This is a genomic window from Chryseolinea soli, assembly GCF_003589925.1.
GTDB classification, from domain to species: Bacteria; Bacteroidota; Bacteroidia; order Cytophagales; family Cyclobacteriaceae; genus Chryseolinea; species Chryseolinea soli.
In genome coordinates, this window is the sequence record NZ_CP032382.1 from 8,070,100 (window position 1) to 8,127,770 (window position 57,671).

The 57,671-nt window shown below is 52.0% G+C and carries 53 protein-coding genes and 1 other RNA gene (2 of these 54 only partly in view); 16 read left to right on the forward strand and 38 right to left on the reverse strand.

Features of this window, described 5'->3' with window-relative positions:
- The 10 genes from D4L85_RS33510 to D4L85_RS33560 form a co-directional block, all read right to left on the reverse strand.
- On the reverse strand, positions 1-23 hold the start of the coding sequence (locus D4L85_RS33510) for a hypothetical protein (protein WP_119758456.1). 550 nt of this gene lie to the left of the window's left edge; the window shows 23 of its 573 coding nt (coding positions 1-23); its start codon is at positions 21-23; the stop codon falls past the left edge of the window.
- Entirely contained in the window at positions 7-576 is a 570-nt protein-coding gene (locus tag D4L85_RS33515; protein WP_119758457.1) for a YkgJ family cysteine cluster protein, read from the reverse strand. The genes D4L85_RS33510 and D4L85_RS33515 overlap by 17 nt, the downstream gene beginning before the upstream one ends.
- Positions 577-612: 36 nt before the next feature.
- Positions 613-1,080 carry a nuclear transport factor 2 family protein gene (locus D4L85_RS33520; protein ID WP_119758458.1) on the reverse strand — a complete coding sequence of 156 codons (468 nt, stop codon included), beginning with the start codon at positions 1,078-1,080 and terminating at the stop codon, positions 613-615.
- 147 nt (positions 1,081-1,227) lie between these two features.
- Positions 1,228-1,680, reverse strand: a complete 453-nt coding sequence (locus D4L85_RS33525) for a GyrI-like domain-containing protein (protein ID WP_119758459.1) — start codon at positions 1,678-1,680, stop codon at positions 1,228-1,230.
- A gap of 70 nt (positions 1,681-1,750) precedes the next feature.
- Complete coding sequence (locus tag D4L85_RS33530) at positions 1,751-2,617, reverse strand: aminotransferase class IV (RefSeq protein ID WP_119758460.1); 867 nt, start codon at positions 2,615-2,617, stop codon at positions 1,751-1,753.
- Between the two features lie 93 nt (positions 2,618-2,710).
- The gene (locus tag D4L85_RS33535; protein WP_119758461.1) at positions 2,711-3,118 is read right to left on the reverse strand and encodes an acyltransferase; all 408 of its coding nucleotides are present in this window, start codon (positions 3,116-3,118) and stop codon (positions 2,711-2,713) included.
- Positions 3,119-3,167: 49 nt separating this feature from the next.
- A complete protein-coding gene (locus D4L85_RS33540; RefSeq protein WP_119758462.1) occupies positions 3,168-4,274 on the reverse strand; it encodes an alkene reductase in 1,107 nt (368 codons plus the stop codon).
- Positions 4,275-4,422: 148 nt separating this feature from the next.
- Positions 4,423-4,713, reverse strand: a complete 291-nt coding sequence (locus D4L85_RS33545) for an ArsR/SmtB family transcription factor (RefSeq protein ID WP_228450716.1) — start codon at positions 4,711-4,713, stop codon at positions 4,423-4,425.
- 247 nt (positions 4,714-4,960) lie between these two features.
- Positions 4,961-6,349 (reverse strand): ATP-binding cassette domain-containing protein, encoded by a 1,389-nt coding sequence (locus D4L85_RS33555; protein WP_119758464.1) that lies wholly within the window; start codon positions 6,347-6,349, stop codon positions 4,961-4,963.
- 49 nt (positions 6,350-6,398) lie between these two features.
- Positions 6,399-7,916: a TolB family protein gene (locus D4L85_RS33560; protein WP_119758465.1), complete on the reverse strand. Its 1,518-nt coding sequence runs from the start codon at positions 7,914-7,916 to the stop codon at positions 6,399-6,401.
- A 265-nt stretch (positions 7,917-8,181) separates the two neighbouring features.
- Here D4L85_RS33560 and D4L85_RS33565 point away from each other — a divergent pair, with 265 nt between their 5' ends.
- Positions 8,182-9,846: a DEAD/DEAH box helicase gene (locus D4L85_RS33565; RefSeq protein WP_119758466.1), complete on the forward strand. Its 1,665-nt coding sequence runs from the start codon at positions 8,182-8,184 to the stop codon at positions 9,844-9,846.
- Positions 9,847-9,936: 90 nt separating this feature from the next.
- A complete protein-coding gene (locus D4L85_RS33570) occupies positions 9,937-10,365 on the forward strand; it encodes a hypothetical protein (protein ID WP_160144182.1) in 429 nt (142 codons plus the stop codon).
- A gap of 124 nt (positions 10,366-10,489) precedes the next feature.
- Here D4L85_RS33570 and D4L85_RS33575 read toward each other — a convergent pair whose 3' ends face one another.
- The 4 genes from D4L85_RS33575 to D4L85_RS33590 all read right to left on the reverse strand — a co-directional run bounded on the left by D4L85_RS33575 (position 10,490) and on the right by D4L85_RS33590 (position 12,690).
- Entirely contained in the window at positions 10,490-11,098 is a 609-nt protein-coding gene (locus D4L85_RS33575; protein WP_119759046.1) for a superoxide dismutase, read from the reverse strand.
- 149 nt (positions 11,099-11,247) lie between these two features.
- A complete protein-coding gene (locus D4L85_RS33580; protein WP_073135777.1) occupies positions 11,248-11,589 on the reverse strand; it encodes a DUF3127 domain-containing protein in 342 nt (113 codons plus the stop codon).
- Between the two features lie 37 nt (positions 11,590-11,626).
- Positions 11,627-12,082, reverse strand: coding sequence for a nucleoside deaminase (locus D4L85_RS33585; protein WP_119758468.1), 456 nt, complete (start codon positions 12,080-12,082; stop codon positions 11,627-11,629).
- A 68-nt stretch (positions 12,083-12,150) separates the two neighbouring features.
- Complete coding sequence (locus tag D4L85_RS33590) at positions 12,151-12,690, reverse strand: hypothetical protein (RefSeq protein ID WP_160144183.1); 540 nt, start codon at positions 12,688-12,690, stop codon at positions 12,151-12,153.
- An 83-nt stretch (positions 12,691-12,773) separates the two neighbouring features.
- Here D4L85_RS33590 and aspS point away from each other — a divergent pair, with 83 nt between their 5' ends.
- Positions 12,774-14,522, forward strand: coding sequence for an aspartate--tRNA ligase (gene aspS / locus D4L85_RS33595; RefSeq protein ID WP_119758470.1), 1,749 nt, complete (start codon positions 12,774-12,776; stop codon positions 14,520-14,522).
- A 98-nt stretch (positions 14,523-14,620) separates the two neighbouring features.
- Here aspS and D4L85_RS33600 read toward each other — a convergent pair whose 3' ends face one another.
- Both D4L85_RS33600 and D4L85_RS33605 read right to left on the reverse strand, forming a co-directional pair.
- The gene (locus D4L85_RS33600; protein WP_160144184.1) at positions 14,621-15,373 is read right to left on the reverse strand and encodes a c-type cytochrome; all 753 of its coding nucleotides are present in this window, start codon (positions 15,371-15,373) and stop codon (positions 14,621-14,623) included.
- Positions 15,374-15,381: 8 nt separating this feature from the next.
- Entirely contained in the window at positions 15,382-16,848 is a 1,467-nt protein-coding gene (locus D4L85_RS33605) for a flavin monoamine oxidase family protein (RefSeq protein WP_119758472.1), read from the reverse strand.
- Positions 16,849-17,061: 213 nt separating this feature from the next.
- On the opposite strand from D4L85_RS33605, the gene speB reads away from it, so the two are divergent.
- The 5 genes from speB (at position 17,062) to D4L85_RS33630 (ending at position 23,297) form a co-directional block, all read left to right on the forward strand.
- Positions 17,062-17,862, forward strand: coding sequence for an agmatinase (gene speB, locus D4L85_RS33610; protein ID WP_119758473.1), 801 nt, complete (start codon positions 17,062-17,064; stop codon positions 17,860-17,862).
- 15 nt (positions 17,863-17,877) lie between these two features.
- Positions 17,878-18,612: a class I SAM-dependent methyltransferase gene (locus D4L85_RS33615; RefSeq protein WP_119758474.1), complete on the forward strand. Its 735-nt coding sequence runs from the start codon at positions 17,878-17,880 to the stop codon at positions 18,610-18,612.
- Positions 18,613-19,019: 407 nt separating this feature from the next.
- Complete coding sequence (locus D4L85_RS33620; RefSeq protein ID WP_160144185.1) at positions 19,020-19,403, forward strand: DUF2541 family protein; 384 nt, start codon at positions 19,020-19,022, stop codon at positions 19,401-19,403.
- 141 nt (positions 19,404-19,544) lie between these two features.
- The gene (locus D4L85_RS33625; protein ID WP_119758476.1) at positions 19,545-21,194 is read left to right on the forward strand and encodes an N-acyl-D-amino-acid deacylase family protein; all 1,650 of its coding nucleotides are present in this window, start codon (positions 19,545-19,547) and stop codon (positions 21,192-21,194) included.
- 105 nt (positions 21,195-21,299) lie between these two features.
- The gene (locus D4L85_RS33630) at positions 21,300-23,297 is read left to right on the forward strand and encodes an OmpA family protein (protein ID WP_228450717.1); all 1,998 of its coding nucleotides are present in this window, start codon (positions 21,300-21,302) and stop codon (positions 23,295-23,297) included.
- A 26-nt stretch (positions 23,298-23,323) separates the two neighbouring features.
- On the opposite strand, the gene D4L85_RS33635 is transcribed toward D4L85_RS33630, so the two are convergent.
- The 7 genes from D4L85_RS33635 to D4L85_RS33665 form a co-directional block, all read right to left on the reverse strand.
- A complete protein-coding gene (locus tag D4L85_RS33635) occupies positions 23,324-23,728 on the reverse strand; it encodes a response regulator (protein WP_119758477.1) in 405 nt (134 codons plus the stop codon).
- A 182-nt stretch (positions 23,729-23,910) separates the two neighbouring features.
- Positions 23,911-26,265, reverse strand: coding sequence for a TonB-dependent receptor (locus tag D4L85_RS33640; RefSeq protein ID WP_119758478.1), 2,355 nt, complete (start codon positions 26,263-26,265; stop codon positions 23,911-23,913).
- Between the two features lie 153 nt (positions 26,266-26,418).
- Positions 26,419-28,419 (reverse strand): ATP-binding protein, encoded by a 2,001-nt coding sequence (locus D4L85_RS33645; protein ID WP_119758479.1) that lies wholly within the window; start codon positions 28,417-28,419, stop codon positions 26,419-26,421.
- 172 nt (positions 28,420-28,591) lie between these two features.
- Positions 28,592-29,707: a glycoside hydrolase family 43 protein gene (locus tag D4L85_RS33650; RefSeq protein WP_119758480.1), complete on the reverse strand. Its 1,116-nt coding sequence runs from the start codon at positions 29,705-29,707 to the stop codon at positions 28,592-28,594.
- Positions 29,708-29,806: 99 nt separating this feature from the next.
- On the reverse strand, positions 29,807-30,175 hold the full coding sequence (locus D4L85_RS33655; protein ID WP_119758481.1) for a DoxX family protein: 369 nt from the start codon (positions 30,173-30,175) through the stop codon (positions 29,807-29,809).
- 94 nt (positions 30,176-30,269) lie between these two features.
- The gene (locus tag D4L85_RS33660) at positions 30,270-31,544 is read right to left on the reverse strand and encodes a sensor histidine kinase (protein ID WP_119758482.1); all 1,275 of its coding nucleotides are present in this window, start codon (positions 31,542-31,544) and stop codon (positions 30,270-30,272) included.
- Positions 31,541-32,218: a response regulator transcription factor gene (locus tag D4L85_RS33665; RefSeq protein ID WP_073137281.1), complete on the reverse strand. Its 678-nt coding sequence runs from the start codon at positions 32,216-32,218 to the stop codon at positions 31,541-31,543. The genes D4L85_RS33660 and D4L85_RS33665 overlap by 4 nt, the downstream gene beginning before the upstream one ends.
- Positions 32,219-32,426: 208 nt before the next feature.
- On the opposite strand from D4L85_RS33665, the gene D4L85_RS33670 reads away from it, so the two are divergent.
- From D4L85_RS33670 to D4L85_RS33685, 4 genes are all read left to right on the forward strand, one after another.
- Positions 32,427-33,824: a TolC family protein gene (locus tag D4L85_RS33670; protein WP_119758483.1), complete on the forward strand. Its 1,398-nt coding sequence runs from the start codon at positions 32,427-32,429 to the stop codon at positions 33,822-33,824.
- A gap of 51 nt (positions 33,825-33,875) precedes the next feature.
- Positions 33,876-37,094, forward strand: a complete 3,219-nt coding sequence (locus tag D4L85_RS33675; protein ID WP_119758484.1) for an efflux RND transporter permease subunit — start codon at positions 33,876-33,878, stop codon at positions 37,092-37,094.
- A 5-nt stretch (positions 37,095-37,099) separates the two neighbouring features.
- Positions 37,100-38,251 (forward strand): efflux RND transporter periplasmic adaptor subunit, encoded by a 1,152-nt coding sequence (locus D4L85_RS33680; protein ID WP_228450718.1) that lies wholly within the window; start codon positions 37,100-37,102, stop codon positions 38,249-38,251.
- Positions 38,252-38,377: 126 nt separating this feature from the next.
- Positions 38,378-39,157, forward strand: coding sequence for a DUF2490 domain-containing protein (locus tag D4L85_RS33685; protein ID WP_119758485.1), 780 nt, complete (start codon positions 38,378-38,380; stop codon positions 39,155-39,157).
- Positions 39,158-39,161: 4 nt separating this feature from the next.
- On the opposite strand, the gene D4L85_RS33690 is transcribed toward D4L85_RS33685, so the two are convergent.
- Positions 39,162-39,758: a JAB domain-containing protein gene (locus D4L85_RS33690; RefSeq protein WP_119758486.1), complete on the reverse strand. Its 597-nt coding sequence runs from the start codon at positions 39,756-39,758 to the stop codon at positions 39,162-39,164.
- Between the two features lie 153 nt (positions 39,759-39,911).
- Between D4L85_RS33690 and D4L85_RS33695 the strand changes: the two genes are divergently transcribed.
- Positions 39,912-41,762, forward strand: coding sequence for a DUF3857 domain-containing protein (locus D4L85_RS33695; protein ID WP_119758487.1), 1,851 nt, complete (start codon positions 39,912-39,914; stop codon positions 41,760-41,762).
- A 9-nt stretch (positions 41,763-41,771) separates the two neighbouring features.
- Here the strand turns inward: D4L85_RS33695 and D4L85_RS33700 are convergent, their stop codons facing one another.
- The 5 genes from D4L85_RS33700 to D4L85_RS33720 form a co-directional block, all read right to left on the reverse strand.
- Complete coding sequence (locus tag D4L85_RS33700) at positions 41,772-42,566, reverse strand: SDR family NAD(P)-dependent oxidoreductase (protein WP_119758488.1); 795 nt, start codon at positions 42,564-42,566, stop codon at positions 41,772-41,774.
- Between the two features lie 50 nt (positions 42,567-42,616).
- Positions 42,617-43,147, reverse strand: coding sequence for an RBBP9/YdeN family alpha/beta hydrolase (locus D4L85_RS33705; RefSeq protein WP_119758489.1), 531 nt, complete (start codon positions 43,145-43,147; stop codon positions 42,617-42,619).
- Entirely contained in the window at positions 43,148-43,543 is a 396-nt protein-coding gene (locus tag D4L85_RS33710; protein ID WP_119758490.1) for an ExbD/TolR family protein, read from the reverse strand. It lies immediately after the preceding gene.
- Complete coding sequence (locus tag D4L85_RS33715) at positions 43,540-44,229, reverse strand: MotA/TolQ/ExbB proton channel family protein (RefSeq protein WP_119758491.1); 690 nt, start codon at positions 44,227-44,229, stop codon at positions 43,540-43,542. The genes D4L85_RS33710 and D4L85_RS33715 overlap by 4 nt, the downstream gene beginning before the upstream one ends.
- 316 nt (positions 44,230-44,545) lie before the next feature.
- The gene (locus D4L85_RS33720) at positions 44,546-45,826 is read right to left on the reverse strand and encodes a serine hydrolase domain-containing protein (protein ID WP_119758492.1); all 1,281 of its coding nucleotides are present in this window, start codon (positions 45,824-45,826) and stop codon (positions 44,546-44,548) included.
- Between the two features lie 244 nt (positions 45,827-46,070).
- Here D4L85_RS33720 and D4L85_RS33725 point away from each other — a divergent pair, with 244 nt between their 5' ends.
- The 3 genes from D4L85_RS33725 (at position 46,071) to D4L85_RS33735 (ending at position 48,562) form a co-directional block, all read left to right on the forward strand.
- Positions 46,071-47,054 carry a histidine kinase dimerization/phospho-acceptor domain-containing protein gene (locus D4L85_RS33725; protein WP_119758493.1) on the forward strand — a complete coding sequence of 328 codons (984 nt, stop codon included), beginning with the start codon at positions 46,071-46,073 and terminating at the stop codon, positions 47,052-47,054.
- A 68-nt stretch (positions 47,055-47,122) separates the two neighbouring features.
- Positions 47,123-47,514: a transfer-messenger RNA gene (gene ssrA, locus D4L85_RS33730) on the forward strand.
- A 169-nt stretch (positions 47,515-47,683) separates the two neighbouring features.
- Positions 47,684-48,562, forward strand: coding sequence for a restriction endonuclease (locus D4L85_RS33735; protein ID WP_160144186.1), 879 nt, complete (start codon positions 47,684-47,686; stop codon positions 48,560-48,562).
- An 81-nt stretch (positions 48,563-48,643) separates the two neighbouring features.
- On the opposite strand, the gene D4L85_RS33740 is transcribed toward D4L85_RS33735, so the two are convergent.
- The 9 genes from D4L85_RS33740 to D4L85_RS33780 form a co-directional block, all read right to left on the reverse strand.
- Entirely contained in the window at positions 48,644-50,599 is a 1,956-nt protein-coding gene (locus D4L85_RS33740; protein WP_160144187.1) for a tetratricopeptide repeat-containing sensor histidine kinase, read from the reverse strand.
- Between the two features lie 472 nt (positions 50,600-51,071).
- Positions 51,072-51,770, reverse strand: a complete 699-nt coding sequence (locus D4L85_RS33745) for a nucleotidyl transferase AbiEii/AbiGii toxin family protein (protein ID WP_160144188.1) — start codon at positions 51,768-51,770, stop codon at positions 51,072-51,074.
- Positions 51,751-52,203 carry a hypothetical protein gene (locus D4L85_RS33750; RefSeq protein WP_228450719.1) on the reverse strand — a complete coding sequence of 151 codons (453 nt, stop codon included), beginning with the start codon at positions 52,201-52,203 and terminating at the stop codon, positions 51,751-51,753. The genes D4L85_RS33745 and D4L85_RS33750 overlap by 20 nt, the downstream gene beginning before the upstream one ends.
- A gap of 219 nt (positions 52,204-52,422) precedes the next feature.
- Positions 52,423-53,784, reverse strand: coding sequence for an aminotransferase class V-fold PLP-dependent enzyme (locus D4L85_RS33755; RefSeq protein WP_160144189.1), 1,362 nt, complete (start codon positions 53,782-53,784; stop codon positions 52,423-52,425).
- 356 nt (positions 53,785-54,140) lie between these two features.
- A complete protein-coding gene (locus D4L85_RS33760; RefSeq protein WP_119758499.1) occupies positions 54,141-54,779 on the reverse strand; it encodes an NAD(P)H-binding protein in 639 nt (212 codons plus the stop codon).
- Positions 54,780-54,857: 78 nt separating this feature from the next.
- A complete protein-coding gene (locus D4L85_RS33765; RefSeq protein ID WP_119758500.1) occupies positions 54,858-55,673 on the reverse strand; it encodes a DJ-1/PfpI/YhbO family deglycase/protease in 816 nt (271 codons plus the stop codon).
- A 44-nt stretch (positions 55,674-55,717) separates the two neighbouring features.
- The gene (locus D4L85_RS33770) at positions 55,718-56,470 is read right to left on the reverse strand and encodes a putative quinol monooxygenase (RefSeq protein WP_160144190.1); all 753 of its coding nucleotides are present in this window, start codon (positions 56,468-56,470) and stop codon (positions 55,718-55,720) included.
- A gap of 54 nt (positions 56,471-56,524) precedes the next feature.
- Positions 56,525-57,334 carry an alpha/beta fold hydrolase gene (locus tag D4L85_RS33775; protein WP_119758502.1) on the reverse strand — a complete coding sequence of 270 codons (810 nt, stop codon included), beginning with the start codon at positions 57,332-57,334 and terminating at the stop codon, positions 56,525-56,527.
- Positions 57,335-57,379: 45 nt separating this feature from the next.
- Positions 57,380-57,671, reverse strand: partial view of a carboxymuconolactone decarboxylase family protein gene (locus D4L85_RS33780; protein ID WP_119758503.1) — the end only. 308 nt of this gene lie beyond the right edge of the window; only the last 292 of its 600 coding nucleotides appear in the window; its start codon lies off the right edge, out of view; its stop codon occupies positions 57,380-57,382.

Sequence of the window (57,671 nt, forward strand, 5' to 3'; positions counted from 1 at the left end):
CCATATTTACTCCCGGTAAGCATAGTAATGCAATATAACCTCTATTGCGCGCTTTATGGCCTCGTTGATAGGGAAAAATTCGCGCGTCAGCTCGAAATCAATGGCGTGTAACTGCATGTAGAATTGATTCATCACCGGCACAGGTTTCTCCTCTACAATTTGCGCCGCAGCGGCTTCGAATTGCTGTTGTTGTTCGGTCTTGATGATCTGGCACGTCACCAGCTCTTTCGTGCCGTATTTGTTGGTGCGCGCCGAGTAGCCGAAGAGACGGCAGATCAAACCGCGGTGTTTATACTCGCTGCACAAGCCGGCACCGGGTTGGGTTGGGTTAAGGATGTGACAGATGGCCGAATCGGACGATTTGATCTTCTCCAGCCATTCGAAGGCCAGGTTCTGCGTGTAGAGATAATGGGCGAAGGGAAGAAATTCCAGGATGGTGGCTTCGATGTCCGGTTTGAAACAACATTTGCCACAACCCCAGGCGCAGTGCAATCCCGACCAGGACTGAAACGTTGAAATTTCCCGGTCAAGGTTTTCGAAGACCTCTTCAACCGCCCGCACTTTTTCTAGCAACATGCTGCAAAGGTAGCAATAGAATCTAAACCTTGGGGATTAGGCGTGTCGCATGAACTTGTCCAACGCTTTGCGGGCGGTGGCGCGCACTTCATTTCTCACCACAGGGGTCCATCCCAGGAACAGCCCGGGTGCGCCGAGAGCCTGCCGCGACCAGCGCCAGAAGTCGAACGTGTCGCGGTGCCTCACGATCCGGCCATCCCTGAATTCAAAGGCCGCCCGAATCCGGTTGTGCACGCGGCGGCCGGTGCGCGAAAAGGTGTAGACCGCCTCCCAGCGGCAGGTGCCTTTGGATTGGTCTGCTTCTATTTCGCTGAACGTTACTTCCAGATCTTTTGCCGACGTGATCAGCATTTCCCACATGGCCTTCACCTCCGCACTGCTGAGGTTTTGAAACACGGGGTCGCTAAACGTCGCCTCCGGATGATAGAGCTCCTGCATGGTAACGTAGTCCTTGTTTTGGAAGGCGGCATAAAACTGGCGGATGCATTGTTCGTTTCCTGGCATAGCGAACAAGGTAACGATTTGCCTGCGGGATTCCGTCTGCCGCCAGGAAAATCGTTATCCTAACGCCAGGCGGAAAAGGCCACCAGCATACCCACTACACCCACCAGGATGCCGATAACGATGAGCACGATTCTTTTCATGATTTCCTTAGACAATACCCATTTGAATTTCGGTGACATTGGAAGTCTGATCGGTGAAGTCGACATTGGTATAGATCTCACGGTTCATGGCAAGCGGTTCCAGCTTGTTGGCAAAAATGAAAGCCACCATTTCTTCATAGGCCTGTGGCATCGATGTCCAGCTGCCTTCGTGCACGGTGGAAACACATTTGAACGGTTCGGTGCGTTTGAAATGAAAGGTGCCGTCGTATTCTTGCGGCGCGGTGGCAACCGGCAAGGCCACTTCCAATGTGAAGGGTTTTGTTTCGTCGCCGGTGAACCCGAAATAATGCCAGTGAATGGGTCCGGTGATGTCGAGCTTGTTTTGCACGGCTTCACGGAAAAGCTCCTGCCCCACCGGCAAGTAGTTGATGAGGTCCTTGAGTTGCGTGACGGTCCTGAAAAAGAGGAACGTGATGGGTTTTACTTCCTTGATTTGCATAAAGATCCTTTTTTTATGCTAATCACGTACCCAGGGCTGACAGCCCTATGTCAACAGGAATCAGAAAATTTTAACTTATTTTTTTTGCAAAGGTGGCTTTGCGGACATCTTCCTCCTCCAAGCGCACCAATTCCTTTAACAGGCCCATCGAAACAGCACCGGGTTTGCCATCGCCAATCACCTGATCATCAATCTGTACGATGGGTACGATGCGTTTGGTGGTGCTGGTGAGGAAGGCTTCTTTGGCGTCGTAGGCATCTTGCAACGAAACGTCGCCTTCGCGGATGGTGTAGGTTGACAGGCTCAGGATGTTTTTACGCGTAACGCCACGCAAAACATTTCCGGCCGCCGTCCAAACGCTGTTGTCTTTTTTCACGATAAAGAAATTCGAACGCGGCAACTCCGAAACCAAACCGGCGCTTTGATACAGCACATCAATGGCATTCTGTTGGATAATCTTTTCCGTGAGCCAGATGCCCATGGAATAGTTGATGGTTTTGACACCCGGAATGTCGCGCACATAGTGGTGTGTGATGATCTTCACGCCTTTTTCAATTTGTGACGGCGGTGGCAAGGTCAGCGTGTGCTGGGTTAGGATGAGGTTGGGGGTCACGATCGCATAGCCGTCCGGCGAATAGCCGCCGGTGAGCAACATCTTTATGCCGGAAGAAGGCAGGTTGTTCTTTTCGATCAGCGCGTAAACGATGTCGGTCAGTTGCGCGCGATCGTAAGGCACCTTCAGCCGCATGATCTCCGCCGAAGCATAGAACCGGTCGAGGTAGTCGGGAAGGAAAAAGGGATGGCCGTTTTCGATCTTGAAAAAATCAAAGATGCCATAGCCGCGCTGAATGGCGAGGTCGCTCACGTGGACCAGTGCTTTCTCTTGCGGCACGATGGCATCGCGAAAAAAAACATAAAGGGGTGTTGCCGCTGTCATGATGGCGCGAAAGATCGAAAGAATTCATACAAAAAAGAAAGCTGCGGCGAAAGATAAACTCCGCCGCAGCTTTTCCGATCTATAGAGAAGGCCTTATATACTTGCCGTTGCTTTCGGCGAGAACAAAGGCTTGTAGTAGTCGCGATACGACCAGGCCAGGTACAGGTTCAAGGCCAGGATCACGACGGCCATCACCACGTTGTCGGTGAGGAATGCATGGAACAACAAGATGTGGATGCTGATCGGCGCCAGGATCACCAGGGCCAGCGGCACGAACACACCCGCCAGTAACAAGATACCCACCACCACTTCCAAACCTTTCAGAAAAGGAAAGAAGTAGCCGGATTGAAACAATGCGCCGGCAAAGCTATCGGCCGGTCCACCTGCCGAAGGAGGTGTGGGCAGAAAGTGCAGGAAGAAATTCAGTCCGAAGACAAAGTAGATCAGCCCGAGTACAATGCGCGCACTCACGACGCCGATGGATTTGATTTTTGTTGACATAATTTTTTTAGATTTTAGATTATTGTTCAGAATAAAGTTTTACAGGTGTTCAGGCGCTCACCGTTTCGTCTGCAAACACCGGGTAGTCGATAAGACCTTTTGCCCCCGGGGTGTAGAAGGTGCTGAAGTCCAGCATGAGGTTGAGCGGGAAATTTTTACGGAAGCGATCCACGAGATCGGGGTTGTTGATGAAGGGCTTGCCAAAAGCCACCAGGTCGCCGTGACCGGCGTCGAGGTCTTCGTTGGCGCGGGCCAGCGTGTAGCCACCGGAAAGAATCAGCGTGTTGTTGAACCGTTCGCGGATTCCTTTCTTGATGGCTTGGGGCACTTCGGGAGCACCCCCTCCGCTGTGATCCACCAGGTGGATATACACCAAGCCCAGCTTGTTCAGTTGTTCGGCGAGATGATGATAGGTTGCTGTGATCTCATCGTAGTGCGGCATGTCGTTGAAGACACCATAAGGCGAAAGACGAATGCCCGTGCGGTCTTTACCGATCGCGTTGCTCACGGCTTCGGCCACTTCCAACACAAAGCGCGTGCGGTTCTCTACGCTGCCACCATATTCATCGGTGCGTTGGTTGGAAAAGGGCGAGAGAAATTGTTCCAATAAATAGCCGTTCGCACCATGCAACTCCACGCCATCGAAACCCGCGGCGATAGCATTTTGTGCGGCCTTTACATATTCTGCTTTTGTCGATGCGATCAGGTCGGCACTCATGGCCTCGGGGGTCGGGTGTTCCAGCATGTCGCCGCTTTTATCGGTCCACATTTTGCCACTGGCTACGATGGCCGAGGGGCCAATCAGTTTTGCGGCGGCCGGAAGATTGTGGGGGTGACCGATGCGGCCTGCGTGCATGAGTTGCATAAAGATCTTGCCACCTTTTTTATGTACCGCTTCTGCTACAGGCTTCCAGGCTTGCGTTTGCTCGTCAGAGAAGATGCCCGGGATGCGTGCATATCCCAACCCATGCGGCGACGGCGAGACGCCTTCCGTGATGATCAACCCCGCCGAAGCGCGTTGGCCATAGTAGTCGGCGATCAGGTTGTTGGGGAGGTTATTGATAGCACGGGAGCGCGTCATGGGCGACATCACGATTCTGCTGGTCAATGTATGGGCGCCAAGGGCGTAGGGTGTTAGAGCGGTTGATGTACTCATAATTTCTTAGTTTAATACATTTAAATGTTTCGATGTGTTATTTCAAAAAAAAGCCCGGTGGAGGCTTCTGATCCTATAAATGCGCTGGGGAACAAAAAGGTTCATCGACTCATTTAAATTTTTCGATCTATTTTTTCAAAAAAAAGGATCAGCTTGATTTCAACGCGTTTACGGCATTGGTATACTCTTTTACCAATTGCTCGTTCAGGTTGTATTTGTGATGTCTCCCCTCTTTTTCGGCTTCGATGAGGCCGGCTTCCACCAATATTTTGATGTGATGGCTAATGGAGGGCTGTGTGAGGTCGATAACGTCCTGTATTTCGGAACATTGACCGCAACCACCTTTTTTAGAGATGTGTTGCAGGATTTTCAGGCGATTGGAATCGCCCAAAGCCTTCGAGATTTTCTCTACTTGTTTCCAGTTCAGTGCCATGATCATGTATAGATCAATGTAAATATATTAATCTGAGCTAATTACACAAAGGCCCTTAAAAAAGTTTCCGGGTTTGCGGTACAGGGCTTGCAGCCGTTGGCGATGAAACCATTAGAAACAAGCGACAAAAAGAAGCGCATCATGCCGATCACGCACATACAATTTTGTCCATCGCTCTCTTCCCGGATGATTCTATTGACTTTGAACCAGAAGGTTCGCAAAAGAAGTGCCGATTTCCATCGCCGCAAAAAAATCAAAGCCGCAAGGTGTGCGATGTCCAGTCGGCAATGTCTTGTTCGTCGTGGGTGATCAGGATCAGGGTGGTCTCTGGGTGCAGGTGTGCCTGCAAATAGGCTGTGACCCGCGCGCGTTGGTCGAGGTCCAGGAACTGAAAGGGCTCGTCCAGGAGGATCAATTCTTTTTCGGTGAGAAAGGTGCTGATCATTAGAAGCATTTGCAACTGGCCCGACGACAGGAACCGCACGGGGTTGTCGATAAAAGAAGCGGCCTGAAAATAATCGATCAACGCGTTCAGGGCTTGTGCTTCGGCTTTCCGGTGAATGTTCTGGATGTAGTCGCGCCCCGTCGCGGCAATGGTCTTTGGTGCGAGGTAGTTGATCAATTCCGGCCCCAGGTAGGCGATGCGTCGCTTGATATCCCAGATCGACTCGCCCGTGCCCCGGCGTTTACCAAACAAAAAGATCTCTTGCGTGTAGGCCATCGGATGGTCGGCAAAGATCATGCTGAACAACGTGGTCTTGCCCGCGCCATTGCGTCCCACCAGCGCCCAACGCTCACCCTTGTTCACCCGCCAGTTGAAATGTTCCAGGATAACTTTCTGCCCGTACTGAATCCTCAGGTCGGTGATGACAATGACCGGCTCTCCTTCCGCGACGGTTTCGCGGGCCACACTTGGTCTGGGATGAAGATCATCAAAAGGTAGCGCCGCGATCGTTTCCTTTTTCCGGATGGAAAAATGCTCCAACACCAGCCTGCGGTTCATCACGGAGGGAAGACGGTGATAGTGATCCACCATGATCATTTGGATGCCATAGGTGTTCGCCATAAAGTCGATCAACTCACAAAGGTCTTTGCGGCTTCCCGGGTCCAGCCCTTCAAACGGATAGTCCAGCAGCAACACGCGTGGGATCTCGCGAATAAGACTTTTATGAAACAAAACTTTTTTCAACTGCCCGTTCGACAGCCGCGTAACATCCACGTCCAGCAAGTGCAGGATCGACAGGTTCGCCGGCATGGACAACGACGACAACGCCTCTACACCTTCTCCCAGGATCTGGCGCACGGTGACGACGTCATCGGGAGCCATGGTGTAGTAGCGCTGCTGGTAGAACAGGTTGGGATTGTTGTTGAGAAAGGCCTGTAGCGCATGCGTGGGAATGTAGTGGATCTTGCGCTTGCGTTCCGCATGGCGTTCGTCCCAAGAATTTCCGGAAATAAAATCGCAGTGGATCTCTCCTTTTGGCAAATGGGTCATACCCGCCAGCATTTCCAACAACACGGTTTTGCCGCTGCCGTTGGGGCCGGTGATCACCCAGTGCTCGCCATCGTTGATCTGCCAATTAAAATCCCGGAACAGGCGCAAGCCCGACCGCACTACGTCTGCGTTCTTTATTTCGATCATCTACCGTTCTCTACAATCTCCACTGTTTCAAAGGAAAAGCAACGACCTTTTATTTTCCCGAATTACTAACGAACGCAATCGAATTACTATCCGGCGACCACGACGGCACATTGATCGTTCCCTGACCGCCATACAAATAGGCGATCACGCGCGGCGCACCGCCCGACACGCCCATCAGCCGCAGCATCACGCGCTTGTAGGACGGGTGATCGTTTACGGGAATGTCCGGGGGAAAAGAAATGAAAGCGATCCATTTTCCATCGGGCGAAATGTGGGGGAACCAGTTGTTGTATTCGTCGAAGGTGAGTTGTTCTTTGGCCGAGCCATCGGGTTTCATGCGCCAGAGTTGCATGGTGCCCGATTGATTGCCGTTGTAATAGATGTATTTTCCGTCGGGCGAATATTCGGGGCCATCCATGTGCGTGCCCACGTTGTTGGTGAGTTTGATCTCTTCGCCGCCGTTCACCGAGATCTTGTAGATGTCGTATACTTTGCCATCGCGCTGGCCTACGAAGACGAGCTCTTTTCCATTCGGCGCCCAGCCGTGCAGGTAAGAAGGCGTTTTCTCCGTCACTTGTTTCGGTGTGCCGCCACCAATGGGCACGACATATACCGTTGAGCCTCCACCCGGCAATCCCTCGCGGTGAGAACTGAGCGCGATCATTTTCCCATCGAAAGAGATCACGTGGTCGTTGTTGTTGTGGTTGATGGATTCGGTGTTGATCTTTTCGGGTGTGCCCCCGGTAATGGGCATTTTGTAGAGCGAACCGTTCTCGTTGAACAAAAGGTGTTGGCCCCCAGGCATCCAGTTGGGTGCTTCAAAACGGCCGGTGGATTCGCGGATCACTTTGCGCTTGCCGTCCCACACGTTCATCACTTCCATGCGGCAGCCGATCCATCCTTCCTTGCCGGGGTTGTAGGTTTCGGGTACAGGCTGATCGATGCGGACATTCCATACCCGGGCTTCCTCCACCACATCCGGATTGTGCGACGAGATAAATAAGCCGGCGAGCACTTCGTCCTTCATGCTCTCCATCGTCACGGAGCCGATCACTTGCAGGGGCTCGCCGCGGTGCGCTGCCCGCATGGTGAGCTTTTTACCGGCGCGCTCGAGTTGAATGATGTTGTAGTTTTTCTTGGTCGTAAATATTTCATCTTCCGGATCCCGCATAAAGGCGCCCTTCAGCAAACGCCATTGCAACACGGTGAGGCCATCACCGTGGTTGGTGGCCGTGACGTGGGCGGCGTTGTCGTCTTTCGATTCGCGGACCATCCAGCCGATCTTGCGGTGGGCGTCGGTGCCGTTGCCCACAAACTCGAAGTTGGCGGTGAGGATGAAGTCGCCTTTCAATTTTTTGTAGGCGTATTGAAATTCATCGCGGGCAAACCAGATGTTGTAGCCCGCGCCTTTCAGCGTGTAGGTCTGGGTGGCCTCGTCGTATTGGGTCGATCCGGCCAGCTTGGGATTGCCCACGTCGGTGTAGTCCTGGAAGATGCCCACCGGACGCTCCTGGGCAGCGACTGCACTCGTTGCCAGGATGCAAAGGAGAAGGATGAAAGATCTCATGGAAAGGGTTGGTTAGGTGTTTTAGGTGTCGGGGAATCAATTTAGAGAAAAACAGGTTTCATAGGCGCGAAGGATGTGTCGGGCGGTTGGAATGCCCCGGAAGTGGTCGGGCGGCCGTACGGGCGCGGTTCTCTCGGTTTATTTTCGTACCTTTGCACATCATTCCGATTAAATCACATAAAAAAGGCGTTTTTCACGCCACATTTTTCAGGAGGCATTCATTTAAACAACGCTTTCAAGTCCTCCGCAGCACTAAAATCCAATCATGTCATTTGAAAAATTAAATCTCATTGAGCCCCTTTTGAGGGCTTTGAAAGCAGAAGGCTATACGACACCCACTCCTATTCAGGAGCAATCGATACCCATCTCCCTGGAACGACGCGATCTGCTTGCCTGCGCCCAAACCGGCACCGGCAAAACCGCAGCGTTCACGCTCCCTATTCTTCAATTGCTTCACCAGGACGAGCTCTTCGTAAAAGGCCCCGCCGGCATTAAAGCATTGATCCTTACGCCTACGCGCGAGCTGGCCATCCAGATCGGCGAAAGCATCGCCGCCTATGGCAAATACCTGCGCATCCGCCACACGGTCATCTTCGGTGGCGTGCCCCAACGTTCCCAAACCGACGCCTTGCGCGCCGGTGTGGAGATCCTGGTGGCTACCCCCGGCAGGTTGCTGGACCTCATGGACCAGCGCTTTGTGAAACTCCAAAACCTGAAGGTGCTGGTTTTGGATGAAGCCGACCGCATGCTGGACATGGGCTTTATCCACGACGTGAAGAAAGTGATCGCCAAGGTCCCCACCCAACGCCAAACGCTGTTCTTCTCGGCCACCATGCCCCCCGAAATCGCCAAGCTGGCCGACACCATCCTCACCAACCCGCAGCGCGTGGAGGTGACACCGGTATCGTCTACGGCCAATACCATTCAGCAATCGGTGTTCTTTGTGGAGAAGCGCGACAAAAAGAAATTGTTGCTTCACCTCTTAAAAGACCAGACCATTGCCACGGCCCTCGTGTTCGCGCGCACCAAACACGGTGCCGACCGCGTGGCCAAAGATCTGAATCAAGCCGGCGTCCGGGCAGAAGCCATACACGGAAACAAATCGCAGGGCGCACGCCAACGCGCGCTCAGCAACTTTAAGTCGCAGCACACGCGCGTACTCGTGGCCACCGACATCGCCGCCCGCGGCATTGACGTGGACGACCTGTCGACCGTGATCAACTACGAGTTGCCCAACGTTCCCGAAACCTATGTTCACCGCATAGGCCGCACGGGACGTGCCGGTGCGAGTGGTGTTTCGTATTCGTTCTGCGACGAAGAAGAGAAGGAATATCTTAGCGACATTCACAAGCTCATCAAGAAGACCATACCGGTGGTAGAGGATCATCCCTATCCCTTGCTGCATGCCGGCATGCCCAAGACGAACGCTGCTCCGGCACAACGTCAGGGTAACCAGGGCAATCAACAACGCCGTCAAGGTCCGGGTGGAGGCAATCGTTCACGCCGTCCGGGTAATCAAGGTCACCAGGCGCGTCCGGGCAACGCCCGGGATGGAGGTCGCCAGGGCCGGTCAACGGACCTTCCCGATCTGAACCCCGCGACGGACACCCCACGGACACCGCGTCCTGAAAACAAAGGCAACGCAGGTCGTCCGGAGAATGGCCGCCACACCGGTGGTCGCCCCGACAATAGAAATCAAGGCGGTCGTTCCGAAAATAAAAACAACGGCGGTCGCTCCGGGAATGGCAACGCCAGCCCTGGTCGTCATTCGGGAAAGCCAAGCAGTCATTCTTCCGGTCGTCCAGTCAATGCAAACCCGGCGAAGAATATGGATCAGCCTGCCAAGTCAAACCCATCGGATTGGTCAAGCCTTTCCGATAGCCAGTCCGATCTGGATTGGGGTGGAGGACTTCGCCTGAGCTACGAATAAATGGAATTGACCGGGTTTGCTATCCGGTCATTGTCCGTTCATCAACTACACACCTGCATTAACGTTATATTTGTGCGTTAATGCAGGTGTATGTTTTTACGATCGTTTCTTTTTCTCATGCTGTTGTGCTGTACGATTTTCTGTCACGCTCAAGACGCCAAGGACTTCATGTTTGGCACGGCCCTGGATCTGGCCAAGACCGACTATGAGGGCATCCTCAAGAAGGCACAGTTCTCTGCCGAAGGCCACTATTTTTTTACCCGCAGCATCACCGCGTCGGCGGGCTTCGACGTTTGGACGAGCGATGGTGTGAGCTTTGTGTTGGGTGGGCGCTGGTATCCAATGGATAATTTCTTTACGCGTGTTCGTGGTCTCATCGGTGAAAATGATATAGCGCTGGGCGCTGGGTGGAACCAGGTCCTTAGCGATCGCTGGCGGTTTGAAGCGATGGCTGATTTTTATTTTAAGGGTGACTTCGCGATGCGTGCGGGGGTGATGTATGTAGTTCCGCATAAATAAGCAGACAGGCTGAGTTCTGGTATTGCAACGGTTGGGGTATCCATTGGATTAATGCCTCAGCGGCAATCATAAAAAAAGGCCGCCCTTTTTCGAGGCGGCCTTCTTTTTTTATCAATGATCAAAATTATTTCGCAGCAGCGAGGCGTTTTGCCACTTCGCTCCAGTTCACCACGTTCCAGAAAGCGGTGATGTAGTCGGGTCTGCGGTTTTGATAGTTCAGGTAGTAAGCGTGTTCCCATACATCCAAGCCAAGGACAGGGGTGCCTTTCACTTCGGCAACGTCCATCAGGGGATTGTCCTGGTTCGGGGTGGAGGTGATTTGCAGTTTGCCGCTGGCGTCTTTTACGAGCCAAGCCCAGCCAGAACCGAAGCGGCCAGTGCCGGCAGCAGCGAATTTGGTTTTGAACTCGTCGAACGTTCCAAAGGCACCGTTGATGGCGTCGGCCACTGCACCGGTAGGCGCACCACCAGCACCGGGACCCAGTACGGTCCAGAACAGGCTGTGGTTATAGTGACCACCGCCGTTGTTGCGAACGGCTGCGGGGTATTTGGAAATATTTTTGCAGATCTCTTCGATGCTCAGGCTCTCTTCGGGCTTGCCGGCGACGGCAGCGTTCAGGTTGGTGACATAAGCGTTATGGTGTTTGCCATGGTGAATTTCCATGGTACGGGCGTCGATATGCGGCTCCAATGCATTAAACGCATAGGGAAGAGCGGGAAGGGTAAAGGCCATGATGAATGATTTTTTAGGGTTTAACAATATTTTTTTGGGAATCAAATATACAACCATTCGCTGCTGAAGAAAATTTCATGCGGGCGCGATTATCTTATCGATCACCGGTGATTTTTCTAACAAAAGCACACCGTTCTTGTTCTTCCTTTTTAAAAAGGCAGGTCGTCCGTAGCCGTGTTCGACGCCATGAACGGCTCTTCGTCGGGAGGAGGAGGTGTTCCGCCACCGCTGGTCTTCTCGATCTTCCAGGCGCGGGCCTCGGTGTACCAGCGGCCGTTGTATTCGCGGCTTTCCAGGTCCACGGCCACGCTAATGAGTTCGCCTACGGCAAGGTTGTATTGATCCACTTTATCGCCCCAGATGGACAAGCAGATCTTTTTGGGATATTGTCCCGGGGTTTCCAAGATGAATTCCTGCTTTTTCCAGGGACCTTTTTTTCCCATCCCGGTTGTCAACGGCAGCAATTGTGCTACTCTTCCTTTTACTTCCATGATTGATTTATCGTTTTGCTGTTTATAATTATTTATTTCACCGTTCTCCCGCTTTGCGTATACGCGCAAAGAACGTGTCGATCAGTTTCTTGCACTCCTCGGCTTTCATGCCTTTTTCCACCGTGGTGCGCGGATGCAACAGCGGTGTGCTCACCAGGCTGTAGCCGCGTTGCACGTCGGATGCGCCGTAGACCAATTTCTGCAACTGCACCCAGTGCAGGGCTCCGGCACACATCACACAAGGTTCTAACGTGACGTAGAGGGTACATTCACTGAGGTATTTCGAACCTAAATAGTTTGCCGCCGCGGTCGTCGCCAACATCTCGGCGTGGGCGGTGGCATCCGTGAGCTTTTCGGTTTGATTGTGGGCCCGGGCAATGATCCGGTTTTTGCAAACCACCACCGCGCCCACGGGCACTTCATTGATCGCTAACGCCTTGTCGGCTTCTTTTAGGGCTTCGCGCATGAAGTATTCGTCCGTAAAAAGCTCCATAGGGTCACAAAGCTAAACGCCTTGGGCAAAATGACAAGCGCATGTCTGCTCCTTTCGCGGGTCGAGACCTATTTTATCTTGATGCTCATCATCATCGACCGGGCCGTTTCCTGCCAATCCTGTTGCAGGCGCTTGGGGCAATTGAACGAAAATGCCAGGGTCTGGCGGGGTTCCACGAGGTATTGAATGTAGGTATAGCGCAACACGGGGTCCTGCAGCCCTTCTTGTTTCCGGCTGCCGTTGAGGCGTGCATCGAACTCGAAGAATATCAATTTTTTACCACCCACATCGTGGATGCCTTCGTCGATCATGTTCACGCGGTCGAACATGTTCATGATGCTGGCGCGGAAAAATTTTTGGGCCAGGGCCAGGTCGGCGTCGGGCCATTGTGTAGCGGAAATGTTTACGCTAAAATCCACTTCCCGCTCGGCGTTGGTGTAGGCGGCCAGGGGCGCCCGGATCGACGGATAGCGTTCGTTGAAATCCATATCGTCCATAGGATGCCAGTCCTGGGGTACCGAAACCGTTATGGCGTCGTTCACTTTCACTTTCTTCATCTTAGGCTTCCCTGCGGCCAGGCACAGGAGGGCCAGCAGACAGAGGGCCATGGGGGTGGCACTTTTAATTTTTAGCATATAAGGCGCAGACACAAAGTATTGTTAAATTCGCGGCTAAATTAATTAAAACTCAGATGTTACGGACTCATACTTGCGGTGAATTGAGGTTATCAGACGCAAATAAACACGTTACCCTGGCGGGCTGGGTACAGCGCGTACGCGACAAGGGGAGTGTTTTGTGGATCGACCTCCGCGACCGCTACGGTATTACCCAATTGATCTTTGAAGAAGGCAAAAGCGCCGCCGATCTGGTGGAAAAAGGCCGCAGCCTCGGCCGTGAGTTTGTGGTACAGGTAGAGGGCGTCGTCACCGAGCGCCTTTCCAAAAACGACAAGATCGCCACAGGCGAGATCGAAGTGAAAGTGACGGCCATCAACATCCTCAACGCCGCCAAACTTCCCCCCTTCACCATTGAAGACGACACCGATGGCGGCGACGAGCTGCGCATGAAATACCGCTACCTCGATTTGCGCCGTAACCCCGTGCGCGAAAGCCTCCAGCTCCGCCACAAGATGGCCCAGCAAACCCGTACCTACCTCGATGGACAGAACTTCATCGAAGTGGAAACGCCCGTGCTCATCAAGTCCACGCCCGAAGGCGCGCGCGACTTTGTGGTGCCTTCGCGCGTGCATCACGGCGAATTCTATGCATTGCCCCAATCGCCCCAGACGTTTAAACAATTGTTGATGGTTTCCGGCTTCGACCGTTACTATCAGATCGTAAAATGTTTTCGCGACGAAGACCTGCGCGCAGACCGTCAACCGGAATTCACGCAGATCGACTGCGAGATGGCCTTCATCACGCAAGAAGATATTCTCAACATGTTCGAGGGCCTCGTGCGCCATCTCTTCAAGCATGTGAAAGGGATCGACATGCCGTCGGTGCCGCGCATGAACTATGACGAAGCCATGAAACGCTACGGTTCCGACAAGCCCGACACACGCTTCGCCATGGAGTTTGTGGAGATCACCGAACTGACCAAAGGCAAAAATTTCCCCGTGTTCGAAAGCGCCGAATTGGTCGTCGGCATCAATGCCACGGGATGTTCCGAATATTCGCGCAAGCAAATCGACGAGCTGACAGAATTTGTAAAGCGCCCGCAGATCGGAGCAAAAGGTTTGGTGTATGTACAATACCGCACCGATAGCACCGTCAAATCTTCGATAGATAAATTTTATACGCCGGAAGAACTGAAGACGTGGGTTGACAAATTCAACGCCAAGCCCGGAGACCTTATCCTCTTGATGGCCGGCGAGACCTACACCACCCGCAAGCAACTGAATGAGCTGCGCTTGTTGATGGGCGACAAACTGGGGCTGCGTGACAAACAAAAATTCTCTGCACTGTGGGTAGTCGACTTCCCGCTGCTGGAGTGGAGCGAAGAAACGAAGCGCTACCACGCCATGCACCACCCGTTCACATCGCCGAAACCCGAAGACATCAAGTTGCTGGACACCGATCCCGGCAAAGTGCGCGCCAATGCCTATGACATGGTGATCAACGGCACGGAAGTTGGAGGCGGTTCCATCCGGATCCACGACCGGCCTACCCAACAAATGATGTTCAGCCACCTGGGCTTTTCGGAAGAAGAGGCCAAGAAACAATTCGGTTTTCTTATGGACGCTTTCGAATTCGGCGCACCTCCACACGGTGGCATCGCGTTTGGCTTCGACCGGCTGTGCTCCATCTTTGGTGGTGCCGATTCCATCCGCGACTTCATCGCGTTCCCCAAGAACAACGCGGGCCGCGATGTGATGATCGACACGCCGTCGACGATTTCCGAAGAGCAGATGAAGGAACTGGCCTTGCTGACACGGAAGTAATCCTTACAAAAAATAATCAAAGCATATCCTGTCTTCGCGCAAACCCTGAGGGACGCGCGAAGACATTTTTATTTCAATTCTTCAAACAAAGTTTATTTTCAATTCTTCAGCATGAGGGTATACTGCCCCCGTTTGCGTTGTTGTGGATTATCCTTCAGTCCGTGGTCGGTATAGCTGGCCCGCAAAAGATAAACGCCTTTGCCCGCATCTTTCACCGGCTTCATCCTCGTTTTGAATGCGCCGCTGATGCCCGTCAAATAAAAATGATCAGCATCCTTGTTGCTTTTCAAAATCCATCGCGCGATCTCTTTCGCCTGCACAGCCTGCACCTCGGGATGCGGCGGCATGGGAATGTTTCCCCACGTGCCCAGCGAACCGCCGATTATTTTCTTCGACAGCGCGTCTTCCATACTTGCACTGTATGGATACTTGGCAGCAATTTGTTGGAACGACGGGCCGATCAATTTGTCGTTGGCCGTATGACAATTGAAGCACGGGAGGGTGGTCATGGTTAGCAGCGCTTCCGGCTCGGGTTCCGTCTTGGATCGTTCCGAACGGTAGGCCTGGAGTTGTGCTGAGTCGGAAAGGAATAGAACCTGCAACAACACTTCATGGGGAGCGATCTCATCATATTCCGAATTGCCGTCCTCTTTGTCGTTGACATGGATCGTGTAGTTGACCATCGCATTCCACTGGAATTTTGCGTTGGCGGCGGGGAGTGTCATGCGCACTACCGGCGCGGTATTCTCGGCAGCGGGTTCGCTTTCGCGGAAAGAAGAAAGCATTGCGCCCGACAGAATCGTTAAGGCAACCACGCCACCGCCCACAAAGGCTCTTCGAAACGTATTCATTCGCGCGATCAGGCTTTGTCGATTTCCTGGGCCACGCGGTTGGCCGAGCGTGTAGCCGCCTCGGTGCCCCAGTTCAGGTTGTCGGCATAGGCGCCGGCAAAGTAAATGCGACCAAAAGGCTTCATCACCTCGGGCCAGAATTTTTTCAGCGTGCCGATGCCAAAGGGTGTCCGTTCACACGTGGAGGCATAGGTCTCCTTGGTCCAATCGCGGCTGGTGGCGAATTCGATGGTGTCGTGCTTGCCGGGATAGACCGAGCGAAAGGCCGCCAAAGCCCGCTGCGGCGAAACACCTCCAGGACCTGTGCCCAGAATGACCACGCGATGCGTTTCGACTTCATCGGCCGATTGCCACACCGACCAGAGATCGGGCAGGTCGAGTTCCATGTTGATGCTCAGCTTGTCGTCCAGCCAGAATTTGGACGACGCCTGGAACACGAAGCGTTGGTAGGAATCGTAGACAAGGTTGTCGAGCACGAATTGTTTCTCCGGCGAGAAGCCTGGCGTGACGGGAATGTTCTTGAATGCCGGCGGTGGGATGCAGTTCACGAAGTAGTCGGCCTGCATTTCTTTTTGTTCGTTTAATTGTTTGTAGGTAACGGTCACGCCGCTGTCGCCGTGCTTGATGGAAAGGATCGGGGTGTTGAGCCACACTTTCGAGCCGAGGCGCTTCGCGAACGCGTTGGGCAGCATTTGATTGCCTCCCTTTAATCGGAACACTTCCGGCGGCGCCAGGGGCACACCGCGGAGATGGAGAATCGCCGCGCGCCACAATTCAAATTGCACGGAATAGTCGGCGCCTCCCAAAAACTTCAAGGCGGTGGCGGAGGCGCCATCCTTCTTGTATAATTCGGCCATGGGTGTACTATCCATGTTATCGTAGCCTACACCAAACGGTTGATATTCGTCTTTGAATTTATCGAGGTAGGGTTTCACATAGAGCGACTCCAGATCCCACCACGGGTTTTGCGAGAGAAATTTTACTTCGCGATCGTTGAACCCAAATTTTTTGAGCACCACCGGGTCCGCCAGCATTTCTTCCGTGTAGAACTTGTCGTCGATGCGGCGCAGCAGGTTCTTGCGGCGGGGATAGGGCAACGCGGTGAGTCCGAATTCCTGGATGTATCCCCAGTAACGGTCATAGCCTGGTTTGCAAATATGTTCCATGCCACCGTCGCCGTATAGACCATCAGAGAGACCGTCGTGTACGGTGAACACGTGGCCGCCATGGCGACCGCTGGCTTCCATGACCACTACGTCGTGACCCCGGCGCGTGAGCTCATAGGCGGTGCAAAGCCCTGCCAGTCCCCCACCCCCAACGATCACTTTTTTAGGGTTGGCCGAAGAGGCGATTTCCATTTTTTCCGGGTCTGCCTTCAGACCGTCTTCCAACCATGATTTTGGATCTACAACGGACACGCCCATGCCGGCCATCATGCTATTCTTCAGGAAGTCTCTTCGTTTAAAGGTGCTCATAGGAAGGGGGTAAAAGTGTATTTCAATTTACGGCTTTCAGTAAATAAAAAAAGATTTTGTAAGTCAATTTATGTAAAAGGAAAGTATTCGAAGATTATGATAGCAACGAATCATTTCTAAAATCCATACACAGGACATCAACTCCGGGCCGTAAAGAGCCGCCATATCAGGCCAAAACTTCTATTTTTGATAACGTCTTAACCCCTACATCTCATGGTCTCCGTACTTGGAATTCCTTTGGACAGCAACTCTTCCTTTTTATCGGGTGCGGCCTCGGCACCCCAAAAGATCCGTGAAGCCTATCACTCGGCTTCCGCCAATTATTGCGCAGAAAATGGAATGGATCTCAACCAAATCCAGTCGTGGAAAGACCAGGGTGACCTGCAGCTTCCCGGCATGCCGGCAGCCTTTCCGTCGATCGAACAAAATGTTTTCAATTGGCTTGGCAAAGACCACCACGTGCTGAGTCTGGGGGGAGATCATTCGATCACCTATCCCATTATAAAAGCGTTTGCAAAAAAATATCGCAACCTCAACATCCTCCACCTTGACGCCCATGGCGACTTGTACGACGATTTTGAGGGAAACAAATTTTCGCATGCCTGCCCGTTTGCGCGGATCATGGAAGAGGGCCTGGCATTGCGGTTGGTGCAGGTGGGCATCCGCACCTACAATCCGCATCAGCGTGAACAAGCCCGGCGCTTTGGTGTGGAGTCCATCGAAATGAAGGATTGGAAAGACGGCACGGCGCTGCACTTTGACGGGCCGCTGTATATTTCGCTGGACTTGGATGCGCTCGATCCCGCATTTGTGCCGGGTGTGTCGCATTATGAACCCGGCGGCTTTACCACACGCCAGGTACTGGCCATCCTGCAGGGTTTGGATGCTACCGTCGTCGGGGCCGACATCGTGGAATTGAATCCCACCCGCGACATCAACGGCATGACGGCCATGGTAGCGGCCAAATTTTTTAAGGAGCTATTGGTGAAGCTTTTGCCAGCCGCTTCCGTATAATCTCTTAAAAAAAAAATGAAAGACCTCTTCTCCACCCAGGCCAAACAATATGCGGCCTTCCGCCCGACGTATCCCGAGGCGTTGTACGATTTCATCTTTCAACATGTTCGTGGAAATGAAAATGCCTGGGACTGTGCCACAGGCAATGGACAGGTGGCCCAACGTCTGGCGCGTCAATTCAAAAAGGTTTACGCCACCGACATCAGTCAGAAACAACTGGACCAGGCTTCGCCGGCCAATAACATTCACTACACGGTGAGTCCCGCAGAAAGCACGTCGTTTCCGGATCATCAATTCGATCTCGTCACCGTGGGCCAGGCGCTCCATTGGTTTGATCTCGATAAATTTTATGCGGAGGTAAGGCGTGTGATGAAACCCGGTGGGTTGCTGGCCATTTGGGGCTATGGGTTGCTGTACATTGAACCCGCCATCGATGAAGCCTTTATGAATTTTTACGACAACACCGTAGGGCCCTATTGGGACAATGCCCGCCGGCTGGTGGAGGACGAATACAAAACGATTGCTTTTCCGTTCACGATCATCCCCTCGCCGCCACTGGCCATCGAAACCGAATGGACGCTCGATCATTTGTCGGGGTATTTATCCAGTTGGTCGGCGACCCAAAAATTCATTCAGCAAAAAGGATACGATCCCGTGCCTGAATTCATTCAGCAGTTGGCCATCCTTTGGGGCCAGGGTTCGCGGCGTGTCCGATTCCCCGTGTTCACCCGGGTGGCGATTATCGCTTAAAGGATTCATTGCACGGGTGTCTGCATACCAACGATATCGCTTCTTGCGACGTGTCCTTTTTTGCCCATCCCAATTCAGCCTGGCCAACCACTGTACGCGGTAAATATCCAAGTTCCGACATTAAATCTATGTTAAGAAACTCACGAAAAACCCGGGCGTATACCGGTTGGGTGAGCGTTTACAACCCCAAACGGCAACAGCACTTTTTTACCTATGGGGACAGTTGTTTTTCACCTCAAAATCCTTCGCCGAACAAAAATTATTTTGATATCTTTGATAAGCATCCTTCGCGATGAGCCGATGGTTTTCACGCCGGGACTGTTCCAGTGAATCAATCTGTCAACATCAAATTTTCTCCCCCCTATTCAATATCCTTAACCTAAACCAAAAAACACATGAATCGTCTCATGCTAAAATCTCTCGTGTTGTTTCTTTTCGTCACCGTGATCTGTACGGCCTTTGCCCAGGATCCGTGGGTTAACCTCGGCTCCAAAAAAGTGAACTTTGGACTTGACCGCGACGTGATCCACGTCAGCTATCGCGACAATGCGCTCAGCGCCATCAAAATCCTCGTGAACAATGGCGCCCTGAACATGCACAAGTGCACCGTCTATTTTGAAAATGGCGGCCAGCAAGAGGTAGAACTTCGTCACAACTTTGCGAAAGACTCCAACAGCCGCGTGATCGACCTGAAGGGCAACAAGCGCAACATCGACCGGATCGAATTCTGGTACGACACCAAAGATGCCGCCAACCGCAAAGCTGAAGTAGAGGTTTGGGGTAGAAAGTAATCTAAAAAGCAATTCCCTGTTCGCTCCCCTGCGGCCTTCCGCCCAGGAGAGCGAACTGTTTTATACCATCTGGGCTCATACCTTACATCGTCTTTCTTTTCTCCGTAAAGGTGCCTATCATGCCATTCATATTTTTTCATCATGCGGTATTGTTTTGTGTTGGGTGTTGCCCTTTTGATCTTGCTGGCCTGCCGGCCCAAGCCCAAGCAGACCTTTGACGTTATTATCCGGCACGGCACCGTCTACGATGGCTCCGGCGCCGAACCTTTCACCGCCGACATCGCCTTGCAAGCCGACACCATTGCCGCCATCGGCGACCTGGGTGATGCTGCGGGCAAAAAAGAAATCGATGCTACCGGTCTCGCCGTTGCGCCGGGTTTTATCAACATGCTCAGCTGGGCCGATCGCAGCCTGCTGATGGACGGCCACTCCATGAGCGACATCAAACAGGGCGTGACGCTGGAAGTGTTTGGCGAAGGATGGTCGCCCGGCCCTGTGAAGCGAAAGCCTACCAGCAAACCGGTCGATAGTTTGTGGACTACCCTCGGAGGATATTTTAATTATGTTCAGAAGAAAGGGGTGACCCCGAATGTGGCTTCCTTTGTAGGGGCCACGTCGATCCGTATCCACGAATTGGGTCACGACAATCGTCCGCCGACCGCGGAAGAATTGAAACGCATGAAGGCCCTCGTACAACAAGCGATGGAAGACGGCGCCATGGGATTGGGGTCGTCGCTCATCTACGCCCCTGCCGACTATGCCTCCACCGATGAGCTGATCGCCCTCGCACAGGTGGCTTCACAAAATGGCGGTATGTACATCACACACATGCGCAGCGAAAGCGACAACATTCTTTCGGCCATGAACGAAACGTTCCGCATCTCGAAAGAGGCGCACATTGCAGCGGAGATCTATCACCTGAAGATCAACCATGAAAGAAACTGGGGCAAAGTAGAAACGGTCATCGCCAAGCTGGACAGTGCCCGGAATGCCGGTTTGAAAATAACCGCCAACATGTACACCTATACTGCCAGTGCCACCGGTCTCACATCGCGCCTGCCTACGTGGGTGCAGGAGGGCGGCGCGAGTGCCATGCGCAAGCGGTTAAAGAATCCGGTAACGCGCAAGAAGGTGTTGGAGGAAATGCGCCTGGGCATTCCTACAAAAAATTCCGAACCGAAAGACGTGATGATGTTGGGCTTCCGCCTGGACTCGCTCAACAAGCTCTACCGCGGCAAGCGGCTTGACGAAGTGGCCCGCCTCCACGGAAAAGACGCCGACGAAACGGTGATCGACCTGGTGGTGCGCGACAAGTCCACGATCGCCGCCGTGTACTTCCTGATCTCCGAAGCCAATGTGAAACGCATGCTGACGCTGCCGTACGTGAGCTTCGGCTCCGATGCCGCGTCGATGTCAGAAGCCAAGATCTTCGCCGACTGGGGCACACATCCCCGGGCCTATGGGACGTTTGCGCGCTTCCTGGGAAAATATGTTCGTGACGAAAAAGTGGTTTCGTTGCCCGAAGCCATTCGCCGCCTCACCGCCTTGCCGGCGAGCAACCTGAAGCTCAAAAAGAGAGGTAGCCTGAAGGTGGGCTACTATGCCGACCTGGCCCTTTTCGACGCGCGTACCATTGCCGACCACGCCACGTTCGATTCGCCCAAGGAATATGCCACGGGCATGCAACACGTTTTTGTAAACGGCGTGCAGGTGCTCCACCAGGGAGAACACACCGGCGCCTTGCCCGGCCGTGTTGTGCGCGGTCCCGGGTGGAAAGGCAAGCGCGGTTAAGGAAGTTGAACTGACGTTAATTTGGGATGGGCTACTTCCGTTGGGAAGTGAATAGGCTTATCTTTAGTGATCATATTTTTACTTAACCTATAACTATCCATCATCATGGATAAATATTTTCTACTCTTTGCGATCGTTTTGCTGAGCATCGTGGCGCATGCCCAGGACCAAAAGACCCTGGTGGCTACCGGCGATAAATATTATGGGAAGAAGGATTATAAAAATGCCCTGGCCGCGTACCTGGCGGCTCAGGATCTCAATCCCGATGATGCCGCCGTCAATTTCAAGATCGGCCTCACCTACCTGTATTCGGAAACGAAGTCGAAAGCCGCGTCCTACATCAGCAAGGCTTACCGTTTGAACCCGGCGGTGAACCCGGACATCGACTATCACCTGGGCATTGCCTTTCAGAATACCAACGAATTCCAGAAGGCCATCGAGCATTTTGAAAACTTCAAAAAGAAAAAGGCCAACTTGTCGAGCATCGTAGACGAGAAGATCGCCGAGTGTCACATTGCCGACTCCCTTTCACAAAATGAGTTGAACGTGATCATCGAAAACCTGGGCGCTGTGAACACGCCGTACAGTGATTACTCTCCCATCATCTCCGCGGACGGCAACACCCTGATCTTTACTTCGAACCGCACCGACGATCCCGCCAAGGCAAAGGCCAATCAAAATTTCGAAGACATTTTCTTCACCACCAAGCAAGGCAACACCTGGGCCGCCCCCAAGCCGATAAGCCCCAACATCAACATCAAATACAATGATGCCGCGGCATCACTTTCACCCGACGGGAAGACCTTGTTCTTATACTACGAAGAAGGCGAAGGCGACATCTACACCTCCACGCTGACGGGTGACCAATGGTCCAAACCCGAGCCGCTCAACAAGAACATCAACACCGCGATGTTCTGGGAAACCTGCGCCAGCGTGACGGCCGATGGAAAGAAACTTTTCTTTGCCAGCAACCGCCCCGGTGGGATCGGCGAACTGGACCTTTACGTGAGCCAACTCGACGGCAAGGGTGAATGGGGAAAGGCTGTGAACCTTGGCCCCGTGATCAACACCCCCGAAAACGAAGACTCACCCTACATCCACCACGACGGCGTGACGTTGTACTTTTCCTCCGACGGACATCCCCGGCTGGGCAACAGCGACATTTTCGTTACCGAGTTTGTCAACAACAAATGGAAGAAACCCGAGAACATGGGCTACCCGCTGAACTCGTGGGAATATGACGGCTTCTTCACGCTGTCGCCGGATAAGAAAAAAGGATATTTCTCCACGGCCAAGGAAGGCGGCTTGGGGGATGCGGACATTTATTCCATCACATTCCTGGAGCCCAAGTATAAAGTGAAGCCCAAACCCGAAGTGGTGGCGGCTGTGCAGAAGGCTGCCGAAGAAAAAGTAAAAACAGAAATCCCGAAAAGCGAAGAATTTATCGACGCCAGCATCCAGGCCAAGAAGGAGCAGAAGGTGGTGACGTTGTTGAAGGGACGCGTGATCGATGAAAGCAATGCCGCTCCCCTCGGCGCGGTGATCTCGCTCGTGGATAACGCGACCAACAAAGTGATGGCAAAGATCAACGCCAACCCGTTGACGGGTGAATTCGAGCTGATCATTCCACACGGTGGGAACTACGGGGTGGCTACGGAGAAAGCGGGCTACCTGTTCAACTCCATCAACTTTGCGTTGCCGGAATTTGCCGAGTACCAGGAGATCGACACGCACATCATCATGGTGAAGGCAGAGGTCGGATCGAAAGTGGTATTGAAAAACATTTTCTTCGACATTGGCAAGGCTGACCTGAAAACAGAGTCGGTGGCCGAAGTGGAAAATATCCGCGAGCTGCTCATCACCAACCCGAACCTGAAGGTGCAGATCAACGGACACACCGACAACAGTGGTAACGCCGCTAGCAACAAGGCGCTTTCATTGAAACGGGCGTCATCGGTAGTGACCTACCTGGAGGCCCATGGCATTGCCGCCGATCGCGTGACGGCCAAGGGCTACGGTTCTGAACGCCCCATCGTTTCCAACGACGACGAGACCGGCGGTCGCGAGATCAACCGCCGTACGGAAATTGAAATCATCGAGTAAGAAAATGCCTGCGATAACAGCGCAACCTACTTCAAAGCAGTGACCACTTTTTTCAGGACGTCGAGTGTGACGGGCTTTTGGAAATAGGCGCGCACCTCCGGGAAGGTATCGGCGCGGCTGAGGTCTTTGGGGTGGTTGGACGAGCTGATGATGTACATCTCCGGCTGCTTCACCAGCAAGGATTCGATCTTCTTTAATTCTGCGAGAAACTCCCAGCCATCGATTTCGGGCATATAAATGTCCAGCAAAATGACATCGGGCAGGTGTTCCTGTGAATTTTTGTGATGAAGGAGGTAATCGATAGCGCCTTGTGCGCTGTTGTAGATGGTGATGATGTGGGCCAGTTCCCCCAATTCGGCGAGCCGCTTGATATAAAACGACGACATGGGGTCATCGTCAATGATCCAGAGGTTAGCGATTTTGCTCGACATAGCGGGAATCCGGTTTAAACATAACTCGTTTATACATAACTCAATACGACCACATAAATACAAATCATTTTGGCATGGTAACTTGCTGTCGCTATAAAGTTGACACGCGTGTATGAAAATCGCTGGTTTAGGATGGCCGGCCGCTGACCCTCCCCGGGCAAACGGCCGGCCTCTTGTCAACTTTAGAATGTTTTGCGCAGTGTCACGCCATAGTTTCTCGGATCGCCCAGGTGGGTGGCGCCAAAGTCGTAGGCATAGGCAATGTATTTTTGATCGCCGAGGTTTCTTCCCCAGAACATGAGGTCGAACGAGCGGTAAGATGCGCCAGCGCGCGCATTCAACAAGCTGTAGGACGACTGCGATACGGTGTTGCCCAGGTCAAAGTACTGCTTGCCCAACGCCATCCATTCGCCGCGCACCAGAAGTTTCACGTCTCCCGCAGCAACGCTATACTGAACGGCTGCCATCGAAGTATAAGCCGGTGTGAAGATCTGCTTGTTGCCTGTCAGGTCCACTTCGGCTCCGTTGGAGGCCACTTTCAGGTTTGTGTATTTCGCCTGGCTGATACCCAGGTTGTATTCGATCTGCAAGCCTTTCACGGGCATGGTGGCCAGGTGAAGATCAACTCCCTTGCTGGTGAGTGTGCCGGCATTTTTTGTTATCGTGATGGCTTCAGGCAACACCAGTGTGGGCACCTGTGCATCGGTCACGTGAATGTAGAACAACGAAACATTGAGCTGCAAGCGATTGTCGAAAAATACGTTCTTCGTTCCCACCTCCACGTTGTCGCTGTACTCAGGCTTGTAGGAGTACAAGGGCGGCTGCGAAGGATCTGCCCCTAACTGCGTGAGACCGCCCGCGCGGTAGCCACGGCTGTAAGTAGCATACAAAGTATTGAACTCCGACGCGTGATAAGCGACACTTGCCTTAGGCGAAACGGCGTGGAAGTTGGCGGTGGCGCTGGTGTCGGGTTGTGTCACAAACATCGGGTTGGGATCCGGATCGTGCTGGTACTCGCCTTTCACACTTTGCTTCTTGTGCTCATAGTCATAGCGGATGCCCAAGGTCACATCGAGTTTGTCTAGAAAGGTATAGGTGCCTTGTCCGTAGAAAGCGATGCCACTGCCCGTACCGGTGCTGGTGTTGATGGTCGAGAAGTTGGTATCCGGCACGCCCATCAAGCCCGCATCCTCTCCAAAACGGGTGGCTTGCTTCACCGGGCTTTTCTGATGGAACATATAGGTTCCGGCGGTCCACTTAAAATTCGAGGCCGTTGCCGGCGACGAGAACTTGAACTCCTGCGTCCACACTTTCACGTTGTTCCATTTGCTGCCGTAGTTGTTGATGATGGAGACACCGTCGATGGGCGAAAAGTCGCCGTCGATGGGATCTTTGTAGTAGCGATAGTTGGACTGATACGAGGTCTGCGAGGTAAAGTTCAAACCGCGACCGGCGTAGCTCGCCACCAGGGAGCTGTTGAAGATGTTGTCCACCAATTGCGTGACCGCATTCTGGTTGACACGGAATGGATTGGAGAAGGCTTCGTCTTTGCTCGAGGCCAGCGGGAACGTGCCGTTGTTACGGTTCGCGTTGTGTTTCACATTCAATGTGACGGCCCAGGCGCGGGAAGCGTTGTAGCGCAGGTAATAATTTCCGGTGAGGCTGTGTTTCTTATCAAAATCATTCTGGTAAAAATCATTTTTATAGAAACCATTCATGCGATCATAAATGCCCGTAGCGCCCAGGTAAAGTTTGTTCTTCACGAGTGGCGTGCGGAAGCCCACTGCATAACGTTGCTGTCCGTAGTTGCCGATGTTGATCTCGCCAAAACCGCTCGTGACGTTTGTCGGTTTTTTGGTGATGATGTTGATGACACCGCCCATGGCGTTGCGTCCATAGAGCGTGCTCTGCGGTCCGCTTAGCACTTCAATGCGCTCGACGTCGAACAACTGCGCGATGTAGGTGTCCAACCCAAACTGGTTCACCCCGTCGATGTAGGTGGCTACGGCCGGGTCGTATGAGGTGGAGGTAATGCCACGGATGGAGGTCACGTTACGACCGTCGCCGGGATTGGCGGAGTACAGGTTGGGGACGATGGCGGTGATGTCTTTGCTGTTCCACAACCGGTATTGTTCCACCTGGCGCGAGGAGATGGCGTTGACGGTGAAGGGTACCTTCTGGAGGTTCTCTTCTTTTTTATCGGCTGTCACCACCACGGCATCCAGTTCGGTAGCCGATTCCTGGAGTGCGATCGCCAGCGGTTCGGTGCTGCCCTCGCCCACCGTGATGGTGCGCTCCTGGGTGGCGTAGCCGATGGCGGAAACCTGGATCTTATACGTACCGGCCGGTAAACTACCCAAGGCGAACGCGCCATCGGCATCCGTGGAAGCCCCTACGTTTGTGTTGAGGACATACACGGTTACACCCGGTATAGGTTGGTCATTTGCGCCGGTCACTTTGCCCGACAAGGGTGTGTTCTGACCCCAAGCAGCCACGCATGTCATAAAGGGGATCAGTAAAAAAATAATTCTGGTCATGAAGAAAATGAGTTAGAGATCTGAAAAAGAATGCGGAATCGCGCCCGCGAGGGGCTCATAACCGGCAAACCGGGGCGAAATTTATTGAAGATTTTCGACTTTCCAGGAAATACGCGTGAAAACACGGAAGGCAAATGCGCGTTAGGTAGGACGTCAAAAGGCGCCTTCGGGGGGCACGCTGAATGAAAACACGGAGCCTCTCCCCTCTTCACTCTCCACCCAGATCTGGCCACCGTTCTTCTCCACGAATTCCCGGCAAAGGATCAACCCCAGCCCGGTCCCCTTTTCATCGGCCGTTCCCTTGGTAGAGTGCTTGGCTTCGATGCGGAACAGTTTTTTCATCACCTCGGGGCTCATGCCCACGCCGTTGTCGGCTATGGCAATGATCACCCGGCCGTTTTGCCGCCGCAGGCGGGTGGTGATCTGGCCGCCTTCGCCCGTGAACTTGATGGCATTGGAAATGAGGTTGCGCACCACGGTGTTGATGGAATTCTTATGCGCCCGCACCATCCAGGCTCCTTCACCGGCGTTGTTCAAGGTGATCTTTTTCTGTTGCGCCTGGGCCTTCAACAGCGCGCGATTCTCTTCCACCACGGCATTCAGGTCAAACACCTCCGGCTTGAACTCGATGTTGCCCGTTTGCGACCGCGACCATTCTAACAGATTTTCCAACAAGGCAAACAAGTTCTTCACCGACTTGTCGAGGTCTTTCGCCAGCATTTGTATTTCTTCTTTGCTGAGGCTGTCGGTGTGATGCAGCAGCAGGCCCGAGAAAGACGTCAGCGAATTCAAAGGCCCTTTCAGGTCGTGGCTGATGATGGAGAAGAATTTGTCTTTCGTGGCGTTGAGTTCCTGGAGCTTGAGGTTTTGTTCGTTCACCGTGGCATGGGCAGCTTCCAATATCTTGTTGGATCGCCGCTTTACCAAATACAGGTACAGCACGAGTGCGGCTACCACCACCGTTAGCCCGACCAGCAGGAACAAAAAATTCTGCAGTTTCTTTTGGGTCCGTAACTCTTTCTCGCGCTGGAGCCGGAGCGTTTGCAGGTGGCCGATCTGCGATTCCTTTTTTTCGATCTCGTAACGGTTCTGGGTTTCCAACAACTGGTGCTCGTTCTTGTCGTTGTTCATAAACTCCTGGAGCAGTTGCTGCTGGTCTTTGAACTCCCAGGCCTTCTTGTAGTCGCCAAGCTCTTTGAAGGAAGCGCTGAGGTATTCGTAGCTTTTCAAAGTTTGGGATTGATCCTGGACTTCGCGGGCGGCATCCAATGCCAGTTGCAAGTTGGCCACGGCACGGGCATAATTCTTTTGTTGGTAATACAAGGCACCGATGTTGTTGTACGAATCGGCGATCCCCTTTCTATCCTTCAACGCTTGCCGTACCTCCAGCGAAGCCACGTGGTTGGCCAGGGCTTTGTCGTTGTTCTTCATGAGGCGGTAAAGCTCTCCGATGTCGTTCAGCGAAAGCGCTTCACCGGCCTTGTCGCGGACGGAGCGGCTGAGGGCCAGCGCCCGTTTGTGCGTGGCCAGGGCTTCGTCATAGTTTCCTTCTTGTGTTTGCAAGTGCGCGATGTTGAATAGCGCCGCGGCTTCGGTGCGCGGATCATTGATCTCGTCTTTGAACGCCAACACTTCTTCGTAGTTGCGGAGGGCCGCCTCACGTTCACCCTGCACGGCACGGACCTGCCCCAGTTGATTCAGGATCGTCACATGCACGAGCGTGTTGCGCAGCGTACGATTTATCACCAGCGCATTCTCCAGGGACTCTTCGCTTTTGTTGTAGTCGCCGATGTCACTGAACACGCGGGCGATGGCCATGTAGGTGAAGACTTGTTTGCTGTTCAGCGCAAGGGAGTCTTCGATAGCCAGGGCGCGGATGAAGTAGTCCATGGCCTGTTCGCGGTTCTCCGTGCCGGTGAGGTGGAGCATGCCGATCTCCTTCAGCACAGCCGCCTCGGCTGCCTTGTCGTTCTTTGACACGGCGTTCTTCAAGGCTGCTTGTTGTTTGGCGAGGGCTTTGTCTACCGGAGCTTTCTTGCCTTGGAAAAAGCTCTCATACCACACGAGGTCAGGATCTTTTGCCGGTTGGGCCGCCAGGGGCACCGTCAACAGCAGCACATATACGCCCAGAAAAAATTTGAGGCCTTGGTACACGTATAAAGTTTTGTCAAAAATGAGAAAAAACCGAGACCTTATTCACGTGAAGTTGGCCATAATCTTACATCGTGCCTGCTACCGGTACAGCCATATCGCGAAAGCGGCGCAAAAAAAAAATGCTTTCGGTCCCGTGAACCCGAGACGCGAAAGCATTTCAAGACCTTAGACGTTATTCCTCTCTGTAGGCGTTGATGGTTTCGATGGTGCCGTCGGGACGGTATTGGAGGCGCGTCACTTTAACGCTCCGCAGATGTGTTTTTCCTTTCGACAAAATGCTGTCATGGAAGAACAGATACCATTGGCCTTTGTATTCCACGATGGAGTGGTGGTTAGTCCAGCCGACGACCGGTTTGAGGATCACACCTTGGTAGGTGAAGGGTCCGTAGGGACTGTCGCCAATGCCATAGGCGATGAAGTGGGTGTCGCCCGTAGAGTAAGAGAAGTAGTATTTGCCGTTGTACTTGTGCATCCACGAGGCTTCAAAGAAGCGGCGGTCGTGGTCTTTGGCTGGGAGCGGCTTGCCGTCTTTGTCGATGATCTTGATCTCTTTTACGGGCTCGTCGAATTTGAGCATGTCCTTGCTCAGGCGTGCCATGCGCGGACCGATGGCGGGTACGTCGCCTTCCGGTTCTTTGCCCAGCGTATCGTATTTGCCTGTGACCCAACGCTGCAGCTGTCCGCCCCAGATCCCGCCGAAATACATGTAGTGCTTGCCATCGGTGTCTTCAAACACCGCGGGGTCGATGCTGTAGCTTCCGGCGATCGGCTTAGGTTGGGCTGTGAACGGGCCTGCCGGTGATTTGCTGGTGGCCACACCGATGTGGAACACGTCTTCCTTGTCCTTGACCGGAAAATATAAGTAATAGGTGCCTTTGCTGAAGGCGGCATCCGGTGCCCACAATTGGCGGCCGGCCCAGGGAATGTTCTTGATGTCCAGTGCCACGCCATGGTCGGTCACCGGCCCTCCTACGCTATCCATGGACAGGATGTGGTAGTCGCGCATGTCGAAATGATCGCCGTTGTCGTTCTCGGGGATGCCCGCTTCGATGTCGTGTGAGGGGTAGATGTAGATCTTGTTATCAAACACGTGTGCCGAGGGATCGGCCGTGTAGATGTCGGTGACAAGGGGTTCGGCAATGGATTTCGGGAACTGCTCGGTGGAGTCCTTCTTCGGGGCGGTTTCGGCCTCCGTTTTTGTTTCGGCTTTCTTTTGACAAGCTCCTGCTGCGAGCGCTACGATGGCCGCAAAAAGCAGGAGGGGTTTACAAGGGATGTTTTTGGTCATGTCAGGGTTGGGTTAATATTTCGAATCTATTCGTTGAAGGATATAAAGTCAAGACGTTTCGGGATACCGCTCACCCTAAGATACTGTCAAACGATTTTCTTAATCGCGTTGGAAAAGGCCCAGAAAGGGATATTGCAAATAAAGTATCACCAACGAGAGCAACAGGAACGGCAGTTCGATGGCCATGCCTTTTAAATCCCGGTCGTTGAGGTGAAAAGCGATGATCAGTAAGATACCCGCTGCCGTGATATAATTTCCCCAGACGAAAGTTTTGGGATGCAACAGCAGCACGCCGCCGGCGATGGTGGCGATTCCCATCAGGGTGAGCCCGGTCTTGCCGAAATTCCATTTGCTGAACATCGCGACCATTTCCGGTTTTCCCGACAACATGGCCCATCCTTGTTTGATACCCATATACAAAGCGAAGAGTATGAAAATGGCGTTGAGTATTTTCAGAGCGGTAGGCATGGGCTTTTCGTTTTAGGTTTATGAAGGCAACGTCTAAAGATAACGAATCCCGGGAAATGTCGGAATGCCAGCGACAATACGCTGGCCGGTTTGATTATTGACCAGCTGCTGGGCTACTGATGGTCAGTATATGCATCCCTTTATCAAAAGAATACTGAATGACGAGGTGATAGCTTTCGCAGATCTTTTTTACAATGGCCAGCCCCAGTCCCAAAGAGGGTGAGGATTGATTCTGTTTTTTGAAACGCTCGAACAATCGCTCAGGCGACGTGGTGAGGGCGTTACCCGTGTTGCCGACTTGCAGCATGTTGCCGGTGCTGGTGATGTCGATGACGCCCTGCGCGTGATTGTGTTTTACCGCGTTGCTCAGCAAATTGGTGATGAGCACGTCCGCCAATACGGGATGCATCTTTGCGTGGAATGCGCCCGTCTTTGTGAACTGCACCTTTATCGCCTTGTGCGTAAAGATCTCTTCAAACTCTTCCAGCTTGCCCGCCAGGGTCTCCGTGAGGTTGATGGTCTCCCATTCGAAAAAGTGGCCGTGCTCGATCTTGGAGAGCAACAACAGTGCCTGGTGCAATTTGGAAAGTCGCAAGGCCGACTGGTAAATATCCTGGATCCAGCGCATTTGCTCGTCGGAAAAATTCCGCTGCTGGATCAATTCCTCCACGCGGCTGTTGATGAGCGCCAGTGGGGTTTGAATTTCGTGGGATGCATTTTCGGTGAACTCTTTCAGGCTGGTGTAGTCGCGGGCGATCTTATCGGTCACTTTGTTTAAGACGGAGTTCAGCTCGTTGAATTCGAAGATCTCTTCCGGCGTCAGCATGAGCCCCTTGCCCTCGTTGAGGTCGAAAGATTTGGCGCTGGAAAGGGTTCGATAAAAGGGAGCCCAGATCCGCCGCGCGATGCGACGCTGAAACAAAAACAAAACCAGCAAACCTAAGCTGAGGACAGCCATCATAATGCCCGTGATGGATTTCAGCAATGTACGCGATTCGATGAGCGACTTCCGGATGGTCACCTTGTAGGGAGCGTCACCCACCTTGCTGATGAAACTGTATTCGCGGAACGGAACATACTCGCTGTTGTAGCGATTATAGAGCAGGGTATCTTTAAACTCCGTGACCGGCGTCAGCGTTTCGGCCAAAGCTGTGAGCTCGATCTTGTTTTCGACAAAGTAGCAGCTCTCGTCCCACACGCCGTGGGCCTGTACAAAATTTTCAAAATCGCGTCGCTCCACTTTCAATCGCTGCTCCACCTCCTGGTAGATCACATGTTCCACCACGAGGTAGAACGAGGCGCCCACCAGCACATAGATGATGACCGAGAAAACGATGTAGTAGAAATTGGTGCGGTCGAACAGTTTCAATTTTTGCCGAATTTATAGCCGATGCCGTAGATCGAATGAATATAATCCTTACTTCCCTTGTCCGTCAATTTCTTTCGCAGGTTTTTGATGTGGGAATACAACATATCGAACGAATCGGCCGAGTCGATGTTGTCGCCCCAGAGGTGTTCGGCCATGGCGGGTTTGGTGAGGGCCACCTCGATGTTCGACATAAAATACAACAACAGGTCATATTCCTTTTTGGAGAGTGTCACTTCGGTTTCACCCACAAATACTTTGCGCGAAATGTAGTTGACGCGGATCTCCTGAAAGCTGATCTCGTTGCTTCCCCCAAAATGCCTCCGGCGCAAAAGCGACTTTACGCGGGCATTCAATTCCGAAAGATGAAAGGGCTTGGTCAGGTAATCGTCCGAGCCGATGTCGAGGCTTTTGATCTTGTCTTCCAGCGCGTGACGCGCCGAGATGATGATGATGCCCGAAGACGCCTTGATCTTCTTTAACGTTTCCACGATGTCGAACCCGATGCCGTCGGGAAGATTGATGTCGACCACCACGCAATCGTAGGTATAGAGGCTTATTTTTTCCAGGGCAGATTCGTAGTTGAAAACCGTTTCCGTGATGAAACCGTCTTTGGTGAGGTGCGCCGCGATGCTTTCGGCCAGTCCCATTTCGTCTTCTACTACCAGAACTTTCAAGCGGTGTTTTTCTTTCAAAGATACGCCCCCGATTTTGGAGAAATTTAGGAAAAGGCCTCTCTTTTCGGTTTACCCGCATCCATCCAAAACCAAAAACGACCGCATAACAAACCAACGATCCCGATTTTTCCGGGCCCCTCGAATTCCTAAATGTTTCCAGAATCCGGGCCATAGTATTGCCGAATCTTTATAAAACGTGTGGCACGCTATGCAATCAAAATGGTTAACCGTCTTTTCTCTTAGCATCCTGCTCCTGCTCGTTGTGGGGTTGTCTGCTGCTTCGGCACAGCGGGAGAATCTGCGCACGCTGCTGGACCAGAGTGTCCGGCAATATCCGCTGCTCAAAGCACGCGCAGCCGAAGTGAGCAGCGCCAACCAGGATGTAAAAACGAGCACGAGCGAATACATCCCCAGGCTGTCGGTGCAACATCAATATACCTACTCCACCAACAACAGTGTGACGGGTTCGTTCTATCCCAACGGCGGAACGGTGATCTCGCCTTCCGGAGGAATCCGCGCCACCAACATTTATGACGGCACGTTTGGCAGCTTCACCTCGGCCTTGTTGGAATGGAACGTGGTGAACTTCGGCAAAGTAGCCACCAACGTGAAAGCTGCACGCCTCAACGAAGCTTCGGCGCAGGCGGCCTACGACAACGAGATCTTTCAACACCAAATCCGCGTGGCGGATGCTTATCTGCTGTTGCTCATCAGCGAAAAACTCAAGGCCATTCAGCAATCCAACTTGGAGCGCGCCGAAGGCTTTCGCGATGTGGTGAATGCCGGTGTTCATTCCGGACTCCGGCCTGGGGTGGACAGTGCCCTGGCACAAGCCGAATACACCAAAGCCAAACTCCTGTTGCTGGAAAGCGAACGCAACCAGCAAACGCAGGCATATCGTCTCCAGGAGTTGACGGGCGCGCTTACGGACAGCGGATTGATCATCGACAGCTTGAATTTTTATACGGCCTTGCCCGGCGGCGCCAGTCCCGCATTAAATACGCAGTCGAATCCAATCCTGCGCTATTATCAAACGCGCATGCAAGCGACACAGGCCCGCAGCGCGGCCGTCCGCCGTTCGTTCCTTCCCAGCATTTCGCTGGTGGCGGCCGGATGGGCTCGCGGCTCCGGTGTTTCCAACGTCAATGATGCGTATCGCACCGACTTTTCTTCGGGCACAAAGTATCAGGTATACAACTACCTGGTAGGCATCTCCACCCGCTGGACCTTGACGGACTATGTGCCGCTTCGGCACCGCTACAAGAGCGAGCAATTCAAAGCCCGGCGCGATGAAGAATTGTATAACGAACAATCGCTGCGTGTGCAACGTCAGTGGAAGGAGTCGGACATGCAATATCAAGTGGCCCTCGAACAGGCCCGCACGGCACCCGTTCAATTGGACGCTGCACGCCAGGCCTACGACCAGGCCAGCGCGCGCTACACCAGCGGTCTCACCGACCTGCCGACACTCCTGCAGAGTATCGTCACCCTAAACCGGGCCGAAGCCGACGTGGCCATCGCCTACAGCAATGCATGGCGCTCGTGGTTGATGGTGGCTGCCGCCCAGGGCGACATTTCCTTATTCTTAAACTCGGTTCAAAATTAATCGTCGACCGGAAGCCCTCGCTAACGGAAGGTGACACCATAACACACGCTTATGTACAAACTCATTCGTGCTGCCTTGCGAAATCCCATCTCGGTCATGGTGGGCATCATCGCCATCGCTTTCTTCTCCTTCCTTTCCATGCGGAGCATCCCCGTGGATATTTTCCCCGACCTTGACCTACCCACGATCTATGTCGTGCAGCCTTATGGCGGGATGGCGCCCGACCAGATGGATGGATTCATCACCACGCGCTACCAGGATCACTTCCTGTACGTTTCCGGTATCCGCGATGTGGAAGTGAAGACCATCCAGGGGATGTCGCTCATCAAGCTTCAGTTTTATCCCGGCACCGACATGGCGCAAGCGGCGGCGGAGGTGGCGAACAACATTTCGCGGGCGAAGGCCTATATGCCCGAAGGCACGGTGCCTCCCCAAGTGATCCGCTTTGATGCCAGTTCCGTGCCCGTGGGGCAACTGGTGTTCTCCAGTGCTACACGTTCGCTGAATGAAATTCAAGACTTTGCTTCCTCGCGCATTCGCCCCATGTTCTCAAAGATCGAGGGCGTGTCCAGTCCGCCGCCGCTGGGAGGGAACCAGCGCACCATTGTGATCCGGGTCGATCCGCAACGTCTGGCCAGCTACAAGCTCACCCCGGAAGAAGTGATCCGCGCCATCGGCGTGAACAACCAACCTTCACCGGCCGGCAACATCCGCATCGGCAACCAAACGCTCATGACCCCGGTGAACTCGCTCATCGACAAGCCCGCCGACTTTCTGGACATCCCCGTGCGGATCGGCTCCGGCCCCACGGTCTTCATCCGCGACATCGGCACAGTGGAAGATGCCGCCGACATTACCGTTGGATTTGCCCTCGTGCAGGGACGGCGCGCGGTTTACATCCCCGTCGTAAAAAAATCGGACGCCTCCACCCTCTCCGTCGTAAACAACATTCGCGAAGCGTTGCCGGTATTGCAGAACGCCGTTCCCGAAGATGTGAAGATCTCGTATGAGTTCGACCAGTCGTCGTATGTGACCAACTCGCTGAAAAGCCTGGTCACGGAAGGTGCGCTTGGCGCGTTGCTCACGGGATTGATGGTGTTGTTGTTTCTTCGCGACTGGCGGAGTGTGATCATCGTGGTGGTTACGATCCCCATCTCCGTGTTGAGCGCCGTGATCCTGCTGCACCTCGTCGGGCAAACCATCAACATCATGACGTTGAGTGGACTCGCGCTGGCCGTGGGCATCCTGGTCGATCAGGCCACCGTGACCATCGAAAACATACACCAGCACCTGGAGATGAATAAGCCGAAAGCGCAAGCCATCTGGGATGCCTGCAAAGAGATCGCCTTTCCCGAATTGCTTATCCTCCTTTCCATATTGGCCGTATTTGCTCCTGCGTTTGTCATGAGCGGCGTGCCGAAATCCATGTTTCTTCCTTTGTCGCTGGCGGTAGGCTTTGCTATGACGGCGTCGTTTTTGTTGTCGCAAACCTTCGTACCGGTGTTGTCCAATTGGTTGCTGAAAGTACATACCCATTACCCGGAAGAACCCACACTGGCCCTTGATCATGCGGAGTCCGAGAGCATCATCGAAGAAAGCCGTCATCCGCATCCGGTAACGGGGTTCGACAAGTTCAAAGTGAAATACATCCGCACACTGGAAAAGATCATCGAACGCAAAAAATTCTGGACGGCGGTCTACCTGACCGGCTCGTTCGTTTTGATCGCCGGTGCTTTCTTCCTGATCGGCACCGACATTCTACCCAAAGCCAACAGTCACCAATTCCAGCTGCGGCTGCGGGCTTTGGATGGAACGCGGGTGGAACGCACGGAGGAGATCACGCTGAAGGTATTGAACATTATCCAGGAGGAAGTGGGCGCGGAAAATATAGCCATCACGTCAGCCTATGTCGGCAATGTGCCCACCAGCTATGGAACATCCCAGATCTTCGTCTTCAACAGCGGGCCGCACGAGGCGGTGTTGCAGGTGTCGCTATCGGAAGCGTTTCCCGTGCGCATGGATGCTTTGAAAGAGCGGCTTCGCGAAAGCATTGCGCAGAAAATTCCCGGCTTACGCCTTTCGTTCGAGCCCATCGAATTGGTGGACAAGATCATGAGCCAGGGTGCTGCCACTCCCATCGAAGTGAACGTGGCCGCCAAAGATATCCGGGAAGCCGAGAAGTTTGCCTTGAAGATCATGGCCAACATGCAAAAGATCCCCTATCTCCGCGACGTACAGATCGCGCAACCCATGGCCTACCCGATCCTGCGCATCGACATGGATCGCGAACGCGCCGGGCAACTGGGTGTCACGCCCACGCAAGTAGCGCGCTCCCTGGTGGCCGCCACCAGCTCCAGCCGTTTCACCGACAAAAACCTGTGGCTCGACAATGCCAAGGGCCTCGCCTACCAGGTGCAGGTGCAAGTGCCCGAGTATAAAATGAACTCGGTCAATGACATCGCCAACATCCCGCTGCAAAGCGGCAACCTCCACCCAACCCTCAACGATGTGGCGACCTTCTCGGAAGAAATTGCCCCTGGTCAATACGACCGGTCCGGTCCAAACCGGTTGGTGACCATCACGGCCAACATCCACAAAAAAGATCTGGGCTCGGCCAGCAAGGCGGTGAGCAAAGCCATCGACGACGCGGGCCAGGCGCCGCGGGGTATGGCGATCGAATTCAAAGGACAAGTGAAGTTGCTGGCCGAAACGCTCAACAGTTTGCAAGGTGGTCTGGTGGTGGCCATTGTGATCATCTTCCTGTTGCTGGCGGCGAATTTTCAGTCGTTCAAATTATCGCTCGCCATTCTCTCGTCTGTGCCGGCAGTGCTAGCAGGGTCGCTACTGATGTTGTTGCTGTTTGGGGCCACCCTAAACCTGCAGTCGTACATGGGCATGATCATGTCGGTGGGCGTTTCGGTGGCCAATGCCATCCTGATGATCACCAACGCAGAGAACCTGCGGCTGGAAGTGAAAGATGCACGGAAGGCGGGATTGATGGCGGCCGGGAGCCGGATCCGTCCGATCCTGATGACCAGCATCGCCATGATCGCGGGCATGATCCCCATGGCCAGCGGCATGGGCGAAGGCGGCGACCAGGTGGCCCCGTTGGGTCAGGCTGTGATCGGCGGACTGATTGCCTCCACGTTGGCATCGCTCCTCATTCTTCCCGGTGTGTTCACCCTCGTGCAACAAAAAGCATCGCTCGTCTCGGTGTCGCTCGACCCCGAGGACAGTGAAAGTCAATATTTCAACAACAAGGCAAAATGAGCATCATGAATCCTATGAAAATAACACAGCTTCCCCTCGCGCTTGGCATCGTTCTACTGGCCTCGTGCCATTCGGAAAAAAAACAGGAAAACACCACCGCCGTCGTGCCCGAGGTGGAAATAACATCCGTGAAAAGTCTGCAGCCCGCCTTGCAAACGGCGTTGCCGGGCGAACTCAAACCCTGGAACAAAACGCCGATGTTTCCCCGCGTGAAGGGTTATGTAGGTGTCGTGAAGGCAGATAGAGGGACCGTTGTAAAGAAAGGCGACGTGCTCGCCGTGCTGGAAGCACCTGAAATTGTTTCGGCATTGAATCACGCGCAGGCGCAAGTAGCCTCGGCCGAGGCTACGCTGATCGAACAGCGCGCCAAGGTCCGGGCCAGCACACTCACCTACCAACGCATGATGGAGACCAGCCGCACGAAAGGCGCGGTGTCGGCCAACGAAATGGACCAGGCGCTCTCCCGCATGTCGGCCGACAGTGCCCTGACCCGGGCGGCGCAGAGCAACCTGCTCGCGGCGAAGGCACAGCATGCTTCACAAAGCCAACTGGTCAGCTACCTCACCGTGCGCGCGCCGTTCGACGGCACGGTGACGGAACGCAACATCAGTCCTGGCGAACTGGTTGGACCCGAAGGCAACATCAAGCCGATGTTTGTTTTGGAAGACCACTCCAAACTCAGGTTAACGGTGGCGGTGCCCGAAAATCTTTCGAATTCCATTTCCGACAACAGCGCAGTTTCCTTTGTCGTGCAAGCCGACCCACAGAAAGAATACAAAGCACGATTTGCCCGCAGCGCCAACAGCCTGTCGGAAAACAACCGCACCATGATGGCCGAGTTTGATGTGAACAATGCCGATGGCGCCTTGAAGGCTGGCATGTATGCCCAGGTGAAGCTGCCCGTGACACGCAACAAAGCGACCTTGTTTGTGCCCCGCACGGCGCTCATTCAATCCACGGAAGGAGTGTTCGTGATCCGCCTCCAGGAGAATGTGGCCGAATGGCTGGGGGTTCAGAAAGGCAACAGCCTCGATTCGCTGGTGGAGGTTTTCGGTCCGTTGAAGGAAGGCGAGAACATTGTGCTGAAAGCCAGCGAAGAACTGCGAAACGGGCAGGCGGTGACGGTGAAATCCCAAAAATTATCAGCCAAAAAGTAGCGTTTCTAGCTTAAATTCGGGGAAAATCATCAATGTTAAGTTAATGTTAAGAATATGTTAAAAATGTAAAATTACGGTAATTTTAGAGTCGCTTCTTTTGTAGAAACATAACAAAAGTATAGCGTAGTGTTAAGGTTAACTTCACGTTGGATTTGCACCCTGGTGTGGGTTGCGTCCACCTCATTAAGTTTAGCGCAACCCAAAGGTCGCCAGGTAGTTAACCAATCCATCGAATGGTTTTCGTTCACTACCAACCTGAAAGTTTCCAAACGCACGTCGCTCATTCTGGAAGGCCAGTTTCGCCAGGCCCAGAACATGCAGCCCATGCAATACCAGTTTCGCACCGGGGCGGAGATCGGTCTGAACAAGCACTTCTCGATCATACCCCTGGGTTATGTGTACACCTGGAACTTCCAGTACGGCAAGCAACCCGCAGCTTTTCAAAATAACGAGCACCGTTTGTTCGAGCAGGTTACGTATAAACACGCCATCGGCCGGTTCGTCTTCAGCCATCGTGCACGCTTGGAGCAACGCTTCCTGCAAGTGCATTCGAACGATGGTCAAGAAGGAATTGTCAACCACGGGTATGACATGTACATGAACCGGGTGCGCTATCGCTTTCAGGCCATGCTTCCTTTGAATCACGCAAAGATCGAAGCCAAGACTTTCTTTGCGAGCGCCTATGACGAAGCCTTCCTGGACTGGGGCAAGCCCGTTACTTTCCACGAGCCCGACCAAAACCGGCTCTTTGGTGGTTTCGGCTACCAGTTCAAATCGCCGCTCTCGATCCAAGCCGGTTTCCTTTACCACATGCTCATCAAAGCCAACGGCGCTCAACAGGAAAACAACACGGGCATACAGGTGATGGTGACCTACAATATCAACCTGATGAAACCCCAATCGTAACGGCTTAAAGCTTTGCGATCGTCGTTTTTCGAAGACCGGTCATTTCCTTGATCTCATCTACATCATAGCCTCTCGACTTCATCTTTATGGCCAGCGCCAGCATGGTCTCCGTTCCCGACTGAAGCTCTTCCAGTTGTTCCTGGTCGGCCTCGGTCAGCACGGGAAGCTTGGCTCGCTTTAGTCTGGACAGTAATCCTTTCTGTGAAAAGCTGACGAAATCTTTTTCGTTGATGAGGAGATGGTCCACCACTTCGATATTGATCCGCTCCCCGGCCTTGATCAGGAGCGCAGTCATCGTTTTATCGGCTTCGGAAATTTCCATCGTCCCTTCCGGGCGGCTGTTGACGAGGATCATCTTCACGGCCATTTTATAGATAGCCATGCGAAAGATCTCTTTTGGCGCGATGCTCATGCGATTGACAGGGCCCATGCTGATCAATTCGACAAAGAGAACATGGTGCGCGCTGTTCATGCCGATGACCCAGGTATGACCCTTGCTTTTCCGGATGGCATTTTCGCGGAGCAGCAGCGGTTGCAGCACGGCATAGACATCGCGCGAATTCAGAAGTTTGTTCTTTTGGTTGTCGGTGAGGGTTTCCATGAAAGCAATATATGGAAATCGAAGAAGGCTTGGCAAAAATTATAACAGTCCTATCCTGCTAAGGATTATGCAGCTCAAATTTTCTGTCTTTCAGAAATGGTTTTGTCAGGTATTAAAAGCTATTTTAAGGATTCGAAATCCCCCTAGGTTGGCATGAAGTCCATTCTTTTCTCTTTCTCGTTGCTGGCAGCTTTTCCCCTCTTTGCTCAGAACAATCCCACCGAACGCGAGGTGACCGTTGAAGACCTGCAAATGAAAACATTCGCCAAGGACACCAGCGCCGTGGCCGTCATCCTGTTCGATAAGGGTGAGCACATTAAATTGGGCGATCTGTCCTTTAAGCGGCATCGACGAATAAAGATCCTCAAGAAAGACGCTTTCAATTCATGGGGTACGGTCTTCTTGTTGGAGGATGGCACAAACATAAAAAAGATAGAGGGTACAACGTACAACCTGGTGAACGGGCAAATTGTGAAAACAGCATTGGAGGACAATGCCATTTTTCGCGTGCCCTATAGCCGGCGCCGCACAGAAATACGTTTCACCTTCCCCAATCTTCAGGAGGGCTCCATTATTGACTACCGCTATGAAGCCACGGAAAAAACGCGTTGGACTTCCTGGGTATTCCAGTGGCCCATTCCCGTACTGTGGAGTGAATATTCCTTTCATCACGCTACCCTATGGATTCACATCCCGGTGCTGTTGGGCGACATCAAACCTACGGAAACCGAAAGCAAATACGACGGGCACTATCACCGCTGGGTGCTGAAAGATGTTCCGGCACTAAAGGAAGAACCGTTTATGGTCTCCCCTCAGGACCGTCAGGCTAGCATTATGCTTTGGCCCGAGGACGTCACCTGGGGACATGTACACGGGGCATTCCAGGATTACATCGGGCCTATACCTCAAACGAAGGGTGCAAAAGCTCTGAAAGAAAAAGCATTGGCGATTGTGGGAGCGCTGACCGATTCCACGGAAAAGGTAAAGGCGCTGTCAGCTTATGTCAAAGCCCAGGTAAAGTGGAACGAAGTGTCCGATTGTTTGCCGGAAAATCCCCAGGAGGTATTGAAAGAAAAGAAAGGCACCGCCGCGGACATCAACTTCTTATTGGGATGCCTGCTGGAGGCCGCTGGGTTTAAGCCGGTACCCGCTTTTCTAAGTACGCGTGAACACGGGACATTCATAGACAAATACCCGGATGCATCCCAGTTTGACTACCTGGTATATGTGGTCCGCCTGAAAGGTAAAGTTCTTTTCCTCGACGCCACCGAACCCCTGTTGCCATTTGACGTGCTGCCCGAACGTTGTCTGAACGGCAAGGCATTCTACTGCCTTCCCATGGGCTACCTTTGGCTGCCTGTGATCACGCCGGCCAAGGATAAGACGATCGTTACTGCAGAATTCGCACTGACCGGCGACGAGAATCTCCAGGGAAAGTTAACCGTCGACCGGTTCGGTTATGATGCTTTTGCGGCCCGGAGCCAGTACCAACAAATAGAAAAGGACAAGTATTTTGAACACACGGTTCTTCAAAAATCATGGACGGTTACCCAGAAAGCGTTGTTGCAAATGGAGGATGTGAGCGCTGCTGTCCGTGAGCAATATGAACTGTCCATCCCCAATCAGGTGATTGTTTCCGACGACAAGTTGTATATCAACCCCTATGTAGCGCTGCGGGAGGATGCCAATCCGTTTCCGGAAGTCGCTCGCATATACCCGCTTGATTTCCCTTTTCAAAAAGAGAAAATTCTATTGTGTCATATCCTTATACCGGAAGGGTATGAGGTAGAATCGCTTCCCGAAAACAAGAATATCACCTTGCCGAACAATGCCGCTAAATGTTCCTTCAACATCTCGAGGGATGGCAACCGGCTGTCAGTAGTGAGCAATCTCAAGATCAACGAAACGTATTTTCTGCCGAACGAATATATAAGCCTGCGCGAGTTTTATACACGCATCATCGCGAAACAAACTGAACCCATCGTTCTCCGGAAAAAATCCTGACGAACCACATCACACCGCCGACCGTATCAAACCTCCATCCACCCGCACCGCGGCGCCGTTGGTTGCCGACGCTAACGGGCTGACCAGGTATACGATCATGCTGGCCACTTCTTCGACCGAAGCAAAACGCTGCAACAGCGAAGTAGGTCGGGCGTTCTTGAAGAAATCTTTTTCGACTTGTTCGGCCGTGGAATTGCCGGCTTTGGCCAGGTCATTGAGAAACACATTTACGCCGTCGGATTTGGTTGGTCCGGGGAGCACAGCATTTACCGTTACGTCGGTACCCTTGGTGAGTTCGGCCAGTCCGCGGCTCACAGCCAACTGAGCGGTCTTGGTGGTGCCATAGTGGATCATTTCTTCGGGGATGAACACGCCGGACTCGCTCGAGACAAAAATGATGCGGCCCCAATTCTTTTTTAACATCAGCGGAAAATAATGACGCGACAAGCGCACGCCGCTCATGACGTTGACCTCAAAAAAGCGGAACCAATCTTCGTCGGGAATTTCTGCGAAGGGCTTGGGTTCGAAGATGCCCGCATTGTTGACGAGAATGTCTACTTCGGGAAGCTGCCGGATGAGGTTGGCCACATCGGACGCTTTGGAAAAATCGGCGGCGATGCCGCGTACGGTTGTTTTGCCGGTTTGTCGTTTCAATTCCTGCACGGCTTTGTCCACCCCAGCCTGTGAACGGCCGTTGATGATGACGGTGGCGCCTTCTTCTATTAATTTTTTTGCTGTAGCAAATCCGATCCCGGAGGTTGAGCCACTGATGAATGCGGTCTTTTGATTGAGTTGCAGATCCATAGTCTTTTTGAAATATGGATAAACAACCCGCGGCAAAGGGTTATAGTTTCTTAGCGATCGAGTTCTTTCAAAAATTCGAGCCCTTGCTCCCAGGCCCCGAATCCAGCGGCCACGTTGATGTGGCCTGCGTCGCCGATGTTCACCAGTTTGCTGCCCCAGGCCTTGGCAAACTGTTGTGCGCGTTCGAGGCGAACATAGTAATCGTTGGCGCTGGCTACAACGATGGATGGAAACGATAAGGGTTGAAGCGGCACGGGGGTGAAGCCCGACGTTCCGGGAGGATAAGTGTCGGCTTCGGTGTCACTCGGCGCGACCAGCAGCGCACCTTTTATTTTGCGTTTGTATTGATCGCTCCAGAAGGCAATGGCCGCGCAGGCCAAACTGTGGCCGACGAGGATGATGTTGGCGGGATCGTGTTGTGCGATGGCCTTGTCGATGGCGTCGATCCAGTCCGTGCGGTGGGGTGTTTCCCAATCGCGTTGTTCGATGCGGATGAAGTTGAATTGTTTTTCCCAGCGGGTTTGCCAGTGGGCTTCGCCGGAATTGCCAAGACCGGGGAGGATAAAAACCGTAGCCGTCATTTAATTCTTTGCCGTAGCCAATACCATTTTGAATTTGTGCTTCGCGCCGATCTGCATCACGTCTACCAGGTCCTGGACGGACAGTGAATGCGGCATCCGGATCACCACGGTGGGTTCTTCCTTGCCGGCGCACGCCTCCACGAGGCTTTGTTCCAGTTGAGGGCGTGGCACTTCTTTTTTGTTGATATAAAAATGTTTGTCTTCCGTCACCGTCAGCGAGATCTGTTGCTTGCTCAGCGCCTGGCTGGAGTTCGACTTGGGCAACAGCACTTTGATCACGTTGGGGTTGGCCACCGTGGAGATGATGAGGAAAAACAACAGCAGGAAGAACATGATGTCGTTCAACGACGAGGTGGCTACTTCCGCCTGAAAGTGATTGTTCTTTTTTATTTTCATTTCGCCGGACTTAGGATGGAGCGCATGAATTCAAAAACGTCTTTCTGCATCTGGAGCGTATAGCGTGCGATGCGTTGCTGCAGCAAGTGATAAGCCGAATAGGCCAACACCCCGACGATGAGGCCCGAACCGCTGGTGATCATCTTCTCATACAAACCACCCGCGATGATCCCGATGCTGATGTTGTCGGACAGCGAGATGCTGTAGAAGATGTTGATGATCCCCGAAATCGTTCCGATGAAGCCGAGCATGGGCGCCACGCCGGCGATGATGCCGAGGTAGCCCATGTTCTTTTCCATTTCCGCCAGCTCGATGTTGGCGGCCGACTCCATCATCGACTCGATATCTTTCAGGGGCTTGCCCACATAGTCGAGGCCGCTCTTGATGATCGTGCCTGTGGCGGACGAATCCTGTTCGGCAAACGCGCGTGCGGCACTGATGTCGCCCACTTGAAGACGGCGCGCAATCTGGGGGACGAAATCTTTTCTCACCTTGGCGGCCGTGCGCAGATATAAAAAGCGTTCGATAAAAATATAGGTGGCGATAAACCACAGCAGCAGGATGGGGATCATGATAAATCCGCCTTTCATCAGCAAGGTGGCGATCGACAAGCCTTCTGGCGTTTCTTCGGGTGTTACAGTGGGTGTTGTGGTGATCTGAAGTAAAATACCGAGTAGGAGATTCATGTTTTAAAAATTGTGTTTGTAGGCTCTGGTGCTAAACTATTAAAAAATAAGTTTGTGTCTGTTCCGTGTGACAAGGAGCTTGCACAAATTCCGGTCCATACGTTTCCGTCATAAAAAATGTGATGGCGCCGTCAGGAGGACAAACGCAATCCGGCCGGAAAAAATATAAGTACCTTATGTTGTTTTCGGCCACCGCTCCGAAAACCGGGTTTGAGGTGGCCTGCCGTCGTCTAAATCTCTGCAAGGTAAGCAATTATCGGCAAGCGAGGGCCATTCGCCCGGCCGAACTTTCGCCGAATCCCAGGCCAGCCCGACGTCACTCCTTCAGGGCCTGGTAGACGAGCACATCGAATTTTCCGGACATCTCCCCCATGTGCGAGCCCCACATTTGCCGGTACAGCAGCACGACGAGCTTGGAAGCGGGGTCCACATAGTAGGTCGTCGAAAAAGCGCCGCCCCACCCGTAGGTTCCCGGTTTGGCAGGCGAATGCGGGCTGCCCGCCTCCGTCAAAACACTGAACCCAAGACCGAACTTGCCGTCGCCGAGCGACAGGTTGCCGATCTGGTTCATGGTCATCAGCCGCACGGAGGTGGGACTCAACAGTCGCACGCCGTTATAGGTGCCTCCATTCAACATCATTTGCAGGAAAATGCCGTAGTCGAAGATCGTCGACGACAATCCGCCACCGCCGGAGAAGTAGGTCTTCTTGTGCAGGGGATAGCTCATGTCCAACCGGCCGAAAGCATACGGTTCCTTCACGATGTGGCCCGTGGAATCTTCCCGGAAGAAGTTTACGAGCCGGTTGGCCTTGGCGGGGGGAATGTTGAAGTAGGTATCGCTCATGCCCAGCGGTTCGAAGATGCGCGTGCGGAAAAAATCGTCGAGCGACATTCCGGACCAGATCTCCACCAACGCACCCAGCACATCGATGTTCAGACCATAGATCCAGCGTTCGCCAGGGTTATGCATCAGCGGCAAAGTGCCCAGGCGCGACATGGCGGCGACCAGGTTGTCGTCGGTCACATACAGGCCGGCGGTCAGTTTGTTTTTCGCGTAGATGGCCCGGGCGGTATCGCTGCCGATGTCGGAATAGTCCAGGCCCGAGGTGTGGGTAAGCAGGTCGCGAATGGTGATGTCGCGTTTGGCCGGCGCGCTGGTGTAGGTCGTGTCTTTCGCATTGTACTTGACGAGCACCTTGGCCTTGGCAAACGTGGGAATGTATTTCGAAACCGGATCGTCCAACAGGAACTTGCCCTCTTCGTGCAGCATCATCACGGCCACGCTGGTGATGGCCTTGGTTTGGGAGGCGATGCGGAAGATGCCGTCTTTGGCGAGCGGCGCCTTTGTGGCCATGTCGTTATAGCCAAAGGCTTTGTAGTAGACGATCTTTCCGTCGTGGATCACCAGGGCGACGGCGCCGTTCATCCAACCCTTGGCCACCCAGTCGTTGAAATTGGTGTCGAGTCTTTTTAGCCGTTCAGAAGAAAAGCCGGCGGCTTCGGGGGTGGTAGCCGGTGTTATTTTTTGCGCGCGCACAGCGGGAGGCAAACACACGGCGAGCAATAATAAGAGCAGGATGAAGAGGTCCTTTTTCATGGAGCGTCTGGGTTCGGTTTAAGGATACCGAATATAGGGATTCGATTCAAATTGGGAGAGCGGGGATGAATAATTTTACCGCCGACACGCAAAGACGCTAAGATAGGCGGAATGGATCCGTGGCATTGCGTTTGCGCTGTTAATGTCGTGTGGTGGCCAGGTTATCGTTGGCAACCGCATATTCTGATCATATCTCTTACATAAACTATTACCTCAGTTTAGTTTTTGTTATACTTCGGACGGGATGAAAAAGTTTAAGCCGCCGCTTCAGGAGGAGGCCCTGATTTCGCAAGTGCCCAGTGCGTCGTGGAAGTACGAGTTGGAGAAGTCATCCACCAAGTATCACATCGTCGCCGCCTGGGCTGCCATCATTTTCGATCCGCTGTTTGCCATCACCGACTATTTCAACATCCCTGCGAGCTGGCAATATGTGTTCTCGATCCGGGTCTTCGTATCCCTCGTTACACTGTCCACCCTATACCTGCGCAAGCGATACTACTTGCCGTCCTACATCATCGCGGTGGTGCCGTTCTTGCTCATTTCCCTGCAAAATGCCTATACCTATAGTCTCATCGGCGATGCAAACCTGGTGGGGCACAACCTGAACTATACCGCGCTGCTCATCGGCGCGGCTTTGTTCGTGGCCTGGGACTGGCCCTATTCCGTGGTGCTCACCACCCTTTCGCTGGTGGCTACGGCCTACTTCATCCAACAAAATCCAGCCCTCGAACTGAACGCATTCTTTGTGAAAGGCGGGCTGATCCTCCTCTCGTCGTTCGCCTTTATGACGATGCTCATTCAAACGCGCTACAATCTCACCATCCGCGAGATCAAGGCGCGACTCGCGTTGCAAAAAAGCAATGAAGAGATCCAGGCGCAAAACGACGAGATCCAAACCCAGAACGAAGAGATCAAGGCGCAGAACCAGGAGATCCAGGCCCAGGGTGAGGAGATCCGCGGCATCAACGAGAACCTGGAGAACCTCGTGAACGAACGCACGGCCGAACTGGAGAAAAAGAACAAAGCCCTGGAAGAATACGCCTTCATCAACGCCCACAAGCTGCGGAGTCCCGTGGCCAGCATCCTGGGTTTGATCAACCTGCTAAAAAAGCTCCCGACCACGAAAGAAGGTCAGGATGTTCTGGATCATTTACAAAGCTCGGCTGATAAGTTGGATGAGATCGTGAGTTCGATCACGAAGGCGATTGAGCGGGGGGATAAGAAATAGAACTATTTTATCTCTATATTTGTCTCCCTTTTGCAGGAAACGACCTGCCGAAGTGTTCATTGACATTTGGGGCCGACCGGTTTTGACAGGATGTTTAACCACGTATATAAGCATGCAGGCTCATGGGATGAGAGCCTTAAAAGATAGTTCCAAACCATACTTGGCGAGTCTAACTACGCCATGGCTGCTTAATTTATCCGATAGGATAAATTAGCCTCGTCCCGATAAGATCGGGAAAGCCATCATCGCTCAGCGCTGTTGTTTTGCAGGCGTTGGTTAGCGGTGTCGTTATGCAGAACTGCTCCGTGCGATGTTGCTAAGCACGGCTAAGACACAGTAACTAAGGTGTAGTTTGGCTGTTGCCTGCCTTGCCACACCCGACAATCAAAGTCAACTAAGCATGTAGAAGGTACGGCGTTATCTTCTCTGGACGAGAGTTCGATTCTCTCCGGCTCCACCTCTGGAGAAAGCCCTGTGATATCATAGGGCTTTTTTTATTTTCTTGGTACGAGTATTCAGCCATCCGCAATCAGAAGTCAATGTCCAGGAGGAACCGGCTAATCGTATTCAAGGCACTTACGTCTTATTTAGTTCTTTCTGTTCTTTCTACTGACGATAATACGGACGACATGAATGAAATCATCAGCTATAAGGATTATGTTACATATGAATCCTCACACACAGAGGATATACTTTCAATCAGAGACAGCTCACATTCAAGATACTACTATTCGGGTCAAGAGATTTCTCCACTTAATTACCATCGACTAAAGAAGGCGGTTACTGATTCAAGTACCTGTATCTATTGTGATGAGGTATTGTCAATAATCGACAAAAAGAACTCAATAAGATCGCTTGATACGTCCTCCGTGTCTCTTGAGATTAGGTACTGTGAGAAATGCAACTGGTGGAATGCTAAATATCTGAAAATAACACATGGTAGCGAGCGCCTGCATAATAAAGAATTGATAACGACTGTTCGAGAGGAATATGAAGGGATTATAAAATCTTACGCAATTGACGATTACGCCACCCCCATTGAATTAATTCGTCATTATTTGAATGCCAATCACGATAAGTACAATTTGATTAAACCTCAGCAGTTTGAGATGCTGGTGGCATCAGTGTTTAAAGATTTCTTTTCTTGTGAAGTTCGGCACGTCGGTGGGCCGGGTGACAATGGAGTCGATATTTATATGGTTTTGAACAATATGCCAATTCTTGTTCAGGTGAAACATCGAAAAGATCCGAAGGCAGTCGAGGCTCCGAGTATAGTTCGCGAATTAATAGGAAGTTGCGTGATGGAAAATTCAAAACACGGTATAATCGTGTCATCAGCTGACAGATTTTCGGCGCAATCGCGATCCAACGCAGTGAATGAAAATCTCGTGCGTAACAATATTCGAATAGACCTAATGAACAGGCAGGATTTTTTTTCAACAATGAAACTCGTTACCAACAATGTTGTTAAGCCCTGGGAAGATATAGACTGGGGTATTGGTCTATAACCACTAATTATTTTTTCATCCGTGGCTCTGACGAACCGCCAGACATTGTTGCCTCTTTCATTGGTCGTTCGGCCCTACCCATCACGAAAAATTGTCTTCGATCTGCGCAGGCGAAGCGACCGGTACGGTAAAATAAAATGCAGAGCCTTTTCCCACGGCGGTTTCCACGGTGATCGTCCCGCCGTTTTTTTCTACGAATTCCTTGCACAGCAATAATCCCAATCCACTTCCTTTCTCGTTGGCTGTTCCCGGTGTGGAGCGTTTGTCTCCAATTTTAAAGAGATTCTCCAAAATCGCATCTCGAATGCCAACGCCGTTGTCGATCACGGCTATTTTAATGAAGCCCTCTGATAGCTCTGCGTGCAGCATAACTTCTCCGCCTTCGCGGGTAAACTTAATGGCGTTTGAAAGCAAATTGCGGATCACGGTTTTGATCGAGTGCGGGTGAGCCCAAACCCACAACCCTGTTTTATTCTCGTTGACGATGGTTATCTTTTTGACCTGCGCTAAATCCCTGTACAATTCTTCGCTTTCATTGAGCGCTTGACCCATATCAAAAACTTCGGGGATATATTTAATGGTGTTGGTCTGTGAGAAACTCCATTCCAATAAATTCCCGGTGAGGTTGTTCAGATTTTTCAATGATCTATTCAAATCACCGAGGTACTGCTGACGTTCCACCGGTGTCAACGCATCATCGTGATGGGATAATAAATCCATAAGTCCCATTAGTGAATTGAGCGGACTGCGCAGATCATGACCAATGATCGCGAAGAGTTTGTCTTTTGAATGGATCGTTTCCAGCAGCAAACTGTTTTGGTTGGCAATGGCGGTCTCTTTTTCAACCAACTCACCGTTTAGTGCGGACAGCTTTTCGTTCAGCACCAAAAGCTTCTTGTAGGTTTGTTGTCTTTGCCGGACGAAAAATAACAAGCCTGCAATAATGCTCACGAAAATGAACAACAAACCTATTCCCAGAAGTTGCTGATTTCTCTTTTCGGCTTGAAGCAATGCTTTGTCTTTTTCTTGAAGCAACGTCCTTCGCGTTTGCTCGCGGTCGTTGAATAAATGTTCGCTGTACTTCGCCCGACTGCTGTGAACAGAATCGCGCAGCACATTGCTTTGGAGAAGGTAGTCGAGGGCTTGTTGTGTTCTTCCCCGTTTGGATTCAATGGTCGAAAGCAAAATGCAGATGCGCTCCATGTCGGATTTAGAGCCTATTTGCACATAATGGTGATACGCTTCTTCCGCGTAATGAAAAGCTTGTTGAACATCACCCTTTATCAACTTGAGTTTTGCAAAATAGTATCGGTTGTCCGCTTTGTCTATTTTATCGGGAAGGGGTTTGATAAAATTCCACGTGGCGTTTAACAACGAATCGGCCCTGGCGTATTGTTGTTGCTCCAGGCGCAGCGCGGTCAGCATATTGAGCAAATATCCGTAGTTTGGAATTTCCTTTGGATCATACGCGAGCGCCATATTCAAGTACTTCTCCGCTTCGGGCAACCGGTTATTGGCGAGATATGTTTGTCCAATATTTATTTTAAGGGTGATGAAGTAAGCGTCCTGGTCGCCTAATACACTCTGAAAATCGAGTGCCCTTTTGAAATAATCAATAGCCCTGTAATAATCTTCCAGATCAAACATGCACCAGCCAATATTGGCGAATGCGCGGCACAGAATGGTTGCATTGTTAACCGAGTCGGCGATATCAATACTTTTTTGATAGCAGGAAATGGCTTGCGCAATCTGGTTTCTCCTGGAGTGGGTCTGGCCGATCAAAAGGTAGGACCATGCCATTCCATTTTTATAGTGCAGTTGCTTGGCCAAGGCAAGCGCTTGTTGGGCATAATGTAATGATGAATCAACGTTCACAGAATGATAGCTACTGGAAATATCACACAAGCCCAGCACCCGGTTAGTATCCATGCGCAGGGATCCCAATTCCCTTTTAAGACTGTCTACATCGCCCAGGTATTCTTGCGAATAGGCGACCGGGGCCACTAGCAGCGCAAGGATGCCGAGAGCGTATTTCATCCGTGAACCTTGAACCAAGCGGTGTAGGGAAGTTTTGACCAATCCGGCATTTATCGTCATTATTCTTGCAGCCCTTTCTATGCGGTAGAAGTATAGCGATAAATTGTGCCTTCGGCAACACCTAACGACCACCTCCTGGAACCCTATTTCTGCGACGCCTGGCCGCCACAGACAGAGCATCTATTTTAGCACATTTTCCAAGAAACGACAGCATTCCATGAGAGATCCAATGTTAACAATTGTAACAGTCTGATTTTCAATAGCTAAAGACCGACGACCCGTTTGAAATCACGGATAAACTGATTGGTTTTTGCCTTTTGTTGATCAACATCAGGCGTAATGAGGGAGACATTAGCGAAAAATCGCAGATTTGATGATGTATAGTCCTGCAGAGGGCGTTTTGAGAGCTCTTGCCATTTTTCAGCGGGCATTTTTGTCTACTAAAAGTTGAACACCTGAGTACTGGATAGAATTATTTTTCCAATGCGATAATGCTTTCGATCTTTCGTTCTATGACGTTATATCGTGCGTCCCTAATAAGCGGTGAAAGGTGACAAGAAATGATTTCTGTGCGATAAGGATGAGTCCAGATCTTCCTGTATTCTTCGAGAAGGAATTGTTGAACATCGGCGTCAGTGTTTTGTATAGAGGCGACAATTCCTATGCAGTTATCCGTTAGATATATGATGTCTTCGAAATCGTGGCTGCCTCGATTGTCACCTTTACCTCGTCCGTTGAATGCCGAAAATTTAGTCGCCAGAAAATACGGAAGCGAAAATATGTTGATTGTCGGGCCGTCTTGTAGCAAATATTCTTGCATGTTCTGCAACGCTGGTTTATACCAGGGGTTCGAAAATCCCAAAACCTGTTCATCATCAGGCATAATATCCACGGTTATGTCATCATAAAGAAATCTGCAGATTACACTGGACGAGGTGTCCGGAAGAAACTGCAATTTCGTTAGCTCATCCTGAAGTTTTACCCAGGCTGAATAGTTTTCGAGCGTCACACTCAAGTCGATGTCTTTGGTCGGGCGCAACTCGTCAGCCGCCGGGTCATCGGTATAGAGACTGATTACAGCACCACCAACAAAAGCCACTCGTTCGCGCAGGTCCTTTAATGCGATGGCGATCTTCTTAACGACCCCGATATTAATCGTTTTGTTTTCCATTTCGCTGAAGGAGTCTAGACAGTTCTTCCCGTGCGGCCTCCTGTTCGCGAACGCGGCCAACACGAATGGCATCAATGAGCGCCAAGCACTCGTACAGATAGGGGTCCTTTTGGGACGCGTTTACTACAGAAGGATAAAGAGGCTCGATAGCCTGTCCCTTGGCGTCGCCTTCTGCTGCGGGCCATACATAATAGTCATTTGATATGATAAGGCGATTAAGCGGCGGTGCACTATGAGCGGTCTTGATACCACGTACAATTGAGCCCGGCTTTTGAGGAAAAACGTATCGTATTCCATGTTTGAGGAATTCTAGCAGCGCGAGCCTATTGACCTTTCGTTTATCCTGACTGATCAAATCTGCCTGGAAGGACCGGTTTAAGGATTCGCTGATTTCAGAGGGGCTAACCTGAAGATCCTGGGCAATCTGTTTCATTTGCCAATTGGATTGGCCGGCATAATCGTAGGACAGTATTTTTAATAGAATGGGCACATCCTGGGGCCTCATTCCGGCATGTTTTCGCATAAATTCTTAATTCGCGTATTGCAAATTGCAAATTAATGCTCTTAAATGCAAGCCCTCGGCTTCCAATCTCCAACAGACAAAAAAGTAGCAAATTGGCGGGTGCTGTTTCCGATGCAACCGTCAAAGAAATTAGGAAATTGTTTTATCAAGGAAGGTTCGTGCAAAACCTATAAACCTATCAATATCAGATTTCGTGGTCGGGATTCCGATGGAGATCCGAACGGCGCCCCGGGTCTTGCCCGTAAAGGCGACAAAATCATCGTAATCGCCGTGATCCCTTTCGTCAAAATAATTTCTCAACTTGTCCGATGAAATATCATGATTCAATTCATCAATGCCCGGATTACAAAAACATCCGGTTCGAAAGGATATCTTTTCAAAACTTCCCAGTTGCTCAATGCGTTGCGGTGAGTAACATTGTTCATTCACGTCAAAAAAGTTCATCATAAAGATGCCGCCCCGGTTTTCAACATGCCTGGGCCCATATAATTTTATCAGCTTCGATCCATTATCATGATAAAGGTTGTTTAGCTCGGAAAGCATGTACCGACTCAGCTCCTTTATACGACTATGGATATTCTCCATCCCGATGGAAGCGATAAAGTTCAGTCCGTTCGTGATCGCGGGAATATTCAAATAGTTAATGGTGCCGTCTTCAAATCGCTCATGATCGTGTTTTAAAAAAAAGTCACCGTGTGCCACGGCTGAGAAGGTAATGGTGCCTCCGGCATACCAGCTTTTCTTCAGTTTATGAAATTTTTCTTTTTTAACAAGCAAGCATCCCATACCGGTTGGATAGCCGAACATTTTATAGAACGAAAGGGAGACAAAATCGGGGCCGTGAATGGTTAAATCCAATGCTGATGTTGGAACAAAAGCAGCGGCGTCCAATAGGACGTCCCAGTTTTCCTCCTGCGCCCTGCTGATCCATTCCAGCGAATGTTGAACGCCTGAAACATTGGACTGTGCCGGAAACGCAAACAGCTTTTCGTTCTTATCGGGATGACTTTGCAGATGCCGGCTCAACTCCGTTTCGTTTATCGTGAGGGTCTTCCGGTTCATAGGGCTATAGGTATAGGCACCCCCCTTGTTCTTGCAATACTCCCGGATGCCATTCACAGAATTATGATTATCCGTCGTCAGCAACAAGTGAGCGCTCGAAGAGAACGGGTAACATTCTCCAACGATCTTCAGGGCTCCCGTGGCATTTGCGGTAAAGATGCAATAGTAGTCGTGCGCCCGGAAGAAATGCAATACACGATCACGCGCTTCCTTCACAAATTCCTCCGACATAAGCGAAGCAGGATTCCTGGAATGAGGATTCCCATAAACGCCGCGACTCAAAAAATCGCAATGGGCGTCCACCAACGATTGGGGATAGAGATTGCCACCGGTATAATCCAGGTAGGTATGCCCACTTTCATCCAGCCGGGCGAATTCCTTTTTCCGTAAGCTCGCGAAGAGCTCATGACGAGTTGTCTGCAAATTCATGATCATACTGCTATTCATATTATTATGTTGACGGAAAAACAGCATATAAAATCCGTCTCGTCGCTGGTGCATGCCAGGACGGACGTGTTACCACAGCAATGCAAAAGATTCTGGAGGACAATAGCGGGTCTTTCGAGCCTGAAAGTTTCTCAGGCTAAAGTAATGTCACGTCACGATGCTGGCTAGTTCCACCTTGTATCTGGCGGGTCTCATTTTATAACTGGCTACGGAAACCATGCGCCCAGCAAACCAAATGCTTATTAACACGACACGGGATACCCGTTACCATTGATCGAATGTTTCAGTAATTCCTTCCTTCTTGGCAGGCTAATGCACTTTTTCCCAGGGAACCTTAGCTAAAAATTGCGGATTTTATCGGGCATGATGATGTGTAGTCCTGTAGAGAGCGTTTTTGGAGCTTTTGCCATTTTTTCAGCGAGTACCGACGTAGGCAATGGTCTGAATTTTCTGAATAGCCCCAAGCCGCTTAGAAGGTTTAGAAGCGGTGCGCTCACCCGCTCGCCCGACCGGTCGGTATCCTTGCGCAACAGCATCGCGGGCTTGAATATAATGTATTGATGAAATGCAAGGGCTTCGATCTGATCTTCCAATTTACCCTTGACCATAGAATAAAACAGGGGGCTGGAGGCTTTCGCTCCATACGCAGACAATAACACGGCACGAAGGACGCCGTTTCGTTTAGCGATCTCTGCAAACTTTAACGGGATCTCAAAATCGATATGCCATTGTCTGTCGCGGGAACCGGCTGTCTTCAGCGTTGTCCCCAGGCATGAAAACCAAACATCTCCATGGATGAATGGAGATACAGCGTCCAGGTGGTCGAAATCCGTGAGGATCTCTGTGAGTTTGGGGTGACTTCGTTGGGTAGCCGTACGAACAAAGATCACAACCGCGGTGTAGTCCGCGTCATGGAGTAAGCTATCAACAAGGTCCTTCCCCGTTGCACCGGTGGCGCCGATCACTAAGGCTTTCATGTCTATGCGTTTAATGCTTTGATGTTTTCTAAACCAATCTGTCATCGGCGTCACCCGGTGTTGGGTCTTCTCTGGTGGTCAGTGCCGGGTCAGCCAGTTTTCAACGGCCCTCGAAAAATCGGCGACATCGATGGGGTGACGGCTGGTGATGAGGTTCCCATCGATCACTACAGGTTCTTCCAGCACGGTACCGCCTGCATTCTTCAAATCAACCTGGATGTTCCAGTAACCCGTAAGTTTTCTCCCTTTAAGAATATCGGCAGATGCCAACACCACCGGCGCGTGACAGATCGCAGCAATTAATTTTCCCGACTTGTTGAAATCCTGAATAAAACGGATCACGTCTTTGTCTAATCGCAAGTTATCCGGGTTCCAGGCGCCACCCGGAATGAAAATGGCGTCGTAATCGCTGACCTTGATCTGGTCTGCCGTGCGGTCAAACTTAATCCAGCCTACAGGTTGTAGGTATTGAATGGCCATGATATGTGTCTTTGCCATTTCCGGTGTGCTCAGGCCGTATCGTTCAGGAGCGGGATTGAATTTAGGCGCAACGATCTCCACCTGGGCGCCCAATTCCCGGAAGTACCATACGGGCCCCGACAGTTCTATCTCTTCGAAACCATCGGCGGCAAGCACCGCTATCTTCTTACCTTTTAATACTGTTCTATTGGTTACCGGAGTAAAAAAGAACGCCCTCAACGTTTCATTTCCGGGAGCATTAAGCAATTGCGATACGGGCATATTGACCACCGCGGAGCGAGTGGTCAATTGGTTCAGCACTTCCAGTTCATGTGATTTGATTTGGCCGGCGGCTACTTTAACCTGGGCCTTCGTGTTAACGACAGCATGCATCATGATCATACTTGTTATAATGAATTGATTTATTGTTTTCATAGGTTTCATTTTTGTTGTTACGGGTGATGTTTGAGACCATCCTGTTACTTCCGGATCAGGGGCGCGAATTCGATAAGCTTGTGAAGGCCAGCCCGGAAGGGTTGCTTTTTTATGCTGGTGTTCAGATAGTCGATCACAGGCTGTATCGGTGGAAATTTCAGGTGGTATTGAAAGGCATCTTCATTTCTGAATTTTTCATAGGTAACAAACTGCGTACTGTCCGTTTCCAATTGTGAAAGCTGATAAGTAATAACACCTGGCTCACTGCGGAATTGCGGCATGGCCGTGTGATACACCGTCTTAAAATGGTGTTCCGTTCCTGCTTTTGCATCCACAAACAGCATGATGGTGATCGGATCATCTGTTTTTCTGACGACACTCCGCCATTGCTGTCTGGAGATGGGTTCGAGATCTTTCACATCGATTTTTTTTGGTTGCTTTGACAGCGCGGTTTTCGCTAACGACTCCATGGCTTGAAAGGATGAGCTCCTGCCTGCCTTTTCCAACGCTGCTTTACTGTTCCATCTTTCGATGAGCCACAACACGGATGGATCTTCCTGCTCATAATAGGCTTCCGATAAAACATTGCTTTCCTGTTCCAGGGAACGCGCCACATAGTCGCTTACAGTTTTTCGGAATGCGACCTTGTGATCCGGTTTAACATCAAACCGGGTTAGCCTTGCCGCGAAGTCATCGTGGTTAGATTGGATGGATTCTCCGGCAACAGCGTCATCGGGGTGTTGTGCTTTTGGGTTCACCTGACACAGTAGGAACAGCATGGTTAAAATAATCGCCATGCGTTTCTTTGAAAATGATAGTAGCATGCTTGTCTCCATGTTGTGGTCGCTGCGTTATCGCCCGATCTTGAGCAATAGATCTGACACTTCATGCGGCTTGGCCAGAAAAGGGGAATGGCTGGTTTCGAGCTGATAGATGGTTTTGATACCTGCCCCCGCGATCATCCGGTCTTGAAGGCCGGGTGAGATCACGACATCATGAAGCGTCTTGATATAGACCTTACTGACGATGCCGAAATGATCATTGGTCAGGCTCACTTTGTTGGAGAATGGAATAGCGGGTTCTGCACGATAATTTTCCATCACCCGTTTTTTGTCGGCTGGCGAACCGTCGCTTACAAACAGATCGGTTACCTTGTCGTTCAAAACATCGAGTGTTAATTTATCGGCTGAGGGAACCAACGCGGGGCCTAGCTGGGAATCGGGATCCGAATAGGCCAGGTCTGTAAGCGCTTGTCCGGAAGCAGGAAGGAACGCGCCGATATAAACCAGTTTGCTGATCCTGGTGGGAATCTTTTCCGCTACATTGGTCACCACCATTCCGCCCATGCTGTGTCCCACCAGTATCACTTTGCCGTTTACTTTCGAAACGGCGTCGATAACCTTATTACTGTAAACATCGAGCGTCAGGTTCAAAGGCGGGGTGTGGTCATCGCCATGACCCGGCAATTGGACAATGATCACCTGGTTACCTTTGTTGACCAGGTCGGTGCGCACGGCGTCCCAGACATAGGGCGCTTGCCAAGCGCCGTGTACCAGCACATACGTGTTTGTGGCGGCGGTGGTGTTCTCCTCGCCTGTATAGGTTGCAAATGCAAATGATGTAAATGCTGCCGATAGCAGCGCTAAGATTGTCTTTTCCATTTTTTAAAATTTTGATTGTTCATGAGTGCTTTCGTAAAACCGTGTCTATCGGATGTTGTCGGGTGCCGGCATATCGAATCCGTTCAAGATCATCGCCACAAGAGTATAGCCACCGATCAGGAAGAAAAGCTCAGCCACGCCTTCACGCCCGAACAGGTGTACTGCCCATTGATAGGTTGCGTCAGGAACAATGCGTCCCCTTGCCAGCGCGCTGGCGATGTCGTGGGCAACGGTTTCCTGTTCGTTCAATCCATGAGGCTTCCCTCCTGCTGCGAGCGTTGCGATAGCATTGGGAGGAAGACCGAACGTAATCGCCATGATCTCATGTGCATAAAGC

Excerpts from the sequence above, each read along its gene's own strand:
- D4L85_RS33515 (WP_119758457.1), bottom strand. The coding sequence starts at position 576 with ATGTTGCTAGAAAAAGTGCGGGCGGTTGAAGAGGTCTTCGAAAACCTT.
- D4L85_RS33520 (WP_119758458.1), bottom strand. The coding sequence starts at position 1,080 with ATGCCAGGAAACGAACAATGCATCCGCCAGTTTTATGCCGCCTTCCAA.
- D4L85_RS33525 (WP_119758459.1), bottom strand. The coding sequence starts at position 1,680 with ATGCAAATCAAGGAAGTAAAACCCATCACGTTCCTCTTTTTCAGGACC.
- D4L85_RS33530 (WP_119758460.1), bottom strand. The coding sequence starts at position 2,617 with ATGACAGCGGCAACACCCCTTTATGTTTTTTTTCGCGATGCCATCGTG.
- D4L85_RS33535 (WP_119758461.1), bottom strand. The coding sequence starts at position 3,118 with ATGTCAACAAAAATCAAATCCATCGGCGTCGTGAGTGCGCGCATTGTA.
- D4L85_RS33540 (WP_119758462.1), bottom strand. The coding sequence starts at position 4,274 with ATGAGTACATCAACCGCTCTAACACCCTACGCCCTTGGCGCCCATACA.
- D4L85_RS33545 (WP_228450716.1), bottom strand. The coding sequence starts at position 4,713 with ATGATCATGGCACTGAACTGGAAACAAGTAGAGAAAATCTCGAAGGCT.
- D4L85_RS33555 (WP_119758464.1), bottom strand. The coding sequence starts at position 6,349 with ATGATCGAAATAAAGAACGCAGACGTAGTGCGGTCGGGCTTGCGCCTG.
- D4L85_RS33560 (WP_119758465.1), bottom strand. The coding sequence starts at position 7,916 with ATGAGATCTTTCATCCTTCTCCTTTGCATCCTGGCAACGAGTGCAGTC.
- D4L85_RS33565 (WP_119758466.1), top strand. The coding sequence starts at position 8,182 with ATGTCATTTGAAAAATTAAATCTCATTGAGCCCCTTTTGAGGGCTTTG.
- D4L85_RS33570 (WP_160144182.1), top strand. The coding sequence starts at position 9,937 with ATGTTTTTACGATCGTTTCTTTTTCTCATGCTGTTGTGCTGTACGATT.
- D4L85_RS33575 (WP_119759046.1), bottom strand. The coding sequence starts at position 11,098 with ATGGCCTTTACCCTTCCCGCTCTTCCCTATGCGTTTAATGCATTGGAG.
- D4L85_RS33580 (WP_073135777.1), bottom strand. The coding sequence starts at position 11,589 with ATGGAAGTAAAAGGAAGAGTAGCACAATTGCTGCCGTTGACAACCGGG.
- D4L85_RS33585 (WP_119758468.1), bottom strand. The coding sequence starts at position 12,082 with ATGGAGCTTTTTACGGACGAATACTTCATGCGCGAAGCCCTAAAAGAA.
- D4L85_RS33590 (WP_160144183.1), bottom strand. The coding sequence starts at position 12,690 with ATGGCCCTCTGTCTGCTGGCCCTCCTGTGCCTGGCCGCAGGGAAGCCT.
- aspS (WP_119758470.1), top strand. The coding sequence starts at position 12,774 with ATGTTACGGACTCATACTTGCGGTGAATTGAGGTTATCAGACGCAAAT.
- D4L85_RS33600 (WP_160144184.1), bottom strand. The coding sequence starts at position 15,373 with ATGAATACGTTTCGAAGAGCCTTTGTGGGCGGTGGCGTGGTTGCCTTA.
- D4L85_RS33605 (WP_119758472.1), bottom strand. The coding sequence starts at position 16,848 with ATGAGCACCTTTAAACGAAGAGACTTCCTGAAGAATAGCATGATGGCC.
- speB (WP_119758473.1), top strand. The coding sequence starts at position 17,062 with ATGGTCTCCGTACTTGGAATTCCTTTGGACAGCAACTCTTCCTTTTTA.
- D4L85_RS33615 (WP_119758474.1), top strand. The coding sequence starts at position 17,878 with ATGAAAGACCTCTTCTCCACCCAGGCCAAACAATATGCGGCCTTCCGC.
- D4L85_RS33620 (WP_160144185.1), top strand. The coding sequence starts at position 19,020 with ATGCTAAAATCTCTCGTGTTGTTTCTTTTCGTCACCGTGATCTGTACG.
- D4L85_RS33625 (WP_119758476.1), top strand. The coding sequence starts at position 19,545 with ATGCGGTATTGTTTTGTGTTGGGTGTTGCCCTTTTGATCTTGCTGGCC.
- D4L85_RS33630 (WP_228450717.1), top strand. The coding sequence starts at position 21,300 with ATGGATAAATATTTTCTACTCTTTGCGATCGTTTTGCTGAGCATCGTG.
- D4L85_RS33635 (WP_119758477.1), bottom strand. The coding sequence starts at position 23,728 with ATGTCGAGCAAAATCGCTAACCTCTGGATCATTGACGATGACCCCATG.
- D4L85_RS33640 (WP_119758478.1), bottom strand. The coding sequence starts at position 26,265 with ATGACCAGAATTATTTTTTTACTGATCCCCTTTATGACATGCGTGGCT.
- D4L85_RS33650 (WP_119758480.1), bottom strand. The coding sequence starts at position 29,707 with ATGACCAAAAACATCCCTTGTAAACCCCTCCTGCTTTTTGCGGCCATC.
- D4L85_RS33655 (WP_119758481.1), bottom strand. The coding sequence starts at position 30,175 with ATGCCTACCGCTCTGAAAATACTCAACGCCATTTTCATACTCTTCGCT.
- D4L85_RS33670 (WP_119758483.1), top strand. The coding sequence starts at position 32,427 with ATGCAATCAAAATGGTTAACCGTCTTTTCTCTTAGCATCCTGCTCCTG.
- D4L85_RS33675 (WP_119758484.1), top strand. The coding sequence starts at position 33,876 with ATGTACAAACTCATTCGTGCTGCCTTGCGAAATCCCATCTCGGTCATG.
- D4L85_RS33680 (WP_228450718.1), top strand. The coding sequence starts at position 37,100 with ATGAATCCTATGAAAATAACACAGCTTCCCCTCGCGCTTGGCATCGTT.
- D4L85_RS33690 (WP_119758486.1), bottom strand. The coding sequence starts at position 39,758 with ATGGAAACCCTCACCGACAACCAAAAGAACAAACTTCTGAATTCGCGC.
- D4L85_RS33695 (WP_119758487.1), top strand. The coding sequence starts at position 39,912 with ATGAAGTCCATTCTTTTCTCTTTCTCGTTGCTGGCAGCTTTTCCCCTC.
- D4L85_RS33700 (WP_119758488.1), bottom strand. The coding sequence starts at position 42,566 with ATGGATCTGCAACTCAATCAAAAGACCGCATTCATCAGTGGCTCAACC.
- D4L85_RS33705 (WP_119758489.1), bottom strand. The coding sequence starts at position 43,147 with ATGACGGCTACGGTTTTTATCCTCCCCGGTCTTGGCAATTCCGGCGAA.
- D4L85_RS33710 (WP_119758490.1), bottom strand. The coding sequence starts at position 43,543 with ATGAAAATAAAAAAGAACAATCACTTTCAGGCGGAAGTAGCCACCTCG.
- D4L85_RS33715 (WP_119758491.1), bottom strand. The coding sequence starts at position 44,229 with ATGAATCTCCTACTCGGTATTTTACTTCAGATCACCACAACACCCACT.
- D4L85_RS33720 (WP_119758492.1), bottom strand. The coding sequence starts at position 45,826 with ATGAAAAAGGACCTCTTCATCCTGCTCTTATTATTGCTCGCCGTGTGT.
- D4L85_RS33725 (WP_119758493.1), top strand. The coding sequence starts at position 46,071 with ATGAAAAAGTTTAAGCCGCCGCTTCAGGAGGAGGCCCTGATTTCGCAA.
- D4L85_RS33735 (WP_160144186.1), top strand. The coding sequence starts at position 47,684 with ATGAATGAAATCATCAGCTATAAGGATTATGTTACATATGAATCCTCA.
- D4L85_RS33740 (WP_160144187.1), bottom strand. The coding sequence starts at position 50,599 with ATGAAATACGCTCTCGGCATCCTTGCGCTGCTAGTGGCCCCGGTCGCC.
- D4L85_RS33745 (WP_160144188.1), bottom strand. The coding sequence starts at position 51,770 with ATGGAAAACAAAACGATTAATATCGGGGTCGTTAAGAAGATCGCCATC.
- D4L85_RS33750 (WP_228450719.1), bottom strand. The coding sequence starts at position 52,203 with ATGAAACAGATTGCCCAGGATCTTCAGGTTAGCCCCTCTGAAATCAGC.
- D4L85_RS33755 (WP_160144189.1), bottom strand. The coding sequence starts at position 53,784 with ATGAATTTGCAGACAACTCGTCATGAGCTCTTCGCGAGCTTACGGAAA.
- D4L85_RS33760 (WP_119758499.1), bottom strand. The coding sequence starts at position 54,779 with ATGAAAGCCTTAGTGATCGGCGCCACCGGTGCAACGGGGAAGGACCTT.
- D4L85_RS33765 (WP_119758500.1), bottom strand. The coding sequence starts at position 55,673 with ATGAAAACAATAAATCAATTCATTATAACAAGTATGATCATGATGCAT.
- D4L85_RS33770 (WP_160144190.1), bottom strand. The coding sequence starts at position 56,470 with ATGGCGATTATTTTAACCATGCTGTTCCTACTGTGTCAGGTGAACCCA.
- D4L85_RS33775 (WP_119758502.1), bottom strand. The coding sequence starts at position 57,334 with ATGGAAAAGACAATCTTAGCGCTGCTATCGGCAGCATTTACATCATTT.